At 68.2% G+C, this 57,671-nt stretch carries 28 protein-coding genes (1 of these 28 running past the window's edge); 9 read left to right on the top strand and 19 right to left on the bottom strand.

The window, feature by feature from the left end; translation table 11 throughout:
* On the top strand, positions 1 to 1,041 hold the 3' portion of the coding sequence (locus ASC93_RS10350; protein ID WP_056440790.1) for a sugar porter family MFS transporter. It extends 252 nt beyond the left edge of the window; the window shows 1,041 of its 1,293 coding nt (coding positions 253-1,293); its start codon lies off the left edge, out of view; the stop codon is at positions 1,039 to 1,041.
* A gap of 58 nt (positions 1,042 to 1,099) precedes the next feature.
* On the opposite strand, the gene ASC93_RS10345 is transcribed toward ASC93_RS10350, so the two are convergent.
* The 4 genes from ASC93_RS10345 to ASC93_RS10330 form a co-directional block, all read right to left on the bottom strand.
* Positions 1,100 to 3,025 carry an NPCBM/NEW2 domain-containing protein gene (locus tag ASC93_RS10345; RefSeq protein ID WP_056440787.1) on the bottom strand — a complete coding sequence of 642 codons (1,926 nt, stop codon included), beginning with the start codon at positions 3,023 to 3,025 and terminating at the stop codon, positions 1,100 to 1,102.
* Between the two features lie 102 nt (positions 3,026 to 3,127).
* A complete protein-coding gene (locus ASC93_RS29640) occupies positions 3,128 to 6,250 on the bottom strand; it encodes a GDSL-type esterase/lipase family protein (protein ID WP_082547912.1) in 3,123 nt (1,040 codons plus the stop codon).
* A complete protein-coding gene (locus ASC93_RS10335) occupies positions 6,247 to 8,685 on the bottom strand; it encodes a glycoside hydrolase N-terminal domain-containing protein (RefSeq protein WP_200958301.1) in 2,439 nt (812 codons plus the stop codon). The genes ASC93_RS29640 and ASC93_RS10335 overlap by 4 nt, the downstream gene beginning before the upstream one ends.
* A gap of 16 nt (positions 8,686 to 8,701) precedes the next feature.
* Positions 8,702 to 12,430, bottom strand: a complete 3,729-nt coding sequence (locus ASC93_RS10330) for a TonB-dependent receptor (protein WP_056440781.1) — start codon at positions 12,428 to 12,430, stop codon at positions 8,702 to 8,704.
* Positions 12,431 to 12,695: 265 nt separating this feature from the next.
* Between ASC93_RS10330 and ASC93_RS10325 the strand changes: the two genes are divergently transcribed.
* Positions 12,696 to 14,375, top strand: coding sequence for a glycoside hydrolase 43 family protein (locus tag ASC93_RS10325; protein ID WP_082547911.1), 1,680 nt, complete (start codon positions 12,696 to 12,698; stop codon positions 14,373 to 14,375).
* Positions 14,376 to 14,605: 230 nt separating this feature from the next.
* Here the strand turns inward: ASC93_RS10325 and ASC93_RS10320 are convergent, their stop codons facing one another.
* The gene (locus tag ASC93_RS10320) at positions 14,606 to 16,966 is read right to left on the bottom strand and encodes a pectinesterase family protein (RefSeq protein WP_056440778.1); all 2,361 of its coding nucleotides are present in this window, start codon (positions 16,964 to 16,966) and stop codon (positions 14,606 to 14,608) included.
* Positions 16,967 to 17,152: 186 nt separating this feature from the next.
* Between ASC93_RS10320 and ASC93_RS10315 the strand changes: the two genes are divergently transcribed.
* Positions 17,153 to 19,774: a glycoside hydrolase family 3 C-terminal domain-containing protein gene (locus tag ASC93_RS10315; protein WP_056440774.1), complete on the top strand. Its 2,622-nt coding sequence runs from the start codon at positions 17,153 to 17,155 to the stop codon at positions 19,772 to 19,774.
* Positions 19,775 to 19,896: 122 nt separating this feature from the next.
* On the opposite strand, the gene ASC93_RS10310 is transcribed toward ASC93_RS10315, so the two are convergent.
* From ASC93_RS10310 to ASC93_RS10300, 3 genes are read right to left on the bottom strand one after another with little or no spacing between them, the layout of a single operon-like run.
* Positions 19,897 to 21,018, bottom strand: coding sequence for a hypothetical protein (locus ASC93_RS10310; RefSeq protein WP_056440772.1), 1,122 nt, complete (start codon positions 21,016 to 21,018; stop codon positions 19,897 to 19,899).
* A gap of 40 nt (positions 21,019 to 21,058) precedes the next feature.
* A complete protein-coding gene (locus tag ASC93_RS10305; RefSeq protein WP_056440769.1) occupies positions 21,059 to 22,099 on the bottom strand; it encodes a hypothetical protein in 1,041 nt (346 codons plus the stop codon).
* Positions 22,100 to 22,114: 15 nt separating this feature from the next.
* Positions 22,115 to 23,248 carry a hypothetical protein gene (locus tag ASC93_RS10300; RefSeq protein ID WP_056440763.1) on the bottom strand — a complete coding sequence of 378 codons (1,134 nt, stop codon included), beginning with the start codon at positions 23,246 to 23,248 and terminating at the stop codon, positions 22,115 to 22,117.
* 653 nt (positions 23,249 to 23,901) lie between these two features.
* Here ASC93_RS10300 and ASC93_RS10295 point away from each other — a divergent pair.
* The 4 genes from ASC93_RS10295 (at position 23,902) to ASC93_RS10280 (ending at position 30,880) form a co-directional block, all read left to right on the top strand.
* Positions 23,902 to 24,486, top strand: a complete 585-nt coding sequence (locus tag ASC93_RS10295; RefSeq protein ID WP_056440760.1) for an RNA polymerase sigma factor — start codon at positions 23,902 to 23,904, stop codon at positions 24,484 to 24,486.
* Positions 24,470 to 25,453 (top strand): FecR domain-containing protein, encoded by a 984-nt coding sequence (locus ASC93_RS10290; RefSeq protein ID WP_056440757.1) that lies wholly within the window; start codon positions 24,470 to 24,472, stop codon positions 25,451 to 25,453. Before ASC93_RS10295 ends, ASC93_RS10290 begins: the two co-directional genes overlap by 17 nt.
* Positions 25,454 to 25,578: 125 nt before the next feature.
* Positions 25,579 to 29,604, top strand: coding sequence for a TonB-dependent receptor (locus ASC93_RS10285; RefSeq protein ID WP_229412675.1), 4,026 nt, complete (start codon positions 25,579 to 25,581; stop codon positions 29,602 to 29,604).
* A 22-nt stretch (positions 29,605 to 29,626) separates the two neighbouring features.
* Positions 29,627 to 30,880: a DNA-binding transcriptional regulator gene (locus ASC93_RS10280; RefSeq protein ID WP_082547910.1), complete on the top strand. Its 1,254-nt coding sequence runs from the start codon at positions 29,627 to 29,629 to the stop codon at positions 30,878 to 30,880.
* Positions 30,881 to 30,900: 20 nt separating this feature from the next.
* On the opposite strand, the gene ASC93_RS10275 is transcribed toward ASC93_RS10280, so the two are convergent.
* On the bottom strand, positions 30,901 to 34,608 hold the full coding sequence (locus ASC93_RS10275) for a TonB-dependent receptor (protein ID WP_229412673.1): 3,708 nt from the start codon (positions 34,606 to 34,608) through the stop codon (positions 30,901 to 30,903).
* Positions 34,609 to 34,909: 301 nt separating this feature from the next.
* Between ASC93_RS10275 and ASC93_RS10270 the strand changes: the two genes are divergently transcribed.
* Together ASC93_RS10270 and ASC93_RS10265 are read left to right on the top strand one after the other, a co-directional pair.
* Positions 34,910 to 36,157, top strand: a complete 1,248-nt coding sequence (locus ASC93_RS10270) for a glycoside hydrolase family 28 protein (RefSeq protein ID WP_056440749.1) — start codon at positions 34,910 to 34,912, stop codon at positions 36,155 to 36,157.
* 40 nt (positions 36,158 to 36,197) lie between these two features.
* Positions 36,198 to 39,329, top strand: coding sequence for a glycoside hydrolase family 2 TIM barrel-domain containing protein (locus tag ASC93_RS10265; protein ID WP_157201839.1), 3,132 nt, complete (start codon positions 36,198 to 36,200; stop codon positions 39,327 to 39,329).
* Here the strand turns inward: ASC93_RS10265 and ASC93_RS10260 are convergent.
* From ASC93_RS10260 to ASC93_RS10215, 10 genes are all read right to left on the bottom strand, one after another.
* A complete protein-coding gene (locus ASC93_RS10260) occupies positions 39,292 to 42,588 on the bottom strand; it encodes a DUF4450 domain-containing protein (RefSeq protein ID WP_056440743.1) in 3,297 nt (1,098 codons plus the stop codon). The genes ASC93_RS10265 and ASC93_RS10260 overlap by 38 nt on opposite strands.
* A 77-nt stretch (positions 42,589 to 42,665) precedes the next feature.
* Complete coding sequence (locus ASC93_RS10255; protein WP_056440740.1) at positions 42,666 to 43,265, bottom strand: NF038129 family PEP-CTERM protein; 600 nt, start codon at positions 43,263 to 43,265, stop codon at positions 42,666 to 42,668.
* A gap of 10 nt (positions 43,266 to 43,275) precedes the next feature.
* Positions 43,276 to 45,387, bottom strand: coding sequence for a hypothetical protein (locus tag ASC93_RS10250; protein ID WP_056440735.1), 2,112 nt, complete (start codon positions 45,385 to 45,387; stop codon positions 43,276 to 43,278).
* Positions 45,388 to 45,403: 16 nt separating this feature from the next.
* On the bottom strand, positions 45,404 to 49,348 hold the full coding sequence (locus ASC93_RS10245; protein WP_056440732.1) for a TonB-dependent receptor: 3,945 nt from the start codon (positions 49,346 to 49,348) through the stop codon (positions 45,404 to 45,406).
* Positions 49,349 to 49,562: 214 nt separating this feature from the next.
* A complete protein-coding gene (locus ASC93_RS10240) occupies positions 49,563 to 50,531 on the bottom strand; it encodes a FecR domain-containing protein (RefSeq protein ID WP_056440730.1) in 969 nt (322 codons plus the stop codon).
* Positions 50,515 to 51,102, bottom strand: coding sequence for an RNA polymerase sigma factor (locus ASC93_RS10235; protein WP_082547917.1), 588 nt, complete (start codon positions 51,100 to 51,102; stop codon positions 50,515 to 50,517). The genes ASC93_RS10240 and ASC93_RS10235 overlap by 17 nt, the downstream gene beginning before the upstream one ends.
* Positions 51,103 to 51,167: 65 nt before the next feature.
* Positions 51,168 to 52,910, bottom strand: coding sequence for a glycoside hydrolase family 28 protein (locus tag ASC93_RS10230; protein WP_056440726.1), 1,743 nt, complete (start codon positions 52,908 to 52,910; stop codon positions 51,168 to 51,170).
* Positions 52,907 to 55,051, bottom strand: a complete 2,145-nt coding sequence (locus tag ASC93_RS10225) for a hypothetical protein (protein WP_229412672.1) — start codon at positions 55,049 to 55,051, stop codon at positions 52,907 to 52,909. The genes ASC93_RS10230 and ASC93_RS10225 overlap by 4 nt, the downstream gene beginning before the upstream one ends.
* On the bottom strand, positions 55,048 to 56,439 hold the full coding sequence (locus ASC93_RS10220; protein WP_056440723.1) for a glycoside hydrolase family 28 protein: 1,392 nt from the start codon (positions 56,437 to 56,439) through the stop codon (positions 55,048 to 55,050). Before ASC93_RS10220 ends, ASC93_RS10225 begins: the two co-directional genes overlap by 4 nt.
* Positions 56,440 to 56,592: 153 nt before the next feature.
* On the bottom strand, positions 56,593 to 57,534 hold the full coding sequence (locus ASC93_RS10215; RefSeq protein ID WP_056440718.1) for a LysR family transcriptional regulator: 942 nt from the start codon (positions 57,532 to 57,534) through the stop codon (positions 56,593 to 56,595).
* Between the last annotated feature and the right edge of the window lie 137 nt (positions 57,535 to 57,671).

Raw genomic sequence — 57,671 nt, 5'->3', positions numbered from 1 at the left:
GCGCTGGGCTGCCTGTTCGCGCCGAGCCTCGCGGTGCTGGTCGCGGCCCGGGTGCTGGGCGGGATCGCCATCGGCGCATCGTCGGTGCTGGCGCCGATCTATCTCGCCGAGATCGCGCCCGCGCACCGGCGCGGCATGCTGGTCGGCGCGTTCCAGTTCAACATCGTGCTGGGCATCCTCGTCGCGTACCTGAGCAATTACCTGGTCGGCCTGGCGGAACTGGGAGCGGACGAGTGGCGCTGGAAGTTCGGGGTCGCGGCGCTGCCCGCGCTGCTGCTGTTCGGCCTCCTGTTCGTCATTCCGAACAGCCCGCGCTGGCTGGCGGTGAAGGGCCGGGCCCAAGAGGCCGAGCAGGTGCTGCGCGAAATCGGCGCCGCCGACGTGGCGGGCGAACTGGCCAGCTATGCGCGCGGCCACATGGCCGCTGGCTCGAAGCTGTCGTGGCGCCGCTACCGCAAGCCGATGCTGCTGGCCTTCGCGATCGCCGCGTTCAACCAGCTGTCGGGCATCAACGCCATCCTGTACTACGCGAACGACATCTTCGCCGCCGCCGGATTCGGCAAGATGTCGGCCGATCTCCAGTCCGTGGCGATCGGCGCCACCAACCTGGTGTTTACGCTGCTGGCGCTGACCGTCATCGACCGCCTCGGACGCAAGACCCTGCTGATGGTGGGCTCGGTCGGGATGGTCGTCGCGCTGGCGGCGACCGCCTGGATCCAGTGGAGCGGCCTGCACCGCGACCTGCTCCTGTGGGCGCTGGTCCTGTTCATCGCGGCGTTCGCGTTTTCGCAGGGCGCGGTGATCTGGGTGTACATCGCCGAGATCTTTCCGACCGAGGTGCGGGCGCGCGGACAAAGCCTGGGCGCGTCGACGCACTGGCTGATGGACGCCATCGTCGCCGGCGTGTTCCCCGCCATGGCCGCGCGTTCGAAGGGCCTGCCGTTCATCCTGTTCGCGGTGGCGATGCTCGTGCAGCTGTTCGTCGTGGCCCGCTATTTCGTCGAGACGAAGGGGGCGCGGCTGGAGGATATCGACGTGTGACGGCAGGTGCCACGCCGGGCGACCTCACGGCCGCCCGGCATGTCCCCGGCCGCGCCGGTCAGCGCGTCTGCGCCGCCGACAACAGCGCCGCGTCGCCCCAGCTCACCGGCAGCTGCTCATTGGCGCCGCCCGCGCTGCGCGCCACCAGTTCGATCACCTTCACGCCCGCGACGTCGGCGCCCAATGCCTGCGCCGGCTGGCCCCAACGCGAGGGCTTGCTCGTGGCGAGCAGCTTGCCGTCGCCGTAGATCATGAAGGTCACGGCATGCGTACGGTCCTGGGCGGAATCGTCGACGCCGACCCGCGCGTCCAGGCGGCGGTAGCCGTGGTTGCGCACCTCGAGCCGGGAATTGGCCAGGATGCCGATGCCGGCGGCGTAAGGCGTGCCGGCGATCTGCAGCGTCTGGCCGTACGGCGTGCTGTCGGCGCGCGCGCCGCCCCAGCCGGCGTACATCGGCCGTTCGCCCTGGCCCTTGGTGCCGGTCCAGCCGAACGACGAGCGGAAGATCGTCGGATCGGCCTGCGGCACGCTCACGCCGTCGACGGCCGGATTCACGCTGCCCGGCTGTTCCGACAGATACATGCCCTGCGCCAGCATGCGCGTACCCTGGGCGCGGAAGATCCGCGTCTCGCGCGGCGCGACGCGGATCTTGGTCTCGTTCGTGAACGAGGTGTCGGCCCTGGTCCAGAGATCGGTCAGCGTGACCGGCGCGTCCTTGCGGAACTTGAGGTGCTCGGCGGTCAGGTCGACGTCGATCGGCGCGAAGCCGCGGTTGAACAGCGCGACCGCCTTTTGGCCGGAGGCGAGCGTCTTGACGAGGATTTCCAGGTCGTCGGCGTCGTAGGCGAGTGTCGCCTGGTTGCCGGCCGGGTCCTGGTTGACCGCGATGATGTCGGCATTGCCGAAGATGTCCATCAGCGCCTGCGGCGTCGTCCTCAGGTCGGCGCCCGTCATCAGCGGCGCGTTCAGCATGGCCCAGAGGGCGAAGTGCGATTTGGCTTCGACCAGGTGGCCGGCATCGAAATCGCCGGCGCCGATGAACAGCATGTCGGGGTCGTTCCAGCTGCCCGGATGTCCATACAGCGCGCGCCGTGCCGCGCTGTCGAAGTTGCTCAGCATGCGGGTCCAGGATGGGCGGATGTCGTCGCTGGTGCGCGAGATGTTGCCGAAGTTTTTGCCCCATGCGCGCACGTCGGCCGCGCCCCAGACGCACAGCGACAGCAGGAAGTCGCCGTCGGGATTGTTGTGCTGGAGCGCCGCGTTAATCTGCGTGAATTCCGCCTGCACCGCCGGGATATTCGAACGGGCGACCGATTCCAGGTCCAGCACGGGCGTCAGCGCGCGGTACTGGCCCGAGCGGACCTTCGGGCTGGCGGGGCCGTACGCGCGCAGGCCGCAGCCGTCGACCTTGATGAAATCGAAGCCCCAGTCGGTGAAGAAGAGCTTGATGTCCTGGTCGATATGGCCGTACAGGCCGATCTCGCGTTCGAGCACGCTGCCCTTGGGGAGGTCGGTGTCGGTGCCGGAATAGGCTTGCGAGCAGGTGTTGCGGCCGAGGTCCGAATAGATGCCGGCCTTCAGTCCCATCGCGTGCAGCTTGTCGGTGAGGGGGCGGAAGGTGCTGGCGCCGCCCGTGACGGACGACGGGAAGCGGTCGGGCCGGACCACCAGGTGCCCGTCCGGCACCTGGCGGCGCAGCGCCCACCCGTCGTCGATGTTGATGTAGCGATAGCCCTTGGCGGCCAGGCCGCTGTCGACGATGCGCTGGGCCGAGCCGATGATCTTCGCTTCGTCGATATCGGTGCCGAACGCGTTCCAGCTGCTCCAGCCCATCGGCGGCACCGCCGCGCGGCCGGCCGTGTAGGCGCTCCAGTGCGCCGTGGGGGCGAGGGGATCGGTCGCGGCGTGCGCCGCGGCCACCGCGAACAACAGGGGTATCAGGGCCAGGCGGGGCAGCCGGCGTACAGTCCTTTGCGCTTGCATCAGGGTTCCAGTGTGATTGACGAACGTAGCTGAATTATCTGGACCGCAAGGCTGCGCGACAAGTATTAAAAGTGCCAGGTGGTATATTAAATTCTGCTGGTTTCAGCGCCGGGCGCCGAACTGGCGGTCGAGCCAGTCGTAGGCGTGGTCCTGCACCGCGCGCGGGAATTCGTGGCCGCCCGGCCGCACGACCCCCTCGAACCGGTCGGCCGCGCCCCAGGCCCGCCACACCTGCGCCATCTTCGCGTACGCGTCGCGCACGGACGCGACGGGGAACAGCTTGTCGGTCTCGCCGGCGAAGAACAGGGCCGGCTTCGGCGCGGCGAGGCTGGCCACGTCCGGATAATCGAGCCAGCGCAGCAGGCCGGGATGCATCATCTGGAACGACGACCCGCCGCGCAGCGTGCTGCTGCCCGGGACCATCAGGCCGTCCGCCGTGGCCATCCAGTTCGACGCGACCACGGCGGCGATGTCGTCGGACAGCGCCGCGACCTGCCACGCGCGGAAGGCGCCCATCGAAAAGCCCAGCGCGGCGACGCGCTTGCCGTCGACTTCCGGCAGCGACGCGAGGAAGCGCGCCGCGCGCACATCCTCGAGCGCCATGTTGCCGGCGAGGGAGCTGCCCAGGTTGAAGAAGTTGGACGCCAGCGCCTGCTGGGCCTCGCCCGTCAGCGGGCCGCGGTCGCCCCAGCCGACGGCATCCGCGCACAGCACCACATAACCGCGCGCGGCCAGCGCGTCGCCGGGCCAGCGGCCGGAAAAGTGCTTGTCCGCCCAGGCCTGCGCGGACGCGTGGCGGGCCGCGTCGGCCTCGCCGAACGGTTCGATCATCTTTTCCTTGCCGATGTCGAACTTGCCGCCATGGTCGTGCAGCATGAGCGCGGCCGGGTGCCTGCCGGCGGATGTCGGCACCAGCAGCAGGGCGCGCACGCGGCTCACGGCCGTGATGTTGAAGACCACCTGGCGCGCGACGTAGCTGCCGCGCTCCTGTTCCGCGATGACTTCCGGCGCGAACGGCGTATCGTCGCGCTCCTGCAGCGTGGCCTGCCACAGCGCGGCGCGGCCGCGCTCCCGCCACGCCGGCAAGTCCGTGACCTGCGGCGACCACGCCAGCGGATAGCGCATCCGCGCCTTCAGCGCCGGGGCGAACACCGGCATGTTGTAGGCGACGCCGGGGCTTTGATAGGCCTGCGCCGGCGGCGCGAGCCGGTCGTTCTCCACCTGCGGCGGCTGGGCCAGCACCCACATGAAGTACAGCGTCTTGGCGGCCTTGGCGCGGGTGACCGTCGCCTGCGGTTCCAGCAGCCGGCCATCGACCATGCGGCCGCGCGCGATGCCCGTCTCCGAGCGGATCAATCCCAGCCGGTACGCGTCCTCGACCTTGGCCGCCAGGGCGGGGGCGACGGCCGCGCGGTCCTCCAGCTGCGCCCAGTCGACCAGCGGGTAGTACATGGCGCCGTGCGCGCCCGTGTCCAGGTTCGGGTCGTAGCCCGGCATGCCCGGCACGACGGTCCGGCCGTTGTAGTCGGTCATGTAGCGGGGCTTCGCGGCGAAGCGCAGGTGGTAGGCGTCGTCCACGACGGCGCCCATGACTTCCCGGCGCAGCGGCCCGTCCGGATAGCCCGTCAACGCCCCTTCCGGCAGGTGCAGCAGCCGGCCCAGCGCGGCGGCGAATTCGCGCGTGTCCATCGGCGCCTGCGGATGGACGTTCCCCTGCGCGTCCTCGCGCAGGGCGCCGAGCTGGATCAGCTTCTCGATCTGGTTGCGGTAGTACGCGCCGTCGCCGGACCGGATGTCGGCCGCGATCTCCGGATAGATCGCGGACCAGTCGCCAGTGCCGATCGCGGCCCGCACGTCGGCCCGCAGCGCGCCGGCCACCCGCGCCGCGACCGCATCGCCCTGCTGCGCGAGCTGCGCCAGTCCGGTCACGACCATGCGCGCGTACTGCTTGGCCATCGCTTCCTTGAAGTGGGTGCCGTCGATCTTGTTGGCGGGATGGCCGTTGGCATAGCTGCCGTCGTTGGTCTTGCCGGGCGTTTCGCCGGCCTCGATCGACATCATCATCGCCGTCACGGCGGCCACGCCCGCTTCGTTGTAGTACGCGACGCTGCGCGCGTTCAGGTCGACCAGCGGCACGCCGGCGTCGCGGGCGACCCCGCGCATCACGTCCGGGAAGCGGCGCTTCCGGAACGAGTTTTCGTACGGGCGGCCGGGCGGCTGCGCGCCGTTCACGCGCGACATCGGCGTCACCAGCACGGCGTTCATGCCGCGCGCGCGGATCGCCGGCAGGTAGACGTCGCGGATCATGGCCTCGTACGTCGCCTCCGTCGCGCCGCGGCCCCAGCGTTTGGTCTCGTCCTCGCTCTCGTCGTTGTGGCCGAACTGGATCAGCACGACGTCGCCCGGGTAGCCGGCCAGCAGCAGGTCGTTGAAGCGGCCTTCGGCATAGGCGTTGCGGAACGAGCGTCCGCCATTGGCGTAGTTCACGACGCGCACCCGGGCCGGGTCGAACAGCTTGCCGAAGACCTGGCCCCAGCCGCTCATCGGCGCTTCCTCGAACGTGTACGACTTGACCGTGGAGTCGCCGAGCGTGAACACGGCCGGCAGCGTGCCCGGCGGCCGGGCGTCAGGCGCCACCGGCACGATCTCCAGCGCCTCGATGCCGACCGGCGTGCCGGTGCGATTGGGCTCGACCTCGATGTCGATGAACGCCTGGCCGTTCACGTAGCGGTAGCGCCATTCGTGGCCGTCCACGCGCATGAGGGTCCGGTTCGGCAGCAGGCCCGCCGCGTCCCAGCTGGACGGCTTGAGCAGGCGGCTGGTCTGCATGCCCGATATCGAGACCGTGGCGTCGTCCGCGCCCGCCGTCGCGCGCACCCGGATGTCGTAGGTGCCCGGCGGGACCTTGACGCGGAACGCCATGCCGAAACGGTTGTCGCCGTCGAACGCCGCTTCCTCGATGACGGCGGCCGTGCCGGTGCAGCGGATGCCGGCGCTGTGCACCGGCCGTGGCGGCCGGGCGCCGGTCTGCGCGACGAAGCCCCAGCCGCGACCCGCGTCATAGGCCGGGACGTCGTCGCCGTGGCCGCAGGCGGCCGCCTGCATGCCCGGCGTCTCCGGGCCGGCGAAGCTGAAGCGCAGCGGCGCCGGCGCCGGCGCCGGGCCGGCCCATGCCGGCGCGGCGGCCAGCGCCAGCAGCAGGAAAGAGTACAGGGATGGTTTCATATGATCTCCGGGGTGGCGCGACCGTTGCGGTCCAGGGTGACGTCCAGCAGCCGCGTGCCGTGGCGCAGGCGCACCGCGGCGCCCGGCCTTCCGCGCAGGGCGACCCGGCGCAGGCGGCCTTGCGCCCAGTCGATGTCGAGTTCCACGCCGCCGCGCGCACGCACGCCGCGCAGCGCGCCCTCGGGCCAGGCCGCGGGCAGGGCGGGGAGCAGCCGGATCTCGCCGCCCCACGACTGCACGATCATCTCGAGGATGCCGGCGGTGCCGCCGAAATTGCCGTCGATCTGGAACGGCGGATGCGCGTCGAACATGTTCGGATACGTGCGCGTGGGGCCGAGCAGGCCGGTGAGGATCGCGTGGGCCCGGTCGCCGTCGCCCATGCGGGCCCACAGCACCAGCCGCCAGGCCGTCGCCCAGCCCGTCGACTTGTCGCCGCGGATGTCGAGCGACACCTTGGCCGCTGCGATCAGGTCAGGCGTGTCGCGCACGTTGATCTGTTCGCTCGGGTAGACGCCGTACAGGTGCGACACGTGGCGGTGCGTGTCCTTCTTCGCGTCCCAGTCCTCCAGCCATTCCTGCAACTGGCCCAGCGCGCCGATCCGGTCGGCGGGCAGGCGGTTGCGCATCGTCGCCAGCGTCGCGGCGAAGCCGGCATCCGGATCCTTCAGCGCGGCATGCGCCTGCAGCGTCCAGCCGAACAGGTCGCGGATGATCTGGCGGTCCATGGCCGGTCCCGCGCACAGCGCCACGCCGGGATGGTGGTTGTGTTCCGGCGACATCGACGGCGACGTCACCAGGCCGCGGCCCTTCGGGTCCTCGACCATGGCGTCCACGAAGAACAGCGCGGCGCCCTTCAGCAGCGGGTAGATGCGGCGCAGCCAGGCCTCGTCCGGGTGGTATTCGTAGTGGTCCCACAGCGTCTTGCACATCCACGCGCCGCCGAGCGGCCACATGCCGAAATTCGGCCCGTCGATCGGCGCCGTGGCGCGCCACAGGTCGGTGTTGTGGTGAGTGACCCAGCCGCGCGCGCCATAGTGCTTGCGCGCCGTGACGGCGCCGGTGATGGCCAGGTCCTCGATCATGCGCAGCACCGGTTCCACGCATTCGGCCAGGTTGGCGGCGTGCGCCGGCCAGTAGTTCATCTCGGTGTTGATGTTGATCGTGTACTTGCCGCCCCAGGGCGGACTGTTCCCCTCGTTCCAGCGGCCCTGCAGGTTGGCGGGCTGCGAGCCCGGACGCGACGACGCCAGCAGCAGGTAGCGCGCATATTGCACGTACAGCGCGGCCAGGCCGGGGTCGGGCACGGCTTCCGACACGGCGATGCGTTCGTGCGTGGGACGGGCATCGACGGCGCCGCCGCCGAGCCGGATCGAGAAGCGCTGGAACAGCGCCCGGTGGGCCGCGACGTGGTCGGCCTTCAGGCGCGCGTACGGCTTGCGCGCGGCCGCGTCGGTGCGGGCGCGGACGAGCGCGACCGGGTCGCCGCTCACGTCGGCGTAGTTCACGTAGCTGGTGGCGCAGGAGACGAGCAGCGTGATGGCCGTGGCGCCGCGCACCCGCAGGCGGTCGCCGTCGACGGTGGCCGCGCCGTCGCTGACGGCACGGACGCGCACCGCGTAGCGCAGCGCGGCGGGAATGCCCTGGGCCGGCTGGTTGCGGCCCTCGGCCAGCAGCGCGCCGGCGCCGTCCGGCCGGATGGCGAGCGTGGCCGGGCGCTGGCTGGCATCCGTCGACTCGCGCAGGTCCCAGGCGGCACCTTGAAAAGGCGCGGGCGGCGTCTGCGTATCGCCGTATTTGACGTTCGCCGGTGCGCGGTAGCCCACGTCCAGGTCCAGCGGGCGGCCGCCCGTTGCCGTCAGGTGCAGCACCACGACCTGGTCCGGTTCGCTGGCGAACGCTTCGCGCAGGTGGCGCGTGGCGCCGTCCGTGAAGCTGGCCGTCGCGACCGCCGTGTCGAGGTCGAGCGAGCGCCGGTAGTGGGCCGCGCCCTGCACGCCGGGGAAGTCGAGCAGCAGGTCGCCCGCGGCGCCATACGGCATTTGGCGCATCGGCTTGCCCATCATCGACGCGCTCGCGAGGTCCGCGGCTTCCTTGAACTTTTCCTGGTCGATCAGCGCGCGCACCCGCGGCAGCGCCGCCAGCGCGTCCGGGTTGCTCGGATCGTACGGACCGCCGGCGAACAGCGTGTCCTCGTTCAGCTGCACGCGTTCCTGCGCGGCGCGGCCGAACACCATGGCGCCGAGCCGGCCGTTGCCGATCGGGAGCGCCTCGACCCAGGGGCCGGCCGGCTTGTCGTACCAGAGACTCAGGCTGTCGCGGTCGTGCCTCGTTGCCGCGACCACGGTGGCGCCGGCGAGGCCGGGCATGGCCAGCGCCAGCCCGGTCGACACCATGAAGCTGCGGCGCGCCGGCCGGGACGGGTGTTGTCGATTCAAGAGTGTCTCCTGTCGGTCACAAGGTACGGAAGTTCAAACCGACCATGATGCGGCGGCCGGCATACGCATAGTCCAGCAGGTTGGGCGTCCCGTCGGCGAACGGCGTCGACGCGCCCTGGCTGTTGGTGGTGGTCGCATTCCCCAGATTGCGGCCCTCGACGAAGACCTCCACGTTCGGCCGCAGCTTGTACGCGAGCTTGGCGTCGATGAAGCGGGTGGTGTCCTTGTAGTTCGGCGAACCCGGATTGTAGGGGAATTTGGTGAGCTGGACCCCGACGCCCGGGTAGTTCTGGATCGCGGCCTGCTGGGTGCAGCCGGCGATGCAGGTGAAGTAGGAAGCCACCGCCTGCACCGCGACGCGCGCCGACAGGCGGCCGTCGTCGTACCACAGCGCCCAGTTGTACGAATACTTCGACTCGCGCTGCGGCGGCAGCGGGGCGCCGGTCAGCAGGTCGACCGCGTTCTCGCTGGTCGTGATCGACCGCAGCTTCGTCACGTTGGCGTCGAAGCCGGTGTAGCGCAGCGCCCAGGGCAGGAAGGTGAACGCGGTCTTGGTGCCCAGTTCGAGGCCCTTGCGGGTCGTCGCGGCGCCGTTCATCCACATCGAATAGTTGAACGGGATGGTCGACAGGTCGGTGCCGGTCGCGGGGTCGACCAGCGGCGAGCCGGCGAACAGCGGCAGCTTGTTGACGCCCTGGCTCAGCGCGGGGCCGATGATGCCTTTCTGCCGGAAGATGGCGGCCGTGAACATCGTGTCCTTGTTCGGATACAGTTCGAGGCTCAGGTTCTGGTTGAGGTTCTTCTGCGCCTGCAGGGCTGGGTTGCCGAGCGTGCCGCTGCAGCGCTGGGCGACTTCGCCGCCCACGGCCAGCGTCTCGTCGTAGATGCAGGTGCCGGCCGGCAGAAGCTGCGTGATCGGCGGCCGCGCCACGGTGCGCGCGCGGCTGTAGCGCACGACCAGCTTGTCCGGGACCATCCACATCGCCAGGTTGTACGTCGGCAGGAAGTCGGTGGTGCTGGCGTTGACGGCGGTGTTGCGGATGTACGTGTTGGTGACGGTGCCGCCCGGCGCGGTCGGGTTGAGCGGGTCGTAGGACGCGGTAGGGGTGATGGAGCTCAGCGTCATCATCCCGAGGCCGCTGACCTTCGTGCGCACGAAGCGGTACCCCAGGTTGCCGTCGATCTCCCAGCCGAACGGCAGGGCGCGATCGGTGAACGGGATGTGGTCGATGCCGAAGTCGCCCATGATGTAGAACGCCTGCGTGCGTTCCTTGAGCTTCTGCACCGGCTGGTCGTAGACCTTGCCGTCGTTGGCGGTGCAGTGCTTGACGCAGTCGTAATTGTTGTTGGGCGCGCCGATCAGGCCGAAGGCTTTCTCGACGTCGATCTGGGTCCAGTTGTCGAGCATGCCGGCCGGGCGTCCGCTGGCGCCGCTGAACAACTGGGTCGACGTGGCCTTGCCGGTCAGGACCTGCGATACGAGGTCCTGGAACTGCTGCGGCGTCAGTTGCGTCGTGCCGTTCAGGGCCAGGCGCGGGTCGGGGTTCGATACATAGCCGTACTGGCACGGCTTGCCGCCTGGGCCCAGCGAGCCCGGGGTGTCCTGGCAGGCCTGGACCACGTCGCGGGCGATCGGGGTCGGGAGCACGATCGGCGCCTGGTAGCCCGGCTGGCCATAGGTGCCGTTCGCCGCCTGCAGCACGATGCCGCCGCTGTTGCCGTCGCCCGGATTCCAGTTGTCGACGCGGTTGTCGCGCAGGTTGAAGCCGGCCTTGAAGCGCTTGAAGAACGGGACCGACTCCGGCGTCGCCCACGCGAGATCGAGCTTGGCGGTGCGCTCCTCGGTGGCGCGGATCTGCGGGTTCCAGAACGCCTCGGTGCGCGGCGACGAAGAGCTCAGCAGCGGCTGTTGCGCGATCGTGTACGCCGGCGCGGCGCGCGTGTTGAGGGGGCCGAGCGGCTGCGCGGCGGTGTTGCCGGTGGCCGGGAACACGCGCACGTACTGGGCCGGATCGGCCTGATTGAAGCCGCTGCCGGGGAAGGTGTAGGTCCACAATCCGTTCGGCAGGACCGACATCGTGGTCGGGCCGTAGAAATTGGTGAAGCTGATGCGCTTCTGGGCGCGCTGGAAATCCGAGCGCGCGTCGCCGACGAAGAATTCCGCGGTGAGGCCGCCGTTCCGGTAGGTGCCACCCAGCTGGAAGTATTTCGCCGTGATGTCGGCGATGTCGTGCAACTGGTCGGTGGTCGCCTGGCCGTCGGTGATCTGGTACGACGTCAGGTGGTGGTTGGCGTCGGCGACGATCGAGCCGGGCACGATGTTGACGACGGTGCCCGCCAGCGGATAGCCGTTGCTGCGCGTGGTCGGGGTGTCGTACAGGTAGTAGCCGGAACCCGGCACCGCGTTGCGCACGCCGGCCGCGGTGTCGTCGACGTACGGCCGGCCGGTAAAGGCCGGGCTGATCGTCGTGCCGGTGTTGGTCAGCACGTTGCCGAGCGTGTAGGTGAGCTGCGACATGTCGTCGCGGCGGCGGTTGTAGCTGCCCTTGGCGTAGACGGTCAGGTGGTTGTCGACCTTGAAGTCGGCGCGCAGGTCCAGGTCCTGGCGCCTGTCGATCTCGCGCTTGACGAAGTAGCGCACGTTCGACGGCGTGTAGTCGTTCCACTGGTTCAGGCAGGTCGCCAGCTCGTTCCCGCGCTGGGACTGGGCCGCGTTGCGGCTGTTCGACGCGATCGTGTTCAGCTGGGCGGCGGCGATGGCCGGGAAGGCGGCGTAGCAGTCGGCCTTGGTGCGCGCGGCCGCCGACTGGGTCAGCACCGACAGCGGCGTCGCCGAGTTGAAGAAGCCGCCGCCGGTCAGCGGCGATTGCAGCAGCGGCTGGTCCACGCTGGCGTCGGCCCGGTTCAGCGTGGCGGGCAGGAAGCTGAAGGTCTTCTGCGGCGAATTGTCGAAGTCGGCCACGCGGTAATAGCCCTGCAGCGCGCTGAAGGCGTTCTGCTGCGAGTGCGACTCGTTCGCCAGCGTCGTCGACGATGCGTTGAGCAGCAGGCCCAGGCGCCCGTCGAGGAATTTGTCCGCCAGGATCAGGTTTGCATCCGGCTTCCATTTTTTGTTCAGCGACGTTTGCGACGCGGCCACGCGCACCGACGCGAAGGGCTTCTTGAAATCGAGGCCGGTGCGCGTCTTGATGATGATGCCGCCGCCCAGCGAGCCCTCGGTCATGTCGGCCGTCGAGCCCTTGACCACGTCCACGCTCTTGATCAGGTCGGACGACAGCTGGCGGAACTCGACGGCGCGGCCGCTGGCGCCGCTGTTGCCGCCCATGTCGGCGCCGCCCGCCGATTGCACGCCCTGGCCGTCGATCTCGACGCGGGTCAGGTCGGCCGAATTGCCGCGCACGGCGACGCTGACGCCTTCGCCGTAGTCGCCCCGGTCCAGCGCGATGCCCGACATGCGCGAGATCGCCTCGCCGACGTTCCGGTCCGGCAGCGAGCCGACGTCCTCGGCGACGATCGAATCGATCGCGGTGGCCGCGTTCTTCTTGCGGTCGATGCTCGATTGCTGCGAGGCGCGGGTCGCGCTCACCACCACCCGGGCGATTTTCTCGCCGCTGGCGCCGTCCCCGGCCGGCGCCGGGTTCTCCTGCGCCACGGCGGCGCTGCTGACGATCAGCGAAGCCAGGGCCAGCGACACGGCCAGGCTCAGGCGCTTCGGCCGCAGCGGATATGATGTGCTCTCTCTCACGATAGGTCTCCATTGTAGGTATGCGTTCTTTCCGCGGCTGGCGATGTGTACGTTATATATTGCGTACCAGATCCGGCGGTCGGACATAGATTAAGCGAGGAGTCGGGTTGGACCGTTGTGAAACTCACCAAACCACATTGTGATTATTGGCAGACCAATTTAATGAATTGGTCGGTCCAGATTTTGCTCTGCTAACCTTTTGATGTAAAACTGGCTGGACCGGCCAGTTCCGCCACACCGACAACACGCAAGGAGACGCAGCAGCATGTCCACACCATTTCCATTCCGCTCGCCGCACGGGCATTTCGCCACCTCCGGCCGCATCGCCGGCGCCGTCCTGCTGGCCGTGCTGGCGGCCGGGTGCCAGTCGGCGCCCGCCGCCCGGCCGCCGGGCGCCGACGAACCCTGGGTGGCCGACCTGGGCGACGGCCGCTACCGGAATCCGGTGCTGCATGCCGATTATTCGGACCCGGACGCGATCCGCGTCGGCGACACCTACTACCTGACCTCGTCGAGTTTCAACAGCGCGCCCGGACTGCCGTTGCTGCAGTCGAAGGACCTGGTGAACTGGGAACTGGTCGGCCACGCGCTGCCCAACCTCGTGCCGGCCGAGCGCTTCGCCGTGCCGCGCCTCGGCGACGGCGTGTGGGCGCCGTGCCTGCGCTGGCACGACGGCAAATTCTGGATCTTCTACCCGGACCCGGACCTCGGCATTTTCGTCACCACGGCCGAGCGCTTCACGGGGCCGTGGAGCGCGCCGCACCTGCTCCTGCCGGGCAAGGGCATCATCGATCCGACGCCGCTGTGGGACGACGACGGCAAGGCCTACCTGCTGCACGGCTGGGCCAGAAGCCGCGCCGGCATCAACAACCTCTTGACCCTGCGCAGCATGGCGCCGGACGGCAGCCGCCTGCTCGACGACGCGGGCGCCACCATCATCGACGGCAACAAGCTGCCCGGCTACCGCACGCTGGAGGGCCCCAAGCTGTACAAGGAAAACGGCTGGTACTACGTGTTCGCGCCGGCCGGTGGGGTCGAGGAGGGCTGGCAGGCGGTGTTCCGCTCGCGCAGCATCCACGGACCGTACGAGGTGCGGACCGTGATGGACCAGGGCACGACGCCGGTCAACGGCCCGCACCAGGGCGCGTGGGTGCGGGCGCAGGACGGCAAGGACTGGTTCCTGCATTTCCAGGACAAGGGCGCGTACGGCCGCGTCGTGCACCTGCAGCCGATGCGCTGGGCGGACGGCTGGCCCGTGATCGGCGAGGACGGTCCGAAGCCCGGCACCGGCCAGCCCGTGCTCGTCCACGCCAAGCCGGTGGCCGGCGGCCCGGTCCGGGTGCCGCCGACGTCCGACGAATTCGACGGACCGGCGCTCGGCCTGCAATGGCAGTGGAACGCCAACAGCCAGGCCGGCTGGTATTCGCTGGCCGCGCGCCCGGGCCATCTGCGCCTGTTCACGCAACCCGCGCCGGAAGCGGACTATGTGCGCGGCGCGCCGGCGCTCCTGTTGCAGAAGCTGCCGGCGCCGGCCTTCGTCGTCAACACGCATGTCCGGCTGAACGGCGCGCGCGACGGCGACCGCGCCGGCCTGATCCTCGACGGCATGCAGTACGCCTGGCTGGGCCTGCGCCAGGCCGGGGCCGCGACGCAGCTCGTCTACACGACCTGCACCCCGGCCAGGGTGCGTTGCACGGAATCGACCCGCGTCGTGCTGCCCTCCGCCCCCGCGGATCTCGACCTGCGCATGGAGATGCGCGAGGGCGGCGTGGCGCACTTCTCGTACCGCAGCGGCGGCACGGCCTTCGTGCCGGTGGCCGAGCCGTTCACGGCCAGCAAGGGCCGCTGGGTCGGGGCACAGATGGGCTTATTCAGTGTCGGGAGCCAGGCGGCGGGGGCGGGTGCGAGCCTGGACGTCGACTACTTCCGCGTGACCGCGCACTGAGGAGCGGCGTCGTTCCTGGACTGGGCATTGGCCCTGGCGGGGACCCGATTACGTTACGTGGACGCGCCGGACTTGGGCCCCCGCCTGCGCGGGGGCGACGGTTCAGGGGGCGCGGGCCATCGTTTGACTGGGACCATCCGGCCGCATCGGCTCCAATCACGCCGTCCAGGGGGGCGCGCGGGCCATCGTTTGTCCGGAACCATCCGGTCGCACACGGTCCAATCACGCCGTCATTCCCGCGCCGCCTGCGGATTCCAGCCCTTGCCGCCGCCGAATCCCGCGAACACGCGGGCGCGGCTCGAGAAACGCGCGGCCTGCGCGGCCGTCAGCACCTGCCCGCCGCCGCGGCCGGCGAGATCGAGCGGCTGGCCCGCCATGTCCATGCTGTTGTATTCGAACCAGCCGGTCCCGCCGCGCGGCTGGCCGCTCCAGCCGCGCGGCGAGATGTGGCCGTCGATGCGGCAGTTGATGTAGCTGACGTTGTCCCAGCTGCTGCCCGGGCGCGCCAGGAAGCTCGCGCCGGCCGGCGCGTCGTTGCCGGCCGGGCCGGGGCCGTGCGTGATGCGGCTGTTCAGGAAGACGAAGCCCGGGTCGGCCCGCGCCGGCGTGCGGGCCTGGACGATGTAGCCGCCCTTCGCGGCGGCGGCGCTGTTGCCGACCGTGCGGATCTCGCTGTCCTCGAACAGCGACGCCGGGCTGTAGCCCCAGATGAAATCGACGTTCCCTTCGATCAGGCTGCGGTAGAACCACGTATAGCCCCGCACCAGAATCGTGTCCTGCTCGCTCGCGAAGCGGGCGTTGGTCGCGACGAGGCGCCCGTCGCTGGCGAAATTCAGCGCTTCGGCCTGGCCGCCGGTCGTCCTCGCGAGCCACGTCGTGTTGACGACGCTGAGATTGTCGAGCGTGACCAGGTCGGCGTCCTCGATCAGGAAGACCGAGCGGCCGCCGTTCGTGCCCGGCGCCAGCGCGTCCTGGCTGCCGCCCGCGCCCGGATTCGGTCCGTCGCTGTTTTCGGCCGCGATCACGGTGCCGTCGCGGCCCGCGCCGCGCAAGGTGACGTTGTCCTTGCCGCGCAGGTACAGCAGGCCGTCGTAGCGGCCGGCGGCGACGCGGATCGTCACCGGCGCCGCGCGCGGCACGTTGCGCATCACGTGGTCGAGGGCGCCCTGCACGGTGCGGAAATCGGCCGGGCCGTCGTCGTCGACGGTCAGGTCGCGCGCCGTGGGCATGCGTGCGCGCGTGGTGAAACGCCAGAGCGCGGCCTTGCCGATCCCGTCGAACGGCTGCCCCGCGAGACGCGCGCCGGGGAAGGCATTGGCATCGACCAGCACATAGTATTCGGTGCCGTAGGCGAGCTGCGCGTCGTGCGGCCGGATCGTCACCTCGCGCCCGTCGACGCGGACCGGATCGTAGCGGACCACGCGCCGGCGGCCGTCCGCGCTCGTGCCGATGGCGTCGACGTCGCCGTCGAGGCGCAGCACGTCGACCAGCGCGTCGTCGGCCGCGCGGAAGATGCGCACCGAGGCGCCGGGCCCGGGCTTTGGTGCGGCGTCGAAGCGCAGGCGCAGCGGCGTGTCGACCTGGACGTCGGCCGCGCCGGCCGCCGGCATCGCCTTGCCCCGCAAGTCGTAGACCCGGTCGGAGGCCGCGAAGACCGGCCCGACGCGGACCGCGAGCGTCGTGGCGGCGTTGTTGTCCGCGGCGCTCGACACGGTGATCGTGGCGGCACCGGCGCGCAGCGGCGTGATGACGACGGCGTCGCCGTCCATGCTTGCCGTGGCGATGTCGGGCGCGCTCGACGCGACGGCAAACGGCAGCGTGGCGCCGGTCGCGCCCGCGCCCGTGCCCGCGCCCGCGCTCGCGCTCGCGCGCACGAGGTAGCGCTGCGGCGCGTCGCCGGCCTGCAGGTCGAGCCGGCCGGACATGCGCGCCAGGCCGACGCGCACCGGCGCGACGCGGGCGTCGCCTACGCGCACGTCACCGACGTGCAGGTCGTCCAGTTCGAAGTCCCCGTCCTGCGCCAGCACGCCCACGCGCGCGGGCGGCAGCGACGGCTCGTCGACGCCGTTGATGCGGCTCCCGTCGACGTACATCGCCAGGGCCGTGCCGTCGACGTCCAGGCGCAGCGTGGTGAAGGCGTCCGGCGCGTCGACCCGCGTGCCGCCCTGCTTGAGACGCGTGACCCGGCCGTCCCGCATGCGCACGATGTCGATCGCGAGCCGTTTGCCGTCCGGCGTGGTGGCGAGCGCCAGGCCGAGCCAGTTGCGTTCGTCGGCATAGCGTGCGATCAGGTACGCGTGCCGCGGCGTCGCGTCCGGGCCGGCCGGACGCAGGCGCGCTTCGACGAAATAGGGGCCCGTGGGCGGCGCGGCGGGCAGCAGCAGCGGGCGGCCGTCGCCGCGCAACAGCAGGACGTGGTTTGTGCTGCCCTGCTGCGGGCGCAGTTGTGGCGCGCTGCCGTCGGCGGCACGCAGGCGCGTGCCGTGTTCGAAGTCTTCGCAGGCGCGGGCGCCGTTCGGGCAAGCGGCGGCGGACGCGATCCGCGTGCAGAGCGCAATGCCGAGGAGGAGGGCGGTTCGATGTCGTTTCATGAGGCGAATGAGGGTTCGGAGTCGGGATGCCGGCGGGGCCGGCGGCACCGGACGATGCTAGCAAACCGCCGGCGCGGCGGCGGCGGCGGGCGTGGTGTTTTCCCAAGAATCGCTATGGCGTCTGGTCCTTTTCGTAATGGCGGCCCTGCTAGCATCTGGCCGGCCATGATGACAGGAGACCACGACATGACGTTTCACCCCGCCGGCGCGGTGCGCCGCCTTTTCGCATGCGGACTCGTTGCGCTGGCGGGTGCCGCCTGCGCGCAGGCGCCGACCGCGGCCGAACAGCGTGCGGCGCGGCTGGTGTCGCAGATGACCCTGGAAGAAAAGGCCGGACAGATCCAGCACCGCGCCCCCGCCATCCCGCGCCTGGGCATCCCCGCCTACAACTGGTGGAACGAGGGCCTGCACGGCGTGGCGCGCACCGGCGAGGCGACCGTGTTCCCGCAGGCGATCGGCATGGCGGCGACGTGGGACACGCAGCTCGTACGCGAGATCGCGGACACGACGGCGACCGAATTCCGCGCCAAGTATGCGGCGCGGCGCCGCCCCGACGGCAGCCTGGCGGCCGGTCCGGGGCTGACCGTGTGGTCGCCGAACGTGAACATCTTCCGCGATCCGCGCTGGGGCCGTGGCCAGGAAACCTGGGGCGAGGACCCGTTCCTGACGGCGCGCATGGGCGTCGCGTTCATCCGCGGCCTGCAGGGCGACGACCCGGAACATCCCAAGACGGTGGCGACGGTCAAGCATTTCGCGGTGCACAGCGGGCCGGAATCGAACCGCCACCGCGAGGACGTGCATCCGTCGCCGCACGACGTCGTCGACACCTACCTGCCGGCCTTCCATGCGGCCGTCGTCGAGGCGAAGTCGCAGGCCGTCATGTGCGCCTACAACGCGATCGACGGCGTGCCCGCCTGCGCCAACGCACACTACCTGAAGGACGTGCTGCGCGGCGACTGGAAATTCGACGGCCACGTGGTGTCCGACTGCGCCGCCATCGCCGACATCCACCAGGCCAAGTCCCACGGCTACGTCGCCACGCCCGAGCAGGCGGCCGCCGCGGCGCTGAAGGCCGGCACCGACCTGTTCTGCTCCGCCGGTGCGCGCGACACGGCCGATCCCGCGGTGACGGTCAAGGCGGTCCGCGCGGGCCTCGTCGCGGAGCGCGATCTCGACGCGGCGGTGCGCCGCCTGATGGCGGCCCGCGCGCGCCTCGGCCTGCTGGATGGACCGGATGCGGGGCCGTACGCCGCCATCTCCGCAGGGGACTTCGACACGCCGGCGCACCGGGCGCTGTCGCTCCGGGCGGCGCGCGCGTCGATGGTGCTGCTGAAGAACGACGGCGTGCTGCCGTTCAAACCGGCACCCGCCCGTATCCTCGTCGTCGGCCCGAACGCGGACAGCGTCGATCCGCTCGTCGGCAACTACAACGGCACGCCGTCGCAGCCGGTCACCGTGTATGCCGGCATCAAGGCTCGTTTCGCCCGGTCGCAGGTCACGTTCGTCGAAGGCACGGGCTGGGTCGGGCCGCCGCTGGAAGACGTGCCCGACGCGCTGCTGTGCCGGGACGCGGCCTGCGCCCAGCCCGGGCTGAAGGTCGAGGAATACGGGAACACGACGCTGGCCGGCACGCCGTCCGCCGTGCGCAGCGACGCCAATGCGCGGGTCGCGTGGGGCACGCCGGCGCGCGTCGAGCGCGCGACGTCGATCCGCTGGACCGGCTACCTCCGTCCGCGCGACAGCGGCGCCTACCGCTTCCGCTATTCCGGCGAAAACGGCTATCGGATCTACGTGGACGACAGGCAGGTGGCGGACGTGTGGGACATCGCGTGGCCGACGTCCGACACCGACGTCCGGCTGAACGCCGGCCAGGTCTACAAGATCCGCGTCGAGGCGATGCAGAAGGGCTCGCGCGGCGACCACCGGCTGCAGTGGAGCCGTCCCAGCGCCAGCGACGGTCTCGCCCTCGCGGCCGCGCACGACGCCGACGTGATCGTGTTCGTCGCCGGCCTGACCGCGCGCTTCGAGGGCGAGGCGATGAGTGTCAAGGCGCCCGGCTTCGCGGGCGGCGACCGCACCACGCTGGACCTGCCGGCGCCGCAGCAACAGCTGCTCGAGCGCCTGCATGCGACCGGCAAGCCGGTGGTGCTCGTGCTGATGAACGGCAGTGCGCTGAGCGTGAACTGGGCGGACGCCCATCTTCCCGCCATCGTCGAAGCCTGGTATCCGGGCGGCGAGGGCGGCCAGGCGGTGGCCGAACTGCTGGCGGGCGACTTCAGTCCGGCCGGGCGGCTGCCGGTGACGTTCTACCGGTCCGCGGACCAGCTGCCACCATTCGGCGACTACGGCATGAAGGGCCGGACCTACCGCTATTTCGGCGGCGCGCCGCTGTACCCGTTCGGCTATGGCCTGAGCTATACGACGTTCGCGTATGGACAGCCGGTGGTTGCCAGCCGGTCGATCGAGGCGGGCGACGCCGTCGACGTGACCGTCGCCGTGCGCAACACGGGCAACCGCGACGGCGACGAAGTCGTGCAGCTGTACGTGGCGCGCCAGGCCGACGGCGCCCCGATCCGGTCCCTCAGGAACTTCCGGCGCATGCATTTGCGAGCGGGCGAAACCCGCGACGTCACGTTCCGGGTGGATGCCCGGGACATGAGCATCGTCGACGCCGCGGGCCGGCGCGTGGTGCCGCCGGGGGCCGTGGACCTGTGGATCGGCGGCGGCCAGCCGGGCGGCGCCAGGCCGGCCGCCGGCGCCGGGGTGCGGATCGCCGTCAGCGGACGACAGGCGGTGCCGGCTTTTTGAACGCAGCCACGTTGGATGTCTCCTGTTCTGTCTCCCCGGAGGCAGATTCGGCCCGCCGACCGGCGGGCCTTTTTTTGCACGGCTTGCGGGAAAGCGCGCTGTCCCGATGGCCGGTCCGGGTCTCAGGTCGCCGTGCTTGCGGTGGGTTTGACGATGATCCGGGCGGCAAAGTTGTCGATGCCGACAGGCGTGATGGCCGCATCCGCCGTGACCGTATAGGTGCCGACGGTGACCGTATTCGGATTTTCCGGCTCGGTGGAATCCACCTTGCTGTAGAAATCCTGGGCGTCCGCATAGGCCTCCGAAGCCATCAGCTTCACGCTCAATTCACTGTCGTGGCCCACATATATCTTGAAGAAAACGCTTTTGCCATCCACGAGGAGCTTGACGGCGCCGCCGACGCCCTTCAGCTGATTCGAGTTGGTGTTCGCCAGAGAGTAGCTGCTGAATAACTGCTGCTGGTCGACGTTGTTTGGACCGACCGCCTTGGGAATGACATGCTCATCGTCTCCGTAGTCGTACATGCCGCCCTCGAAGTAGGGTTTGAGCAGGGTGACATCCTTGTCGGTCTCGTTGGCGAATTCCATGGCCACGTTGATGTCCTTGGCTTCGGCCAGGATCACGCCCAGCACCACGGAAGACACCAGGGACAACACGCCGAAGAAGGCGTTGCCCGTCGTCGCAAATACGGTCTCGAATTCGTCTATTTCAGCGCCGAAGAGATTGAGAAACCTGATCGCCCCATTCACGAAGAATTTCAAACCTTCCTTGTACACGTCCTGCAGCCGGCCGAGATTCAATATGCCGATGAGAGAGGTGAACGCGCCGACGCCGACGAGGCCCATGGAGATCTGGTATTTCAAGTCCTGTTTTCTGCCGAAGGAGTTCGTCAGGACGTAGGATTCGCCGTGATATGCGGTGAGCCCGTCGGCTGACGCCGCGCTCGCGTCGGGCACCGGCGTCTTGACGATAATCGTTACGTATCTGCTGTCGCCATGGTGTTGCGTGAAGTGATAATAGGTCTCGCCGTCCAGCTGGAATGTGCCCCACTTCTCCGGAGTCAGCTGCTGATCCAGTATGTGTTTGCGGGTAATGTCGACATTCAATGAATCCTGCAGGTAGTCCCGGAAGCTCGGATCGGGCTGTGCCGACAGATTCAAGTGCTGGTGAAACTTCGACGATTGAAGGTCGATGACATAGTTCCGTGAACTATCGATCTGGATGGTATTTTTCACTTGCGACATGGGTTGCCTCCCTTTTTTGGACGTTCGGTTTGTCGTGCGATTATCTGTCGTTCACGGTCACCACCAGGGTGAAGGAATCATTGTCCTGGTACAGGTCGTTGTAGATGGACCAGTCCTCATAAGTCCTGCATTCTTTCACCACATTGTAGAGATTCCAGAAGAGTATTTCGTCGTCGAGCTCGTCTGCATTTCTCGTGAAGGCGTTGTAATTTACCTTGTTCCGCCAAGATACGAAGAAGTTGAGAAATACGCTCGACGATGCGCCCGGCTTGTCGAATCCGATGGCGAATCCCGTGCCTTGATAATGGTTGTCGGTACAGTTCATCAGGTTATAGACGCACACCTGGGAATCATCCGACGTGCTGTTCGGGACCCCCGGGATCGGCGATCCGGCCGGCCGGATCGCCGGGATGACGAACTCTTCCTGTTTTATCTCGACTTTAGGGTTGTACATGAGGATCGGCTTGAGGACGCGGATATCGTCATGCGTGTTGTTTACGATGTACAGGTTGTATTTCGTGAATTGCTGCAGGGCCAGGAGTACGCCGGCGACCAGTATTCCAAGGAATGCGAGCACGGCGCCTATCCCGGGAATGGCGGCACTGGAGACTTCGAACGAGATATCGATTCCCAGCAGTTCGGCGATCGCCGCCGACTCGATCAATATCGTGGATTCGGCGGACAGGGATATGATCGCTGCCAGCGCCGAGACGATGATTCCACCGATCAGGGCCTCGATGACGTGCTCCAGCTCCATCGTCAGCTCGTAATGGATCGTAAAATCGGGCGTCGTTACATAGACACTGTAGATATTGTCCGCCTGCTGCGTCTGATTCAGCGGGTAAATCAGCTTCACATAGGCGCCGTTCTCGTACATGTGACTGCGCGCCTTGTACGGCGCGCCCGTCCTGTCGTCCTTGAACTCGCTCCATCCACGAATGTCGGTGTCCTTGTTTTCCTTCAGGGTATTCATGAAGGCGACAATATTCGTTTTTCTGGAATACATTTTATCCGCAGAAACGACGCCATTGATGTCGCTGTGGAGGATATAGAAGTTCTTGTCGATCAGCCTGGCTTTCATCGCTCGGTCTTTCCATCAGGTTTGCGTAAACGATCCCTTGATGAACCAATTCTGGTCACTGTCGGACCTGCTCCTTTGCGTGGCCGCTACCTTGAAGACGATGGCACCCATGTTCAGGGTGACTTCCGGCTTGTCGTCGTAGCCCATGTTGGTGTTGTAGTAGTCTTCCGCCGTGGCGGAGTCGATGGTGGCCTTCATCGATAAATCGCCAACGAGGGGTTTCTCGAACCTGAAATCGAGATTCTGTCCGTTGATCTGGAACTGCGTCCCGATGCCCACGCCGTGCAGGGTGCTTGCCACGGAGCTGACGAAGTTGAACTGGTTGACGCTCCCTTGATCGCTGATTCCGCCAGGGACGCCGGGAATCGGTGTCCCGGCCGGCTCTCTCTTGGGAATGACCAGGTTCTTTTTCTCGTACTCGGTATTGTCATTGACCAGATACGGAAACGGAATGGTCAGGTCGTAATCCGTGTTGTTGTCGATCTCGATCGAGTACTGGATGCTCTTTTGAATACCCCACAGGATGCCCATCACCAGGCAGCCGGCCAGCAAGAGGGGCAACGCGACGGCGCTCGAAATCATGGACACGTCGGCAAATCCGATCTCGATTTCCGACTCGACGAGCCCCAGTTTCGAAATGATCCCGAGACCGATCTCGCTCAGGGAATTCTCCACGGTCGTCAATGCGCCTGTCATGACGCCGGCAAATGCCAGTCCCAACGAAATCGAGGTGGTAATGCCGTTGCTGAGGGTGTGCTGGAACTCGGTATATCTGGAGCCGGACGGTGCGATCAACGTCACGAAGGAATAGGGGTTGACCGGCGTATCGCTCGCTGCGGTGCTGGGCGGCGGAAACGGAATCAACACCGTGATGTATCTGGTTCCGAAGGTGGCCTGCTTGTAATAAAAGTGTTCGGCGCCGGTATGCAAGGTGGGCCAGGTGGACACGTCCCAGTCTTGGTCGGCGTTGATCTTGTCCCGAAAAACAGTCATGTTGATGCAGTCCTGGACATAATTCTCGATCTGAAGCTCTTCATCGAAGAACAGTCCCAATTGCGCGACCGCCGTATCCATCGCGGCACTCGTTGGCTGCTTGGGAAGAATGAACTTGTTAATGATCTTGGTGATCGTTATTTTCTCTTTCGCCATCGCAACTTCTCCTGTAGTAAACACATTACCAATGGATATGGGGCGGTCGCTTCGCCATCGTCGGCGACGTGCGAAAGCCGAAATGATTCATGCACTGTAAATTGGTGATCTGGAATCGGAAGCGCTATCGCATCTTGCAATCATTCGCGCAATTGCGCAAGAAAAGAAATAACAATCTGGTTGCCGACTTCGTGACTTGTAATCGCCGTTCCCGATGATTTATTTCCAACGATTTTCTCGTGCGATAAACTTATATTGATTCGTGGCAATTTGGTTTATTCGATCCGGTTTATGAATATCGGCTGAAATTTTGCATTGCCATGCAATTCGGCTGATGCCTGGACCATCGTGCCGAAACATCGGCAGCTAATGGAATGAATTCGCATGTTTTTCGGAGGTGTATTGCCAATCCGGTGAACGCGAGACGTCAGTCCGTTTGTCGTCACCGACTCCAATGAATTCTTGGGACGCCAGCCAGCGGCCACGGATCGTCGCGTGTCTGCACATCCGGTGGATGGCGTGGCTCCCTGCGCGCCGGGACCTTGGCCAGGCTGGCGCAGGCGTTGCCCGCTGCTCCGCGAAGAAATTTTTAGGGAAAATTTTAGGGAAAAGCCAGGTTCGCTCGTCCATACTGATGGGACACGAGAAAAAACATGAACCAAGACACTATCAACTGGCTGACGGTGCACCTGCTGCCCTTCGAAGCCGAGTTTCGCCTCAGATTACGGCGCGTCTGCGCGAGTGCGGCCGACGTGGACGACGTGATCCAGGAGGTCTACTGCAAGGTGATGCAGATGGACGACGTCACGCACGTCAAGGACCCGCGCGGCTACTTCGTGCAGATCGCAAAAAACCTCATCACCGACCGGCTCCGGCGCGACGCCGTCGTGAATATCGACATCATGGCCAACCTGGGCGAGCTGGACGTCCAGGATCACATGCCCGGCCCCGAGCGGATCGCGTCCGGCCGCGCCGAACTGCGCTGGGTGATGGGCTTGATCGGCAAGCTGCCCGACCGCTGCCGCGAAGTGTTCCGCGCGCGGCGGATCTATGGCCTGTCGCTGAAGGAGACCGCGGATTCGCTGGGCGTCACGGAAAAGGCCGTCGAATACGAATCGGCCAAGGGGATGGAGCTGATCTCCGACATGATGAAACGGCAGGGCACCCACGACATACCGCCCAGCATGAAGGTGCGCAAGATTAACAAGGCAGGAAAGACCAATGTCAGCGATCGATAATCAGGCCCTTGCATGGCTGCGGATTCAGTCGGAACGGGAACTCGATGCGGACGAGCGGGCGCATTTCGATGCCTGGCTTGAAGAAGATACCCGGCACAAGGGCGCGTATATCCGCGCGACCGTCATCGACAATGCAATCGCGCAGGCGGTCGCGCAGCGCGATCTGTATCCGGGCGACGACCGCTATGCGCTGCGCTCCGATGCGTCCGAACCGAAGGGCGCCAACCGGCGCGCGCTGCTCAGATACGGGGCCTGGGCGGCCGGCTTGGGCCTGTTCGGCGTGGGCGTCTCGCTGAACGTGGCGGAGCGCCGCACCACGTTGTCGACGGCGCGCGGCGAATTCCGGCGGGTCGCGCTGGCGGATACGTCGGTGGCCAGCATCAACAGCAGCAGCCGGCTGGAAGTCAGGCTGACCAGCGAAAAACGCCAGATCACGCTCGTCAAGGGCGAGGCCTGGTTCGAGGTCGCAAAGGACAAGACCAAGCCGTTCGTCGTGGAAGCGGGCGACGTGCGGGTGCGCGCGGTCGGCACGGCATTCGGCGTGCGCCGTTTCAAGGACGGCGCCGAGGTCCTCGTCACCGAAGGGACGGTCGAGGTATGGACCGGCAACGCCAAGGCGCTGCTGACCGCCGGCCAACGCAGTTTCGTTCCCTACAGGACGGCGCAGATCACCGTCGCGCGGCAGCCGCAGGAGATCCAGAGAAAACTGGCATGGAGGGAGGGGAAGTTGATATTCACGCGGCAAACCCTCGGCGAGGCGGTCGCCGATTTCAATCGCTACAGCGTCAAGAAGATCATCATTTCGGACCCGGCGCTGGAGGGCAAGCGCATCTTCGGGCAGTACCAGATCGACGCGGCCGAGCAGTTTGCGAAGGATATCGGCGCCTATCTCAACGTGCCGATCGAAGTCGGTCGCGAAAGCATCGTCATCGGCGCCAGGGATGGTCCCGACAAGAACAGCATCTGATCGCCCCGACAATTCTTATAACGCCTGGCCAAAAAAATCAGGGATTTTCGAGATCCGTTCGTCCTGATTCATAACGGAGCAAAGATTCCGTTTCATAAGAGGACCAGGTAAAGGAGACACGCGTGATGGTCACACATCATTGCGGTAGCATTGCCGCCATTGTTCTTGTTGCCGGCGCGGCCGTCATGCCACAGGCCGGGCACGCCCAGGAAGTCGACAAGCAGTTCGACATTCCCGCGGGTCCCGCCACGAGCACGATCAACGTGTTTGCCAAGCAGGCGGGCATCAACATCCTGGCGTCCGAGGATATCCTCGCCAACGTGTGCACGAACCAGGTGCGGGGCAGTTTTCCGATGTCCGTCGCCTTGCAGCGCCTGTTGTCCGGCACGGGCTTGTACGGCAAGGTCAGCGCCAGCGGCGCCGTGTTCATCCTCCCATCGGCGCCAGTGCACGGCCAGCGGGCGGGCGACAAGGACGTACCCGGCCAGCGCAAGGCCGCGTGCTGCGCCGTGTCGGCCGCGCTCCTGCTCATGTGCGGCGCACCCGCCGGCGCCCAGGCGCAAGCCGCGGAGAACGCGCAGGAACGGCCCGGCGGCGGCGACGACCCCGTGAAGCAGGTGCTGGTGGTCGCCACCCGGGCATCGCAGCAATCCGGCATCCAACGCAAGAAGAACGCCGCGACGGCGCTCGATTCGATCGTGGCCGACGACGTGGGCTCGCTGCCGGACCGGAACATCGGCGAGGCGATCTCGCGCATGTCGGGCGTGTCGCTGGACCGGGGCGACTTCGGCGAAGGCGTCACCGTCGCCGTGCGCGGCAACGGCCCCGACCTGACCCGCGTCGAGATCGACGGCCAGGCCGTCCAGTCGGCCGGCGGCACCGACATGTACGGCGGCGGCGGCGGCCGCGGCACCGAGTTCCGCCAGTTGTCGTCGGACCTGATCAAGAGCGTGGACGTGATCAAGGGCGCGACCGCCGACATGACCGAGGGCTCGCTCGGCGGCGGCGTGATCATCAAGACCCGCACCGGCCTCGATTTCAAGAAGCCTTTCGTCTCGGTGCGCGTGGCCGGCTCGCGCGGCTCCTTGAACCGGATCTGGGAGCCGGACGCGAACGTGGTGCTGGCGCACAAATACCTGGACGGCCGCCTGGGCGTGCTGCTGAACGCGTCGTCCGCCACGCTCGCCAACGAGGCCCATTCGGCCCAGGTGGCGCAATCGGCGCTGCAGGGCTATTACCGGCTGGCCGACTTCGACGGCTCGCCCGCGAAGACGTTCACGTTTCGTCCGGAGACGATGAACGCGGCGGATGCGAATGCGACGACGCCGATGCTGCGCTCGCCGCTGGCCGCCGGCGGCACCTTCGACGCGGCCACGCCGCTCGAGGTGCTGACCCGGTCGGCCGCCGCCGGCACCAAGGCCGACTGCTATGCCGCCTTTCCCGCGCTGACGGCGGCGCAGAGCAGCGCCATCGCGGCGAGCGCGCGCGGCGCCGCGCAGAACCAGCGCATCAACGAACTGGCAAGTTGCCTCAACCAGTGGAGCGACTACACGCCGTCCAATGTGCGCTACATGATCAAGCGCGAATTCGACAAGCGCCAGAACCTCGACCTGCGCGCCGACTTCAAGGTCGACGACCGCCTGACCGTGTATGCCAAGGGCAGCTACAACCGGCGCTACGACGACATGCACCAGTTGACCTACACGCTGGGCAGCGTGCAGGTCAACCCGTCCGGCACCGTCAGCCCGGGATATGCCGGTCCGGCCTATGTGGACGACCTGCAGGCCGGCACGCGCACCCCGGTGCCCGGTTCGGGCTACTACGCCTACGCCACGCCGGCGCAGTCCGCGAACACGCTGTTGCAAAGCTCGGTGGCGAACATCGTCCCCGGCTCCATCGTCGCCGACGCCAACCACCACCTGACCCGGTACACGATCAGCGATGCGAGCGCCACGACCGACCAGGTGCACGAATACGCGAAGACGACGGCGCAATACCTGCAGCTGGGCGGCGAATACCGCGACGGCCCCCTCAAGGCCGAGTTCTTCGTCGGCGACGCCAGGTCGCGTTTCGAACGGGCCCAGAAGCGCCTGAGCTACAGCGACTACTACGGCCCCGTGACCATGTCCGTGCTGCCGAACGGGCTGTGGGGCTACGCCATCCCGGCCGCCAGCAACTTCAACCAGGCCGACCCGGCCCAGTACGCGATCCTCACGCCGGGCGCGGCGTCGTCCGCGGTCCAACCCGGCCCCTACAACACACGCGCGCTTCCCGCCTACGCGGCCGCGCAGCAGCCGCTGCTGACCCAGCAGCCCAGCACCTATTTCAATCCGCGCCTGATGGAAAGCGGGGAGCGCACCGCCAGGGTCGACGTGACCTGGGCGACGCCGGAGACGATCCCCTTCTTCAAGCGCTTCAAGGCCGGCGTCAACCTGCGCGATACGCGCCGCGACAGCTGGGACCCGAACACCGGCAACAGCGGCGGCTACACCGTGCGGGCGGCGGTCGGCACGTTCGGCCGGCCCGGCTACGTGCCGGCGGTGGTGCTGCCGACGCCCATCATCCGCAGCACGTTCAACGGCTGCCAGGACACGCCAGGCTCGCTGGCCCCCGGCGGCAACGCCTGCCGCTACGGCTTCACGCCGGGCTTTGACCCGCGCCGCGCGCTCGACGGCAATACGGTGCTGACGGCGCAGCAGTTCCAGGACCTCGTCACGCAGACCTTGAAAGGGCAGGCCACGCCCACCGGGTTCTTTGCGGGCGCCAGCGGGCGGGCGGCCGGACTGCCGGACAACTGGACCGGCATCGACGTCGACAAGGCCTTCGCGCTGGTCGCCACGCCGAACATGAATTTCGACTGCGTCAAGTCGTGCACCGCCAGCGACGGCCAGGTCTACCGGCAACCGCAGCAGCACCTGGTCGAGCGCACCAGCGCGTTCTACGTCATGGGCGACTTCGGACTGGCGCTGCCGTTCGGCTGGGAGATCGACGGGAACATGGGGTATCGCTACGTCCGGACGAAGGTGCATGGCGAAGGCATGATGACGTTCACCTCGGTCACGAAGACCGATTCGTACGACCCGGCCCGGCCGGGCGCGGCCGGCGGCACGGTCACGAACTCGGTCTCGCAACCGGTGGCGATCGACGCCGCCAGCCACGACTTCCTGCCGATCTACAACCTGGCGCTGTGGCTCGTGCCGGACCGGCTGGTGGCGCGCTACAACCACGCCAGGGCCGTGGCGCGTCCGCCCGTCGCGGACCTGCTGCCGTCCGGGACGTGCCGCTACGACGCCACCCTGCAGGACACGAATCCCGGCGCGCCGCAGGGCTGCAGCGGCACGATCGGCAACCCGGCCCTGCGCGCGCAGACCAACGTCAACCAGAACCTGAGCGTCGAATACTATCCGAACCGGGACACGATGTTCTCGGTCGCCGTGTTCAGGCAGGAAGGGAAGGTCGGCCCGGCCGTGCCGCGCGGGGCGAGCAGCGTCCCGCTGGCGGGCGGCTCTAGCCTCGTCGATCCCACCACCGGCGTCGCGCTCGGCGCGCTCGATTTCAATTATTCGCTCTGGCAGAACGGCGCGGCGACGACGCGCAAGGGCCTCGAACTCGGCACCAGGACGGCGTTCACCTTCCTGCCCTGGTTGCTGCGCTATACCGGCGTCGACGCCAACTACACGCGGCTGCGCTCGGCCACGTCGGCGGAAAACGTGGTCGACCTGCTGACCGGCACGCCGCTGCCGCCGGCGCGCGAATCGAAATATTCGTACAACTGGGCGGTGTGGTACGACGACGGCAGGGTGTCGGCGCGGGTCGCGGTGCAGTCCGTGGCGTCGTACTTCACCTGCATCGCCGGCTGCGGCCAGCTCGGGGTCAACGACTATCCAGCGGTGGGCGTGATCGCGACCCGCTTCCCGTACAACCCGGGCTCGCCGAACTTCCGGGACGCGTCCCGCTTCATCGACGGCAAGGTGTCGTACAAGTGGAAGCCGAACATCGAGTTCTTCATCGAAGGACGCAACCTGGGCAATGCGACGACGTCGAACAGCCAGGCGAGCTTCGCCCCGTTCTCCGCGGGGACGCCGAACCTGCTGGACTATGCCTACGCGGGCCGCCGCATCATGGTCGGGGTCAACTTCCGCAATATGTAAGCAGCTTGGTGAGGAGACAAACATGGCAAGGTCACACGCACACCGCATCGCCCTCCTGTTCAATGCGAACAAGGCATTCGACCGCGACGTCATCCTCGGCGTCGCGGATTACCTGTCGGGCACGCGGACGCAATGGGACCTGTTCCTCGAGGAGGATTTCCGCCTGCGCCTGGCGGGCATCGAGAAATGGCAGGGGGACGGCATCATCGCGGACTTCGACGATCCGGTCGTCGCCGCGGCGCTCGCCGGCACGCGCGTGCCGCTGGTCGCGGTCGGGGGCTCGTACGAGCATCCGGCGGACTATCCGGCGGTCGTGCCCTATGTGGCCACCGACAATGTCAAGGTCATCAAGCTCGCCTACGAACACCTGATCGAGTCCGGGCTGCCCCACTTCGCGCTGTTCAGCCTCCCCGAGGCGAGCGAGAACCGCTGGGCGCAGGAGCGCGAGAAGGCGTTCGCGGCGCTGGTGCAGCACGACCACGCCAGGCCGGAGATCTTTCGCGGCCAATGCACGCGCGCGCCGACGTGGAACCAGGCGGTGCGCGAACAGATCGCCTGGCTGCACCGGTTGCCGAAGCCGGTCGGCATCATCGCCGTCACCGATGCGCGCGCCCGCCAGCTGCTGCAGGCGTGCGCGCTGGCCGGGATCGCCGTGCCGGAGCAGGTCGCGGTGGTGGGCATCGACAACGATCCGCTGGCGCGCGTGCTGACCCGCATCCCGCTGACGTCCGTGATCCAGGGCGCGCAGGAGATGGGCCGCACGGCGGCGCACCTGCTCGACCGCATCCTGCACGGCGTGCCGCTGGCGACGACCCGCATCCTGGTGCCGCCCGCCGGCATCAACGTCCAGGCGTCCTCGCGGCACGTGCCGGCCACGCATCCGCACGTGATGCGCGCCCGCCACTACATCCGCCAGTACGCCTGCCAGGGCATCAAGACCGACCAGGTGGCGAACTATGTCGGCATCTCGCGCTCTTCGCTCGAGAGCCATTTCCGGCAGCAGGTCGGCTACAGCGTGCACGACGAGATCCTGCGCGCGCGGCTCGATGCCGCCACCGCCATGCTGGCGCAGGACGATTGCAACCTGGCCGACGTGGCGCACAAGTGCGGCTTCACGTCGAGCCAGTACATGCACCTGGTGTTCAAGCGCGAACTGGGCTGCTCGCCGCGCGGCTACCAGCAGCGCGTGCGCAATACGGAGCGCGTGCACGACGATCGCGAGCATGTCGAACCCCGCCTCCCTGCGGCGCGGCGGCAGGCGATCCACGCCGCCTGACCCCGCGCCGCCGCCGCGCATTACATATTGCGGAAGTTCATGCCGATCATGATGCGGCGCCCGGCATACGCGTAGTCGAGCAGGTTCGGCGTGCCGTTCGCGAACGGCGCGAACGATCCCTGGCTGTTCGACGTCGTCGCATTGCCCAGGTTGCGGCCTTCGACGAAGAACTCGATGTTCGGCCGCCATTTGTAGGAAAGCTTGGCGTCGATGAAGCGCGTCGAGTCCTTGAAGTTCGGCGAGCCCGGGTTGTACGGGAACTTGACCATGCCGCTGGTGACGCCGGCGGCCGGGTAGTTGCTCTGGTCGGCCGAGCCGCAACCGGCGATGCAGTTGAAGTACGACGCCACCGCCTGCACCGCCACGCGCGCCGACAGGCGGCCGTCGTCGTACCACAGCGCCCAGTTGTACGAATATTTCGATTCGCGCTCCGGCGGCAGCGGCGTGCCGGTCAGCAGGTCGACTTCGTTCTGGGTCGAGGTCACCGAGCGCAGCTTCGTGTAGTTCGCATCGAAACCGGTGTAGCGCAGGCGCCAGGGCAGGAAGGTGAAGGCCGTCTTGGTGCCGAACTCGATGCCCTTGCGGGTCGTCGCGGCGCCGTTCAGCCACAGGGCGTAGTTGAAATCGAGGTCCGCCAGCGAGACGCCGGTCGTCGGATCGACCAGGTTGTCGCCGCCCGCCAGCGGCAGGCTGCTCACGCCGCGGCTGAGGGCCGGCCCGATCTTGCCTTCCTGCTTGAAGCCGGCGATCGTGAACATCGTATCCTTGTTCGGATACCATTCGAAGCTCAGGTTCTGGTTGACGTTGGTCTGCGCCTGCAGGCCCGGATTGCCGATCGTGCCGCTGCACGTCTGCGACGCGCTCGGGTCGCGGTCGGCCAGGGTGGCGTCGTAGGTGCAGGTCCCGGCGGGCAGCAGGTAGCTGACGGGCGGACGCGCCACGGTCTTGCCCCAGCTGTAGCGGGTCACCAGCTTGTCGGGGACCATCCACATGGCCAGGTTATAGCTTGGCAGGAAATCGTGGGTCGACGAATCGACGGCCACGGCCTGCGAGATCGAGGTGCTGAGCGTACCGCCCGGCGCCGTCGGTTTCAGCGGGTCGTACACGCCCTCGACCGGCGTGATCGACGTCAGGGTCATCATGCCGGTGCCGTGGACCTTGGTCCGCACGTAGCGATACCCCATGTTGCCGTCGATCTGCCAGCCGAACGGCAGCGCGCGGTGCGTGAACGGCAGCTCGTCGATCCGGAAGTCGCCCATCAGGTAGAACGCCTCGGTGCGCTCGGTGAGGTGCTGGTAGGGCTGCGCATAGACGTTGCCGTCGCTGGCCACGCAGTTCTTCAGGCAGTCGAGGTTCGTGTTGGGCGTGGCCACGAGCGCGAACGCCTTGTCGACGTCGAGTCCCGTCCAGTTGTTCAGCAGGCCGGACGGGCGGCCGGTCGCGCCGGAGAAGAAGCGGGTCGGCGTCGCCTGGCCCTTCAGCGTCTGGCTCACCAGGTCCTGGAACTGCTGCGCCGTCATCGTCGTGTTGCCGTCCAGCGCATGGCGCGGATCGGCGCTCGGCAGGAAGCCGTACTGGCAGGCGTTGCCGCCCGCGCCCAGCGAGCCGGCCGTGTTCTGGCAGCCGTTGAAGGTGCTGCGGATGATCGGCGTGGGCAGCACGACCGCCGGCACGTAGCCGGGCTGGCCGAACGTGCCGACGGCCGCCTTGACCGTGTAGCCGCCGCTGTTGCCGCTGTTCGGGTCCCAGTTGTCGTGGATGTTGTCGCGCAGGTTGAAGCCGGCCTTGAAGCGCGTGAAGAACGGCACCGACTCCGGCGCCGCATACGTCAGGTCCAGCTTGGCCGTGCGCTCCTCGGTCGCGAACTGGCGCGGGTTGTAGTAGGTGCTGGGCTGTTGCGTGAGCAGCGGCTGTTGCGCGGCCGAATACGCCGGCGCGGGGCGCGTGTTGGTGGGACTGGCCTTGACGGCGCCGGTCGCCGCGCCGGGGTAGAGGGTCGCGTACTGGGACGGGTCGGACTGGTCGAAATTCCCGTTCGGGAACGAGTAGCCCCACAGGCCATTCGGCAGCAGGGTCAGCGTGGTCGGCCCGTAGTAGTTCGTGAAACTCAGGCGCTTCTGCACGCGCTCGAATTTCGACCTGGCGTCGCCGACGAAGAATTCCACGTTCAACGGGCCTTTTTTGTACGTGCCGCCCAGCTGCGCATATTGCGCGGACGTCTTCGCGTATTCGTGCACCTGGTCGGTGACCGCGCCGCCGTCGGTGATCGTGTACTGGGTCAGGTGGTGGGTCGAATCCGCGACGATGGAGCCGGGAACCACGTCGGACACGGAGCTCTGGAGCAGCGTATTCGTCGCCTGGGTCGGGGTGCCGTACGAATAGTAACCCGAGCCCGGCGCCGGGACGCGCGTGCCCGCCGCCAGGTTGTCGATGTAAGCGGGTCCGGAATAGGTGGGGCTCAGCACGGCATTCGCGCCGGACGGATTCACCTTGGCGTTGCCGACGGTGTAGGTCAGCTGGTGCATGTCGTCGTAGCGGCGGTTGTAGCTGCCTTTCGCGTACAGCGTCAGGTTCTTGTCGACCTTGAAATCCAGGCGCAGGTCGAGGTTCTGGCGCTTGTCGAATTCGCGTTTCACGAAGTTGCGGATGTTCGACGGCGTGTAGTCGTTCCACTGGTTCAGGCAGGTGATCAACTCGTTGGCGCGCTGGGACGCGGCCGCGCCGCGCGCGCTGGACACGATCGCGCCGCTCTGGGCCGCGGTCAGTGTCGGGAACGCGGCGTAGCAGTCGGCCTTGGTCCTGGCGGCGGCCGACCGCGTCAACACCTCGAGCGGCGTCGCCGCGGCGAACGTGCCGCCCGCGGCCAGGGGCGAGCGCAGCATCGGCGTGGTCGTGTTCGAGTCGGCCGTGTTCATCGTGTCCGGCATGAACGAGAACGTCTTTTCCGGCGAGTTGTCGAAGTCGGTCAGGCGGCTGTAGCCCGCCCGCGCCGCGTTCGCGACCTGCACCGAATGCGACTCGTTGGCCAGGGTCGTCGACGATGCGTTCAGCAGCACGCCCAGGCGGCCGTCGAGGTACTTGTTGGCCAGGATCAGGTTGGCGTCCGGCTCCCATTTCTTGTTGAGCGAGCTTTGCGACTCGGCCACGCGCACCGACACGAACGGCTTCTTGAAGTCGAGGCCCGTGCGCGTCTGGATGCGGATGCCGCCGCCGAGCGAGCCTTCCGTCATGTCGGCCGTCGAGCCCTTGACGACGTCCACGCTCTTGATCAAGTCGGCCGACAGCTGGCGGAATTCGGTGCCGCGGCCGCTGCCGCCGCCATACATGTCCGTGCCGCCGGCCGACTGCACGCCCTGGCCGTCGAGCTCCACGCGCGTCAGGTCCGGCCCGTTGCCGCGCACGGCGACGGTCACGCCTTCGCCGAAGTCGCCGCGGTCGAGCGATATGCCGGCCATCCGCGAAATCGCTTCGCCGACGTTCCGGTCGGGCAGCGAGCCGACGTCGTCCGCGACGATGGAGTCGATCGCGGTGGCGGCGTTCTTCTTGCGGTCGATGCTCGACTGCTGCGACGCCCGGGTGGCGGTCACGGTCACCGTGGCCATCTTGACGGGTTCCGTCGTGCCGTCCTGCGCCAGTGCGGCGTGACCCGCGACGAGCGACGCGAGCGCGAGCGCTACCGCGACGCTCATGCGGTTCGGCCGGATACGGTACGTGGGTGAATTTCTCATGGTCTCCTCCAATCGTTCGATGTCGTTTTATGTGCGCCGGCGCTGGACTCGAGCCGCCGATTCGGGGGCATTATTGCCGCGATATCCGGACGATTTCCGGATTTGCGAAAAATCGTATTACGATTTACATCATTTCGTAACGAGCGCCTGGCGGCGGCGAAAACGGCCATTGCGAAATCCATCAAGCGCCGTTTCGATTCTCGCGAAATCGCGCGTTTCCGGCGGCGCGCCGCGTGTGCCATCTGTTACGATTTTTCGCCAATCGAGAGGAGCGGGCAGCGACGGCCCGCCGGGGAGAACAATGAATATTCGCTTATTGACGGCACTGGCCATCCTGGCCGCGGTGCCGGGCAGCGCTTGCGCGGACAAGCTCTGCGACGTGAAAGACTATGGCGCGAAGGGGGACGGCGTCAGCAAGGATACCGCCGCCATCCAGAAGGCCATCGACGACTGCGCCGGCGCGGGCGGCGGCAGGGTGGTCCTGGGGGGCGCACCGCTGTACGTCAGCGGTCCGCTGGCGTTGAAGAGCCACATCACGCTGTCGATCGCCGCCGGGACGACGCTGGCCGGCAGCGAGGACCACGATGACTACCCACCCGTGCAGGAGCTGGGCGAAGCCGCGCGCCGCGCCTTGCTGTCGTCGGATGACGCGACCGACATCGTCATCGACGGCGGCGGCACCATCGACGGCCGCGGCCAGTCGTGGTGGGCGGACCGCTCGCCGGCGAACCGGCGCCCGCGCCTGATCGTGTTCCGCCACTCCAGCCGCATCCTGATGGAAAACGTCACCGTCCGGAATTCGCCCAGCTGGCAGATCGTGCCATACTACAGCGATCACCTGACCTTCCGGAACATGCGGATCCTCGCGCCCGACCGCATCTCGCACAACACCGACGGCATCGATCCGTTCTCGTCCAGCCACGTGCTGATCGACCACGTCACGATCGACACCGGCGACGACAACGTCGCCATCAAGAGCGGCCAGCCGGATTCGCCGGGCGGCGACGCGCCCAGCCACGACATCACCATCCGCGACAGCACCTTCCTGCACGGCCATGGCCTGTCCGTCGGCAGCGAAGTGGCGGGCGGCGTCTACAACGTCCTGGCCGAGCGCATCCATTTCAAGGGCACCGGGACCGGCGTGCGCATCAAGTCGAACCGCGACCGCGGCAACGTGCTGAAGAACCTCGTCTATCGCGACCTGACCATGGAAGACGTGGGCACGCCGATCCTGATCAGCGAGTTCTATCCGAAGATCCCGGAGGTCATCGAGGCGCAGCCCGTCGGGCGCCTGACGCCGCGCTTTTCCGACATCACGATCGAGAACCTCGAGGCGACGGGCGCGAGGCAGGCCGCGCTGATCGTCGGCCTGCCGGAATCGCCCGTCACGGCGCTCACGCTCCGCCGGGTGCACATCGAGGCGGACAAGGGCGCGGTCGTCAAGTACGCGCACATGACGGCGCAGGATGTCACGGTGCGCGCGGCGCAGGGCGGCGCGTACCTGATCGGCCCGGACGTGCAGGGCCTGAACCCGGGCGCCGCGCGCTGAGCGCAGCGACCCTCACTCACTTAACGGAACAGAAAGCACGATGTCGATTTCAATGAACCGCCGCGGCATGCTGGGCATGTCGGCAGCCCTGGGCCTGGTCGGTACGGTCCGCGCGATGGGTCTCGATCATGGCGCGCGCGTGGACGCGGCCGGACGGCACGCCATCGCCGACGAAGGATGGACCCTGTGGCTCGACCGCGCCGCCCAATGGCAGCAGGATGTCATCTACCTGCCGGAGCAGGTGCCGCCGATGCCGGCCCTGCCGGTCAATCCGCCGACGGGCGGCTGGGACGCGCTGTACCGGGGGCAGGGCCTTGCCGTGACCCTGCCGACGACGGTCGAAGAGCACTTCTGGGCCCGGTTCGGCGAGCGGCCCTACACCGCCGACGAATACCGCTATGCCGAGGACGATCCGGTGCCGCAGAACGGCGCGGTGCCCGGCGTGTCGTGGTGGTGGAAGGCAATCGACATTCCCGCGTCGGCGCAGGGGCAGCAGGTGTGGCTGCACATCCGCGGCGCCCGCATGCGCGCCGAAGTGTTCCTGAACGAGGTGCTGGTCGGCTATTCGATCATGTCGGAACTGCCGATCGACTGCGACCTGACGGCCGCCATGAAGCCCGGCCAGCCGAACCGCCTGGCCATCCGCATCACGAATCCCGGCGGACGGTTCGACTGGAAGGACTCGAACAACACGGCCTGGGGCCAGGTCAAACTCTATCATTCGCACGGCTTCGGCGGCATCGACCGCGGCCTTTCTTTGAGCGTGCACCCGATCGAAGGCCGCATCCGCGACGCCTGGGTGCTCAACACGCCGGACCCGCGCGTGGTCACGGTGCACGCGGAGATCGCGGCCAGCCAGGCCGTCAAGCCCGGCGACCTGGGTGCCACGGTGCTGGACGCGACGGGCGCCAAGGTGCCGGCGCACGTCACGCTCGAGCGGCTCGACACGGCCGCCGGCATCGCGACGGCGCGCCTGCGCGTGCACGTGCCGTCCGCCCGCTTGTGGGACCTCGACACGCCGCACCTGTACCACGTGCGCCTGCAATGGCAGGCGGGGAAGGCGGTCGACACGCGCGCCGTGCGCTTCGGCTTCCGCTGGTTCGCCGCCGAGGGCATCGGCAAGAATGCGATGTTCCGCCTGAACGGCCGCCGCATCAAGCTGTACACGGCCATCTCGTGGGGATACTGGGGCTATAACGGCCTGTTTCCGACGCCGGAACTGGCGCGCCGCGAAGTCGTGGCGGCGAAGGCGCTGGGCCTCAATTCGCTCAGCTTCCACCGCAACGTGGGCAAGCCGGAAGTGCTCGACGTCCAGGACGAACTGGGCCTGACGCGCACGATGGAACCGGGCGCCGGGCGCATGGCGATCGGCAGGGCGCTCAAGCCGGGCGAGCGCCTGTCCGCCGCCGAGGCGTTCAGCCGCGACTTCATGGTGTCGAAATGCAGGGCGATGGTGCGCGCGCTGCGCTCGCATCCGTCGCTGGTCCACTACACGCTGCAGAACGAGGTGTCGGCCGATCTCGCCAATCCCGACGTCGAAGCGGTCCTGCGCGCCATGCACGACCTCGACCCCAGCCGCAGCGTGATCCTCAACGACGGCTTCGTGGGGCGCGGCGCCGCCCAGGCGATGTTCCTGCCCTACGACGATCATTACTATCGCTCGGACGTCGAGAAGGCCGGCGGCTGGTGGGTCAATCACCAGGGCGCGGGCGACCAGTGGTACGACAAATTCTATGCCGACAAGGAGAACTTCATCCACCGCCAGACGATGCCCGGCGCGATCGTCGAATTCGGCGAGATGGAAGGCTGCGCGGTCGGCGACAACCATCCCCGGATGATCGCGGACATCCGCCGGCACGGCGGCAAGAGCTACGACCTCGAGGACCACGTGGCGATCGCGGACGGCGCCGCCGCCTTCCTCGACAAGTGGGGCTTCCGCCAGGCCTTCCCGACCGCGGAGAGCTACTTCCTCGCGGTCGGCAAGAAGCAGTACGACGCCTGGCAGAACTACCTGGAGAATATCCGGATCTGCGACGAGGTCGACATGGCCGCGATCAGCGGCTGGGAATCGACGGCCATCGAAAACCATTCGGGCATCGTCGACAACCTGCGCTACTTCCACGCCGATCCGGACCTGATCCGCGTGAGCCTCTTGCCGGTGCGTCCGGTCGCCAAGCAGCGCCGCTACGCCTACGCGACGGGCGAGGCGGCGGACCTGGACATCTGGCTCCTCAACGACACCGGCAAGCCGCTGTCCGGCACATTGACCCTGAGCGTGACCGGCCCGGACGGGCAGTCGGTGCGGGTCGGCGATTACGCGGTGCCGGCCAACGTGGCCGACCGGTTCAGCTACCTCGTCGCCGAACACGTGAAGACGCCGCCGTTCGCCACGCCCGGTCCGCACACCGTGCGGCTCGAACTGTCCGGCCGGCCGGACGTCACGTTCGCGCGCGCCCTGTGGGTCACGCGCACGGACGCCGCGCCGGCCGCGCGCACGCTGCGCATCGCCGTCGCGGGCATCGCACGCGGCCTGCGCGAGCGCCTGGCGGCGTTGCCCGGCGTGGAAATCGAGGACTTCCGGGCGGGCGCGGCTTACGACGGCCTGGTCGCGTCGGGCCTGAAGGCCGCCGACATCGTGCAGCGCCAGATCGGCGACCAGACCGGCCTCGAAGCCGCGCCGAAGAAGGGCGCGAAGCCGAAGCTGGTCCCGGGCGAACTGGCGCCCGACGTGCTGGCCGCGGTCCGGCAAGGCCTGCCGCTGCTGGCGATGGTGCCGGAAGACGGCCTGGCGGACGGCGTCGCCCGGCAGCTGTCCGGCCTCGGCCTGTTCGACTATGCCGGCCAGGTCGGCGACCTGCGCGCGCCGTGGATGGGCAACTGGAACGTCCTGCGCACGCATCCCGTGTTCGCCGACATCCCCGCCGACATGGCCGCCGGCGTCTGGCACCAGATCCCGGGCCAGCCGTCGAATGGCCTGATCGTGGACGGCGAGGGCGTCGCCGTGATCGCCGCCTACAGCCGCGACCACGACCGCCGCCTGGGTGCCGCGAGCTTCACCGTGCAAAAGGCGGGCGCCAGGGTGCTGTTCCACCGCATGCCGGACATGGCGGCGCCGCTGCAGACGCGCTTCCTGCTCAACGCGCTGGGCTGGCTGGCGGCGCGTCCAGCGTGAGTCCCATCAGCCCGATCACGACGTCGTTGGCGAGCGTGCGCAAGGTCAGGCTTTCCAGCCGGCGCGATGGGTCGAGCGGCACCTCGATCACGGTCGCGGCGCCGCCCGCGACCTCGCGCCCGCTGCCCTTGAACGTGGCCGGGTCGAGCACGCGCACGCGCGCCGTCCGCAGGTCCACGCGCACCGGCAGGCGGCCGCACAGGGGGAACTGGTAGTCGTCGACGAAGTAGTCCTGCTCGACGGGCCACCAGTTGTCCGGGTTGCGCAGCGCGGTGCGCGCGGCGCTGCCGTCGGCATAGGCGACCACGATCTCGCCGTTGTCGATCCGGCTCTGCATGAAGTTGGTCGACCCCGCCATCAGCAGGAAGGCGCGGCGCGCCTGCCCGTGCAGCGGGATCGTCACGGCGCGCGGGTAGTTGTCCCATTGCGAAGTGAACACGATGTTGGGCCCCGTGCCGCCCGGCGTTGCGAAGCGCAGGCCGTTCGGCAGCGCCAGCACGCCGTCCAGCGCGCGCAGGCCGGCGTCGTCGATGGCGGGCAGGGCGTTCAGATGGCCGGCCCAGGCGCCGATGCCTTGCGCGGGCAGGGCCAGCGTGACGTGGGGCGCGCGCGGCGTCCGGTATTTGCCGGCCTTGAAGATCTCGGTCACGCGGTCGTTGAACCACGGCGCCAGGTCGACGCTCGTGCCGGCGATAGGCGCGCCGTCGATCCAGTCCGGACCCGCCAGCGTGCACACGCCGGGCGGCTTGGGCCTGGCTTGCGCCTGCCACCAGGTGAAGTCGCCCTCGCGCACCTGCGTGAAGCCGTCGCGCGCGGCGCCCGTGGCGCGGGCCGATTGCGCGTCAGGCATCGCGCCGCGCCATGCGACCTCGATCTCCGCGGTGCGCCCGAACGGCAGGTCGATGCGCAGCCGGGGTGCGCCGACCGCGTCGGGCACGGCCTGCCACGCGGCCGGGCGGCCGTCGACCGTCACCCGCGCCACGCCGGCGCCGCGGGCCGGCAGCTCGAGGACGAGGCGCCGGAAGCGCGTGCCGGCCTGGGCGACGGTCCAGCTGTCGCGGTTGCCGTTGCGGCGATAGGACAGGTCGAGGTCCGGGTGGGTGAGCGCGGCGTGGTCCCATGCGGCCGGCAGGCCGGGACGCAAGGTCAGCACGCCGGCGAGGGCGTCCGGCCGCACGCCGAACAGGCCTTCGACGATGGCGCGCGACATCACGCCGATGCCGTCGGCGAAATCGCGCTGCGCTTCGCGCCGGTAGACGTCGAGGTAGTTCAGCGTGCCGATGTTGCCGGGGCTGATCCCCAGATACAGGCTGGCCAGCACCGCGCCCTTGGCGATGTCGTACGCGGTCTCCGGGCGGCCCGCCTGCCAGTAGGCGAGCGCCGTATGCAGGTTCTCGTCGAACACGACGTTGTTGATCGACCACGAATACGGCATCCAATCCGTTTCGGACAGCACGCGGTAGGGCCGGTCGGCGGGCACGCCGGGGCCCGTCACGGGGATCGCGCGCAGGTGGGCGTCGAGGTCCGCGGCCATGCGCGCCGCCTCGAACGCGGTCGGCACCTGCGAATCGATGGTGTGATAGAAGGTCCACAGGCCGTAGCTCGGGTGCAGCAGCCGGCGCCCCAGCACGTCGCGGTATTCGGCGAACGCGCCGCGCGCCGGCATCCACAGCTCGCGGCGCATGGCGCGCCGGATGGCAGCCGCTTCGAGCCGGTACGGCGTGGGATCCTTGCCGATCAGGGCGGCGATGCGGGCCGCCATCTCGTTGTGCCACGCGTTGTAGGCCGATGCGTGGGTCACGCCGCCGCCGTCGTAGTACAGGTCGTCGCTGGCCCAGATCGCGGCGTAGGCGTCGTACAGCGGCAGGCCGTCCGGCCCGAATTCGCGCCGGAACAGGCGCCGCTCCCACGCGAGGTGGCGTTCCAGCACGGGCCACACGGCGCGCGCGTAGGCGACGTCGCCGGTCCACAGCAGGTGGCGCAGCAGGGCGTCGACGAACACGAGGTTCATGTCGTAGTGCGAACTGCTCATGGCGCCGTTCGAATGCAGGCCCGGTTCGTTGCGCGCGAGGTTCGCGCGCGGATCGGCCGGCGGCGGCGCGGCCGGGATCGGGGAGACGTCCTGGCGCTCTGTCCACACGCCGAAGTTGGCGCGCGCGCGCTCGTGCCAGCCCAGCGCATCGAGCGCATACGGGCCGCGCCAGCCGAGCAGCTTCATGCGCCAGGCGATGGCGCCGTGCATGATGGCGTGCTGCTGGCCGTCCCAGACGGCATCGGCCGCCACGTTCAGCGCGCCCATGGCCGCGTTCAGCCACGGGTCGGGCGTGTCGATGCGCACGCGTTCGCGCAGTTCGCTGAAGTGCTTGCGGGCGGCTTCGAAGCTGGGGGCCAGGTCGGCGGGGGCGAAGCGCGGCGGCAATGCGGCGCCCGTGACCTGCAGCGCGAGATCGATGGCCGCGTCGCCCAGCGGCAGCGTCCCGACCGCCACCGCCGGGCCGGCGCCCGGGCTCGACGCGAGCAGCGCCGCGGGATCGTTCCACAGGCGCGCGTCGGCCAGGCGCACGCGCGCGGGACTGCCGGTCGTCGCGCTGATCGTCGCGCGCCGGCCGGCGGCCACGAAGCCGCGGTCGTCCACGTCGTAGCGCGTGTCGCGCGCGAAGTCGGGCACGAACTGGAAGAACTCGCTGATCGGCACGCGCTCGCTGCCGATGTCGCCGCCCCGTTGCCCCTTCTGGCCGTTGCCGGGGCCGAAGGCGAACACCAGTTCCGCGCCAGCGGGCAGGTGTGCGCCGCGGATTTCAACGCCCAGGCCCTGGCTGTCGGCATACGCGACGGCGGCGATGTGGATGCGGCCCTCCGGCCCGAGCAGCGGGTCGGCGATGTCGTACAGCAGTTCGCCGGGGCGGTAGCGCATGCCGACGTCGGCGGCGTTGTGCAGCCACAGCGTGCCGGCCGCCGTGCGCAGGCCGAGCCGCAGGTTGCCGCCGCGGCCGGGCAGGTACAGCGAGAACTCGGGGCGGTCGCCGCCGTCGACACGGAACGCATCGTTGCCGCCGTACAGCGAGCGGTTGAAGAATTCGGTGCCGTTGTCGATCACGAAGTCCGCGCCATCCGGGTGGTAGCGCAGGGGCCGGGCGACCTGGCCGCGCAGGTTCGGATGCAGTTGCGCGTTGCGGGTCTCGGGCGATTCGTCGGCGTGGACGGGGAAGGCGAGGCCCAGGCAGACGGCGATGGGAAGCAGGGAAGCGAGTCGTTTCATGCGCGATCAAGAAAAAAGGCCGTGCGCGCGCACCCATCGCGAACACAGCCAAAAGGAGACGAAAAAAACGGCCCGGTTCAGCGGCGCCGGCGCCGCAGCGCGCCGGCGAGCAGCAGGAAGCCGGTCGCCATCTGCGCCAGTGCGGCCGGTTCGGGCAGCGGCGTCACGCCGGCCAGGGCGGCGTCGGTGGTCACGCCGTCCGCCTGGCCGGGCTGCAGGCTGAACGTGACCACGTTGCCGCTCGTGCCGGGCGCGTAGCTGAACCGGTCGGCGCCCAGCAGGGCGACCGAGAGATCCATGCCGGACGCGCCGGGCGCCTCGATGCCGCCAAACGCCACGTCGAACGCGAGGATGCCGCCGAAGCCCAGCCATGCGCCGTACTCGTCGCCGTTGCCCAGCACGAGGCTGGAGGCCAGCGTGCCGTGCGGGCTGCCCCATGCGAAGTTGGCGGCGTCGTCGAACGCCCCCGTCACGCGGGCGACGGTGGCGGTGGGCGCGGCGGGCGAGGTGGGAGATAAGGGCCCGGCGAACAGGAAGTCGACGTAGCCGCCCGTGCCCGGCAGCGTGCGGGTATCGACCGTCACGTGGTACAGCGGGTTGGCGCAGGCGCAGCCGGCGGCGGCGAACGTGCCGGCGGCGAGCAGGGTGCGCAGCAGCAGCGATTTCAGGATGTGCATGACGGTCTCCTCAGAGCGTGCCGGTGTAGAGTTTGGGGACGTAGCCGATGGCCGCGCGGGCCGGGTTCAGGAAGCTGGTGGCGACGGTCGCCGATGCGCCCGGCGCCAGCGCGGACACGGGCAGCACGAGGAACGGCGCGGCGCCGTCGCTGCCGGCCTGGTTGGCCAGCGTGACGCCGCCGGTCAGCGCATCGAGGCGGAACAGCAGCGTGCCGGACAACGGCGCGGCCGACGCGTTGGTGAAGGTCACGGTGCCGTTCCACATGCCGTTCGTGCGGTTCAGCGTGAAGCCCGACCGGGTGATCTTGACGCTGGCCGTCACGTCCTGGTAGAAGCCCGCGCCCGCCGCCACGTGCGACAGCGTGGCGGCAGTGCGCACGCCAGCGTCGCCGGACGCGACGCCGACGCCGGCCCGCGCGTTCGCCGCGAGGGTCGCGTGGGCGGCGTCGAACGGCGTCCACACGACACCGTCCGCGCTCGTGGACGCCGTGAACGTGTCGCCGCCCTGGCGCAGGCGCAGCCAGGTGCCGGCGGCGAAGCCGGTGCCCTGCACGGTGGCCGTCGCGGCGCCGTCGGTGGGGCGCGACAGCAGCTTGAGCGTGCCGGACGCGTCGAGGACGAGGGCCACGAACGCGGCCTGTGCGCCCGTGGCGCCGCGCACCATCACGCCGGCCTGGCCTGCGCCGAGGGCGTCGATCCGTGCGGTGACCATGCCGTCCGGCGTCCACGGCCGCGACGCGAACTGCGCCTGGTCGAAGCTGCCGGCGCCCGTCAGGACCCAGGTCTGCGTGAGCGGATCGTAGGTGCCGGCGCCCGCCGGCGCGGCGCCGCCGATGTCCTGCGCCGTCCACAGGTCGGGCAGGATCAGGCTGTTCGCGTAGGCCTCGATGTTCGTGTACCCGGACGTGCCGAACGGTGCGCCGGCGGCCGCGGGGTCGTTCGTGCCGATGCCGTAGGCCTGCGCCCAGTAGTCGGGGATGCCGTCGCCGTTCAGGTCAGGCAGCGGCGTGCCGCCGTTCAGGATGCCGTAACCCAGGTTGGGCAGGCCGGTACTGGCCTGGTTCTTGGTCAGGCTGCCCCGGGTGCCCACCGACAGGGTGTCGCTCACCGCGACCTGGTCGACCGGATCGCGCGGCCAGACGCCCGCAGATGCGGTCACGTTGAAATACGCGTCGGCCGCCGCCAGCGCGGGAATCGCCGGGGTCCCGGGCGCCCATGGCGTGGCCGACGGGATCGAACTGCCCACCTTGTTCTGCGCGCTGCCGTTCAGCGTGCCGTCGCGATTGGTGTCGGCGAAGTTGCCGGCCGCGTAGATGGTCTGCTTGTTGTTCACCTGGTAGTAGTAATTGCTGGTCGTCGACGTGCCGGGACCCGCGACGAAATAATTGTTGACCAGGTCGTGCGAGAAGTACCCGCCCGTATTCCCGACCGTGTAGCCGGCCTGGTAGTCGTAGACGACGTTGTTGATGAACTGCGTGTTGTCCTTGGAGAGCGGCTGGCGGTTATGGCCGTTGACCCACAGGTTGCGGTAGAACGTGGACGGCCCGCCCTCGACGTGGGCGCCGAACTGCTGCCCGATCGGATTCGCGATGATCGTGTTCTGCACGGTGAAGTCGACGGCCTTGACGGCGTCGAACGAATCCCATTGGCCGTACTCGATCGAACAATGGTCGAGGATGAAGTTCGTCGTCTTCGACGCGCCGATGGCGCTCTTGCCGGTCAGCGGATCGAGGTTGCCCTGGCGGACGCGCAGGCCGCGCACGATGATGTTGGACTTGTTGCTGAGCGAGACCTCGCCGCCCATGATGCCGACGCCGTCGCCGGGCGCGGTCTGGCCCGCGATCGTGATGTTGCCCTGGACGGACACCGGCGACTTCAGGACGATGTAGCCGCCCACGTCGAACACGACGATCCGGTTGGGGACGTTCACGGCGTCGCGGAACGAGCCGGCGCCGGCGTCGTTCAGGTTCGTGACGTGCACGATCGCGCCGCCGCGGCCGCCGGTCGCGCTGGCGCCGAAGCCGACGGCGCCCGGGAAGGCGGGCACCTGGGCGAAGCCGGGAAGGGCGGCGAGCGCCAGGGCGCAGGCCACGGCCAGCCGCGTTGGATTCTTGAATCGCATGGCGATACCTTTCTGGTCAAAGGGTGCGGAAGTTCACGCCGACCATGATGCGGCGGCCGGAATAGGCGTAATCGAGCAGGTTCGCGGTGCCGTCGGCGAACGGCGTGAACGCGCCCTGGCTGTGCGAGGTGGTCGCGTTGCCGAGGTTGCGCCCTTCGACGAAGACCTCGACCGCCGGCGTGATCTTGTACGAGATCTTGCCGTCGATGAAGCGGGTGGCGTCCGTGAAGTTGGGCGAACCGGGGTTGTACGGCATGCCGATGCGGCCGCCGCCGACGTTCGGGTAGTTCAGCATGCTGGTCGACCCGCCGCAGGCCGCGATGCAGTTGAAGTGCGAGCCGACGGCCTGCACCGCGATCCGCGCCGACAGCCGGCCGTCGTCGTACCACAGGGCCGCGTTGTAGGTGTACTTCGACTCGTTCTGCGGCGGCAGCGGGACGCCGGTCAGCAGGTCGACGATGTTGGCCGTCGTCGTCGCCGAGTGCATCTTCGTGTAGTTGCCGTCGAAGCCGGTGTAGCGGAAGAACCAGGGCAGGAAGGTGAACGCGGTCTTGGTGCTGAACTCGAGGCCCTTGCGGCCCGTCGTGGAACCGTTGATCCAGGTCGAGTAGTTGAACAGGAGGTCGCCCAGCGACGCGCCGGAGACCGGATCGATCAGGTTCGTGTTGGCGAACAGCGGCGACTTCGACACGCCCTGCGCGATCGCGGGACCGACCTTGCCCTGCTGGCGGAACCCGGCGATCGTGAACATCGTATCCTTGTTCGGATAGTATTCGAGCGACAGGTTCTGGTTGATGTTCTTCTGCGCCTGCAGGGCCGGATTGCCCACGGTGCCCGAGCATTTCTGCGGGTCTTCGCCCTGGCCGGCCAGCACCTCGTTGTAGGTGCACGAACCGGATGCCAGCAGGCGCGACACCGGCGGCCGCGCGACGGTCTTGGCCGCGCTGTAGCGCAGCACCAGCTTGTCCGGCATGACCCAGGCGGCCAGGTTCAGGCTCGGGAGCACGTCCGACGTCTTGGCGTCCGTGACCGTGCTTTGCTGTACCGTGTTGGTCACGGTGCCGCCCACCGCGTCCGGCACGTCCGGGTCGAAGCTGGCCGTCTTGGTGATCGACGTGAAGCTCATCATGCCGGTGCCGTGGACCTTGGTGCGCACGTAGCGCACGCCCACGTTGCCGTCCAGTTCCCAGCCGAACGGCAGCGGGCGGTCGGTGAACGGGATGTGGTCCAGGCCGAAGTCGCCCATCAGGTAGAACGCATCGGTGCGTTCCTTCAGGTGCTGGGCCGGCTGGTCGTGGAGCTGGCCGTCGTTGGCGGTGCACTGCTTGACGCAGTCGAAGTTGGTGTTGGGGATGTTCAGGATGCCGAACAGCTTCTCGACGTCGATCTGGGTCCAGTTGTCGATCAGGCCCGCCGGCCGGCCGCTGGCGCCGCTGAAGAACTGCGTGGGCGTGGCCTTCAGGGTCATGACCTGCTTGAGCATGTCCATGAACTGGTCGGTGGTCATGACCGAGGCGCCGTCCAGGATCTGGCGGATGTCGCCTTTCGGGATCCAGCCGTACACGCACTTGTTGCCGCCGGGCGCCAGCGAGCCGGGCGTGTCGGCGCAGCCGTACATCGTGCTGCGCAGGGTCGGCGAGGGCATGACGAGCGGTTCGACATAGCCCGGCTTGCCGTAGCTCCCCACCGCATTGCGCAGGATGTAGCCGCCGTTGTTGATGTTCCAGTTGTCGTTGCGCGTGTCGCGCAGGTTGTAGCCGGTCTTGAAGCGCTTGAAGAAGGGGATGGACTCCGGCGTGGCCCACGTCACGTCGAGCTTCGCGGTGCGCTCCTCGCTGAAGTACATCGTCGGGACCCAGGTCAGGTTCGGCGAGGACGTGACCGCGTTCTGCTGGGCGGCCGTGTACGCGGGCGTGGCCGTGGTGATGTAGGTGCTCAGCGGGACGGCCCCGCTGGCGCCGCGCGGATACAGCTTGGCGAAGCGCGACAGGTCCGAGTTGTCGGTCGGGTTGAAGCCCGGGAAGCTGTAGCCCCACAGGCCGTTCGGCAGCACTTGCAGGGTGCCCGAGCCGTAGTAGTCGTTCAGTGTCAGGTCCTTGACGCCCTTCTTGAAATCGGACCGGGCGTCGCCGACGAAGAATTCCGAGGTCAGCCCGCCGCGCTTGAAGGCGCCGCCCAGCTGCAGGTAACGCGCGGTGGTGACGCCGATGCCGTGGCTCTGGCCGGTCTTGGCCACGCCGTTGCTGTTCGTGTTGTCGAACGTGTATTTCAGCAGGTGGTGGTTGGCGTCGACCACCGCGGAACCCGGTTCGACGTTGGTCGCGCCGTTCTGCACGCTGAAATTACCCATCGAGAACGACAGCGAATTGATGTCGTCGTGGCGCTTGTTGTAGCTGCCCTTGGCGTACACCGTCAGCTCGTCGCTCACCTTGAAGTCGGCGCGCAGGTCGAGGTTCTGGCGGCGGTCGATCTCGCGCCTGACGACGTAGCGCGGACCCGACGGGGTGTAGTCGTTCCACTGGTTCAGGCAGGTGTTCAGCTCATTCGTGCGCTGCGTCTGGGCCGCGGTGCGGTTGGCCGACACGATCGTGTTCAACTGCGCCGCGCTCAACGCGGGGAACGCGCCCATGCAGTCGGCCTTGCTCTGGGCGGCGGCCGACCGGGTGATCAGGTCGAGCGGCGTGGCCGAATTGAAGCTGCCGCCGCCGATCAGGGGCGAGGACAGGATCGGGTTGCCGGTCGCCGCGTCGGCCGTGTTGACGGTGCCCGGCTGGAAGCTGAAGGTCTTCTGCGGCGAGTTGTCGAAGTCGTACAGGCGGTAATAGCCCTGGTTGCTGCCCGACACCTGGGCCAGGTGCCCTTCGTTGTCCAGCGTCGTGGTCGAGGCATTCAGCACCACGCCCAGGCGCCCGTGCATGAACTTGTCCGCGAGGATCAGGTTGGCGTCCGGTTCCCACTTCTTGTTCAAGCTGCTCTGGCTGCCGGCCAGGCGCAGCGAGGCGAACGGCTTCTTGAAATCGAGGCCGGTGCGCGTCTTGATCTGGATGCCGCCGCCGAGGGCGCCCTCGGTCATGTCGGCGGTCGAGCCCTTGACCACGTCCACGCTCTTGATCAGGTCCGCCGACAACTGGCGGAATTCCATGCCGCGGCCGTCGCCGCCGCCGTTCATGTCGCTGCCGCCGGCCGACTGCACGGCCTGGCCGTCGAGTTCCACCCGCGTCAGCTCCGGGCCGTTGCCGCGCACGGCCACCGTCACGCCCTCGCCGAAGTCGCCCCGGTCCAGCGCGATGCCGGCCATGCGCGAGATCGCCTCGCCGACGTTCCGGTCGGGCAGGGCGCCCACGTCCTCGGCGACGATCGAATCGATCGCGGTGGCCGCGTTCTTCTTGCGCTCGATGCTCGATTGCTGCGACGCGCGGGTGCCGACCACTTTCACCTGCTTCACCGCGCCGGCGTCGCCGGCCGCCTGGGCCGGCTGGTCGACGCCCTGGGCCTGCGCATGCGCCAGCGGCGCGCCCATCATCATGACCGCCGCCGATACCGCGCAACAGGTCGCCTTTCGTTGGCTGGGAATGCCAGATTTTGTCATTGTCTCCTCCGTCATATTGGAACCGCTCGACGCGTTGTCGCGTGTACCCGCGGGGCGTTTCAGAATCACGACGGTGCCGCTCGCGCCGATCCGTCCGATCAGGCTGGTGCCCTTGAGCAGCCGGTCGACTGCTTCGGAGATGACGAACGTGCCCACCAGTGCATTGGTCGTCACGCCGTCCAGAATATCGGCCGAGGCCAGGATATTGATGCCGGCCTGGCGCGCGAATTCGGGAATGGAGTGCGTCGCCGCGCCGGCCGGTATGTTGAACGGCTGCGGCACGTCCTCGGCATGCGCGGCACCGGCATGCGCCGCCATGCTCATGGCGACGACGATGCCTGCTCTTCCGATGTAGTCATGCAGTTGGGTCATGTCTCTCTCCTGGCTTCACCTGGATGCGGAACTATGCTGCCCCGTTACAAGTAAAGACGGACGGCGCTCCGGTTTCCTCGGACGTGCCGCGTGCCGGATTCATTCGCTCAACAACATGAGCGGAGCCTCGATGGATGCAAACGAAACAGACCCGGCGCGCCTTGCGGCACGCCGGGTCCGTGGAGGAGCCGAAGGGTGATGCGCAATCCCGCAATCAGATGGCGCGCCGGCCGGCGTCGTGCGCGCGGCCGATAAGAATCCTTTCCGTGGTGATCTCGACCGGCACATCCAGGATCAGGCTGACGTCCCGCGCGAACAATTCCGGCGCATCCAGCTGATACTGGCCGATCAGGCGTTTGTCCTGCAGCGCGGGATCGACGATGACGATGGTGCGCGGGCTGTAGCGGTTGAAATCGGCCACCGCTTCGCCCAGCGTCTGGCGCGTGAGCACCAGTTTGCCTTCGCGCCAGGCGAGGCGGCGGTTCACCTCGTCGGGCTGGCGCGTCACGGGAATCGCCTTGGCGTCCGGGGCCAGGAAGGCGTGTTCGCCCGCCGTGACCAGGCGCCGCGCCGCCGTGCCGTCGCGGCTCCAGACTTCGACCGTGCCTTCCGTGACCAGCACCTCCGACCCGGACGCCAGCCGCCGGACGGAAAACGCCGTGCCGACGGCGCGGATCAGGGCATCGCCGGCGGCGACGATGAACGGCTTCGATTTATCCTTGGCCACTTCGAACCACGCTTCGCCTTTGCGCAGGTTGATCCTGCGCTGGTGTCGGGTAAAGGCAACTTCGATCTGGCTGCCGCTGTTGATGCTGGCGATCGATTTGTCCTGCAGCGGGACGCGGCGGAATTCGCCTTTCGCCGTGCTCAGGACCGTGCCCTGGTGCAGCGCCGCATAACCGAACGTGCCGGCCACCGCCGCCATGCTCGCGGCCAGGCCGCCGAGCACCAGGTTGCGCCGCCGGGACCCTACGCGGCCGCGCGTCTTGTCCGCAGCGGGAACGACCTGGTTGCCGGTCGCGATATGCATCGCGTTGTCGATCGCCAGGGCCCGCGCGTACGCGCCCCGGTGGCGGATATCCGCCGCGTACCACGCGTCGAATGCCGCCGTGTCCGCGCGGTCCAATGCGCGCATGCGCTGTCGCACGACCCATGCGAAGGCTTCGTTATCGATCTCTGACATTGCTCGTCTTTACCGCACGTTTGGGTGCCGCGGCCGGGCGTTCGCCGTCGGCCCGCGCCATGCCGTGCCTGGAAATCATTTCCGACATCAGCCGCATCCCGCGCATCATTTCATGTTCGACGACGCTGTCGGTCAGGCCCAGCGTTTCCGCCGTCTCGTTCTGCGACATGCCGTGCACGCGGCGTGCGCGGAATACCGATTTGCACCGGTCCGGCAAATTGCCGATCAGGCCGAACACCCATTTCAATTCCTCGCGCGCGAACACCACGCGCTCCGGCGACGGCGCGGTATCCGCGACGTCCAGTTCCTCCAGGTTGGCCATCGTTTCGATGCTGACGACCGCATCGCGCCGGATGCGGTCGAGCACGATGTTCTTCGCCGTGCGGAAGACGAAAGCCTTCGGGTTGAGGACATGGCCGAGGTCCGGCATGACGAGGATCCGGTAGCAGGTCTCCTGGATCACGTCGTCGATTTCGGCGGCGTTGACGCAGACGCGGCGCAGCATGCCGCGCAGTTCCGCCTCGTGCGGCAGAAAGTTTATTGTCAGCCAGTCAATGACTTCGTTATCCATGCGGTTGCTCATCCGTGGTCCCTATCTGTTAAGACGAACGCCATGAACATTTCCTCAAGATTTTTTCAGGGGCTGTCGACAAGCTTGCCGGCGATCGTCACCCGGGTCAGCACGACGTCGCGGACGTTGTGGAGGTAGATGGGTTCCTTGCCGTTGCGCGGCGTGCCGAAGTCGCAATCGGTGAGCGTCACGTTCGACACCGGCGGGATGGGCGTGCCGGCCGGTCCGTTGAAGCTGGACGCGACCGGCCCGAGGATCACCACCGCTTGCCGGCACGAGAACGCGCCGTCGGCCATCGGCGCGTTCCCCGCGCGCAGGTTGGCGATGTGGATGTCCGACACGGCGGTCGGGCGCGTGCGCACGGCGTCGTCGCCGGCCGCGTAGTCGCAGTCGATGGTGACGATGGCGCCGCCGCCGGTGGCGATGCCCGGGCGCGGGCGCGCGTCGACGCCGTTCGGCACGGTCACGTCGCGCACGTACAGGTGGCGCAGGAAGCCGCCGCGGTTCATGTTGGCCTTCAGGCGGATCGCCGATCCGAGCGGCTCGGTGGCCCAGTGCGCGTTGCGGAACTCGATGCGCTGCGCGTACACATGCTCGATCCCGCCCGCCATCTCGCTGCCGAGCGTGATGCCGCCATGGCCGCTGTTCATCACGCTGTCCTGGATGACCACGTTGCGCGTGGCGCCGTATTGCGTGTCGCGGTTCTTGCCGGACTTGATCGCGATGCAGTCGTCGCCCGTGTTGAAGGTACAGCGGTCGACCAGCACCGTATCGCACGACTCGGGATCGAAGCCGTCGTTGTTCGGCCCCAGGCTTTCCATGTTCACCCGGCTGATGCGCAGGTTGCGGCACGCGACCGGGTGGTGCTGCCAGAATGGCGCGTCGACCACCTGGTAGTTGTCCAGCAGGACGTCGCTGCAGCCTATCAGCTCGATCATGCAAGGCCGCAGGTAATGGCCGATGCCGAACACGCGGCGCGCGACCGGGACGCCCGCTTCCGACAGCGCGGGCAGGTAGCGCGGATCGCCGTTCCAGCGCGGATGCGTGCCCTGGACCAGCGCGCGCTGGTCCGCCGTCAGCCAGGGTGCGACCTTCTCCAGCGGCGCGTTCAGCGGATTCACGGTGGCCGCGTTGACCCGGCCTTCCTTGCGGTCGACCCAGTCCCACCACGGACCCGTGCCGGCGCCCACGTCGACGCCGGCCTGGCCGTTCAACACGCTGGTCCAGTCCGCGCCCGTCAGCGCGATATTGGTCTGGTTGAAGGCGTACACCAGCGGCGAATAGTTCAGGAGGTCGTTGCCCTGCCAGCGCGACAGCACCAGCCGGCCCGCCGGGCCGCAGTCGATGTCGCCGTACTTCGCGTAGTCGGCCGGGTCGGCGCTGAAATAGATCTGCGCGTTCGCCGCCAGGTGCACGTGCACGTTCGAGCGCAGCACGATCGGCCCCTTGCAGTACCAGCTGCCGGCCGGGACCAGCACGCGGCCGCCGCCCGCCTTGGCGGCCGCGGCGATGGCGGCGGCGATCGCCGGGTAGCAGTCGGCGGCGCCGGGCGCGGGCGTCAGCACGTCTCTGCGCCTGCTGCGCCAGGCGGATGTTGCCGGCACCAGCGCGCAGGGCTTCGCGCCGAACGCGGTGATCGGAATATCGCGGTCGGGGAAGACGAGGGGACGCATGCAGCGCTCGACGATCCGTTGCGCGCGCTGCCACGGATCGTCCGGCGCCGGCGCCGGCGTGGCCGCCGCGGCGGCGCGGGAGGCCAGCAGCGCGCCGGCGGCCGTCGCGCCATGCAGGAAGCGGCGGCGTCTCATGGCAGCGGCTTGAAGCCTTCGGCCCGCACGACCCAGCTGCCGTCGGTGGGGAAGCCCGGCGCCGGATGCGCCGGCGCGCCGTCCCAGCCGCCCGCCATCATCGCCACGGCGGCCAGCAGCGCGCCGTTGCCGGGCAGGTAGACCGGCAGTTTCGTGTTCGGATTGTGGCCCGCCTGCGTATAGCCGTTGTTCGGGCCGTCCGACTTGAGCAGCACGCCGACCGCCGCTTCCGGCTCGCCCAGCCGCGCCGCCGTCATCGCGATCATCGGGTAGTCCCAGCCCCAGATCTTGGTCTTCCAGTCCCAGCTCGCGAGCACCGCGTGCAGCGTGCGGCGCATCGTTTCGCGGTCGACGCCGTCGCCCGGCAACTGGCCCAGCGCCATCAGGAAGGACGGGTGGTCGTGGCGGCTGTCGACGTTGTCCCAGGTGTCGGGATGCGATTCCAGCGCCACGTACTTGCCGTCCTTCTGCGGCAGCGCGGACAAGTGCGTGCGCTTGTTTTCCCAGTCCGGATCGCGCGCCAGGCCGAGGCGCTCGCGCCATTCCTGCGCGATCTCCAGGCCGCGCGCCCAGTAGCTCAGTTCATACGTCGGATTCATGCTGGTGCGCTGGTCGTAGATCTCCTGCGCGATCCACAGCGGCGGCCCGAGCACCCAGCGCTTGTTGGCGGCGTCCCAGTGCAGCATCGACGCCATGCACTGCGCCGTCTCGAACACGAGGTCGCGGTAGCGCTCCAGCGTCGCGCGCGTCGGATTGTCGCGGTACAGCAGCTCGGCCAGGTGGATGGAATGGGGCTGGTTCCACACGATCAGCGGATTGCCGCCCGGGCTTTCGCGGCCTTCGGGGCCCGTCATCTTCATCCAGCGCGCCCCTTGCAGGCCGCGCTCCTGCGCGACGGCGCGGGCCTGCGGGAGCGTGCGCCGGAACCAGTCCAGCGTGCGCGCCGTGAATTCGGGCCGGCCCCACAGCGCGAAGTGGGCCGTGTGCCACCACACCATCTCGGTATGGTGCTTGCCGTACCAGGTGGACGTCGTCAGCCCGCTTTCCGACGCGGGCGTCGTGTCGCCCAGCTGGATCGCCGTCAGGTATTGCGACAGCACGACGCGGCGTTCCAGTTCCGCCGCGCGCGGGTCGGTGCTGCCGCTGAAATCGACCGCCGCGCCGCTGCGCCAGAAGCGCTCCCAGTACGCCCCGCTGGCCTGGACGACGGCGGCCGCCTCGTGCGCGGCCGGGCGGCCCTCCCGCGCGAAGGAGATCGTCAGCTCCAGCGTGTCGCCCGACCTGGGCGCGATCTCGAACACGTGGGCGCCGGGATGCGCGATCGTCAACGGCGTGCCGCTCGCCAGCGTCAGCGCGTAGCGCGCGGCGTCGCGCACGTGTTCGAGCACCAGCGTGCGGTCGGTCTGCGCCAGCACCCGGGTGCGATGCCCGTCCGGGTGCGACCAGTCGAGCGGCGGGTTGTGGTGGTCGGCCATCGTGTAGCCATAGGGCAGGGCGATGCGCACCGCGATGCGGCCGCTGGCCAGCAGCGGCGACCGGATGCGCAGCGCGAGCGTATCGCTGTCCGGATCGACGGCGCTGCTGACGCTCACGGGCTGGCCCAGCAGCCGCACGCGGCTGTCCAGGCGGCCGCGCCACATGTCGAGGCGCTGGTCGACGCCGGTCACGTCGGCGGCGGTCAGCTTGCGCGCGCCGGCGCCCGCGAGCACGAAGCCGATCTGCGGCAGCGGTTGCAGGTGCGGGTTCTCGCGCAGCCACTGGCCGGCCGCAGTTTTCGTGTTGGTCGGGTAGCCGACGGTACGGCCCCAGGCCGTGTAGTCGCGGTTCGCATCGGCCAGCTTGTAGCCGTGCGGGTTCGGGTCCTCGTGCCAGGACCAGCGCGCCTGGGTCTCGGTCGGCGTGCCCTTGTCGTGGTACAGGTCCGGCAGCGATTGCAGGCCCGTCACGTCGGCCGTGAACGCGAAGCGGCCGTTGCCCACGCTGAGCGGCGCCATCGGGTCGATCGCCGTGAGGTGCGGATCGTGGCGTTCGACGAGGGCGCGGCGGTCGATCGGGGCAGACGCCGACACCGACGCGGCGTGCGCATCGGCCAGCGCAAGCAGCAGAGCCATGGCGGCGGCCTTGTTGATGGACCGGATCATCCCTGCTTCTCCTGTGCGGCGACGGTAAAGGAACCCGGCGGCAGGCCGTCCACGCGGCTGTCGCGGCCCAGCGCCACCGGCGCATCGGCGGGCAGGCGTAGCGTCGTGCGGGAAAAGCGCCAGTCGCGGGCGTCGCGGATGTAGCCGCCGCTCGCGGCTTCGATGTCGATGCCGTCGAAGCTGAAGCGCTGCAGCGGCGCCTGCGCGAACGCGGCGATCTCGAACGCGGTCTTGGCGCCTGCCGCCTTGACGTTCCAGATCTTCACGTCGTGGAAGCGCGCGATGCCTTTGTCGGGCGGCACCGGCGTCGCCATCACCTTCCAGTGCGCCGGCACATCCTTCACGTCGGGCGGAATGCTGGCGTAGCTGTACGCCGGGTTCCAGTTCATGTTGACGCGCATGACGACCGGCGTGCCATGCATCGTGATGTCGTGCAGGCGGATGTCCTCGCCCCAGCCGCCGCGCGTGTGCGCCGACTTGAACAGGATGCCGACCGGCGTGTTCTGGTCGAACGCCAGGTTGTACGCCTCGATGTTGCGAAAGCCCCCCGAGGTCTCGCTGCCGAACACGATGCCGCCCTTCGAATAGCGCACCTTGACGTCGTGGATCACCACGTCCTCGGTCGGCCGGTTCACGCGCAGGCCGTCGGCGTCGCGGCCCGCCTTCAGCACCAGCGCATCGTCGTTGACGGCGATGTCGGCGTTCGCCACGACCACCTTGCGCGAGGAATCGATGTCGATGCCGTCGGTGGACGGCCCGTGGCCTGCCTCGTTGTTGTCGATCGTGACACCGTCCACCGTCACGTCGTCCGAATAGCAGACGTGCACCGTCCAGAAGCCGGAGCGGCGCAACTGCAGGCCGCCGCCGATCTTCACGCCGGAAGAGTCGTACACCTGCACGAGGCGCGGGCGGCCCGCGTCGTAGTCCGAGGCCCAGCGCAGGCCGCGCGGCTCGTAGGCCTTGCGCAGCGCCCAGTAGCGCTCCCAGAACACCTTGCCGTCGCCATCGATCGTGCCCGCGCCGACGATCGCCGCGTGTGCCTGCCGGTAGATATTGACGAGCGCCGCCGGCCAGCGCATCTCGATGCCGGCGATCCGCGACGGCAGTACGGGATAATCGTCGAGATTGCGCGACCCCAGCAAGGTGACGCCCTTGTCGAGCTTCAGCGTCACGCCGGATTTCACGAAGATGGCGCCGGTGAGGTAGGTCCCGTCCGGGAACACGACGGTGCCGTGCTGCGCCGCGGCCGCGTCGATCGCGCGCTGGATCGCGCCGGTGTTCAGCGTCACCCCGTCGCCCTTGCCGCCGTAGTCGCGGACGTTGAAGTCGGCCGCGAGGCCGTGGGCGGTCACGAATGCGAGGGCGGCGGCGATGAGCGCTGGCTTCATGGTGGATTCCTTGGCCGGGACTGGGACGTCCGCGTGCGGTCTTTAATAAATTGTGAACGCAGTGTAATCGCGTTCTGCGGCGGTGGCGCAAAAAAACCGTTTTGCTCACGAAGGTGATCGGTTGGCGTGGCGGCGTAGCCCGCGCACATGCCTTCAGCGCGGCGCCGTGTTCTTTCCGGCCGGTCCTTCGGTAGCCCGGCGCGCGGCCGCCATGCTCGTGTGCTTCGCCAGTGCGAGAAAATTGTTCACCTTCGCCGACGCATCCGCTTCGCGCGAGGCCAGCGCCAGTTGCGTGACGGCCTTGGCGTCGGTGATGTCGACGTACACCGCGCCTTCCGCGTGGATCTGGCCGACCGACGCCGGCACGATCGACACGCCGAACTCCGCGGACACGAGGTTGACCACGGACGACAGCTGCGGCGCCTGCTGGCCCAGCAGCGGTTCGAATCCGGCCTGGCGGCACGCCGACAGGACTTCATCGTGCAGCATCGGGCTCGCGATCCGCGGGATCAGGATGAACGGTTCGCCGGCGAGGGCCGACAACGGAATCCTGCGCCGCTTTGCCAGCGGGTGCGCGACCGGCAGCACGGCCTTGAACTGTTCGCTGGCGATCTGGTGCAGCGCGACGCCCGCGAACGAATGCGTGCCGGGGCGCAGCAGCGCCAGATCGAGCCTGCCGTCGGCCAGCAATTCCAGCAGTCGCGCCGACCTGTCCTCGGTGAGCGTGAGGCCGACGCCGGGATAGGCGCTGCGGTACGCGCGGATCAGCGACCTGACGATCGGGTGGAAGGTCGCGGACGCGGTCAGTCCCAGGTTCAGGTGGCCGGTCTCGCCGCGCCCCGCGCGCTGCGCATTCAGGAACGCGTCCTGCGCGTCGTTCAACAGGCGCTTGGCGTCGATGAGCAGCGTCTTGCCCGCTTCGGTCGGCACGACGCCGTGGCCCGTGCGGTGAAACAGCTGCACGTCGAGTTCGCGCTCGAGCGCGATGATCTGCTGGCTCAGCGGCGGCTGGCCGATCCCGAGCCGCTCGGCCGCCCGGGTGACGTTGCCTTCCTCCGCGACCGCGATGAAATAACGCAGGTGTCGTAGTTCCATGCCGGTATCTGTTTTAGATATGGATTCAAAACGATCCATATATTGGACAGTATAGCCGTTCTTTACGATAATGAGTGTTTCATCCCTCCAACCCACCATGGAAGCTGTGCCAATGTCCGAAGCTTTGCAAAAACGAA

Origin of the sequence: Massilia sp. Root335, assembly GCF_001425685.1 — a bacterium.
In the GTDB taxonomy this organism is placed as follows: domain Bacteria; phylum Pseudomonadota; class Gammaproteobacteria; order Burkholderiales; family Burkholderiaceae_D; genus Telluria; species Telluria luteola.
This window is presented reverse-complemented; position numbering and strand designations above follow the sequence as displayed.

Bases quoted from the DNA above. Each gene is read 5' to 3' on its own strand.
- ASC93_RS10305 (WP_056440769.1), bottom strand. From the start codon at position 22,099: ATGAAAGCCAGGCTGATCGACAAGAACTTCTATATCCTCCACAGCGAC.
- ASC93_RS10235 (WP_082547917.1), bottom strand. From the start codon at position 51,102: ATGGATAACGAAGTCATTGACTGGCTGACAATAAACTTTCTGCCGCAC.
- ASC93_RS10325 (WP_082547911.1), top strand. From the start codon at position 12,696: ATGTCCACACCATTTCCATTCCGCTCGCCGCACGGGCATTTCGCCACC.
- ASC93_RS10220 (WP_056440723.1), bottom strand. From the start codon at position 56,439: ATGAAGCCAGCGCTCATCGCCGCCGCCCTCGCATTCGTGACCGCCCAC.
- ASC93_RS10280 (WP_082547910.1), top strand. From the start codon at position 29,627: ATGGCAAGGTCACACGCACACCGCATCGCCCTCCTGTTCAATGCGAAC.
- ASC93_RS10225 (WP_229412672.1), bottom strand. From the start codon at position 55,051: ATGATCCGGTCCATCAACAAGGCCGCCGCCATGGCTCTGCTGCTTGCG.
- ASC93_RS10250 (WP_056440735.1), bottom strand. From the start codon at position 45,387: ATGCGATTCAAGAATCCAACGCGGCTGGCCGTGGCCTGCGCCCTGGCG.
- ASC93_RS10320 (WP_056440778.1), bottom strand. From the start codon at position 16,966: ATGAAACGACATCGAACCGCCCTCCTCCTCGGCATTGCGCTCTGCACG.
- ASC93_RS10290 (WP_056440757.1), top strand. From the start codon at position 24,470: ATGTCAGCGATCGATAATCAGGCCCTTGCATGGCTGCGGATTCAGTCG.
- ASC93_RS10270 (WP_056440749.1), top strand. From the start codon at position 34,910: ATGAATATTCGCTTATTGACGGCACTGGCCATCCTGGCCGCGGTGCCG.
- ASC93_RS10230 (WP_056440726.1), bottom strand. From the start codon at position 52,910: ATGAGACGCCGCCGCTTCCTGCATGGCGCGACGGCCGCCGGCGCGCTG.
- ASC93_RS10255 (WP_056440740.1), bottom strand. From the start codon at position 43,265: ATGCACATCCTGAAATCGCTGCTGCTGCGCACCCTGCTCGCCGCCGGC.
- ASC93_RS10295 (WP_056440760.1), top strand. From the start codon at position 23,902: ATGAACCAAGACACTATCAACTGGCTGACGGTGCACCTGCTGCCCTTC.
- ASC93_RS10285 (WP_229412675.1), top strand. From the start codon at position 25,579: ATGGTCACACATCATTGCGGTAGCATTGCCGCCATTGTTCTTGTTGCC.
- ASC93_RS10300 (WP_056440763.1), bottom strand. From the start codon at position 23,248: ATGGCGAAAGAGAAAATAACGATCACCAAGATCATTAACAAGTTCATT.
- ASC93_RS10245 (WP_056440732.1), bottom strand. From the start codon at position 49,348: ATGACCCAACTGCATGACTACATCGGAAGAGCAGGCATCGTCGTCGCC.
- ASC93_RS10240 (WP_056440730.1), bottom strand. From the start codon at position 50,531: ATGTCAGAGATCGATAACGAAGCCTTCGCATGGGTCGTGCGACAGCGC.
- ASC93_RS10310 (WP_056440772.1), bottom strand. From the start codon at position 21,018: ATGTCGCAAGTGAAAAATACCATCCAGATCGATAGTTCACGGAACTAT.
- ASC93_RS10215 (WP_056440718.1), bottom strand. From the start codon at position 57,534: ATGGAACTACGACACCTGCGTTATTTCATCGCGGTCGCGGAGGAAGGC.
- ASC93_RS29640 (WP_082547912.1), bottom strand. From the start codon at position 6,250: ATGAAACCATCCCTGTACTCTTTCCTGCTGCTGGCGCTGGCCGCCGCG.
- ASC93_RS10275 (WP_229412673.1), bottom strand. From the start codon at position 34,608: ATGAGAAATTCACCCACGTACCGTATCCGGCCGAACCGCATGAGCGTC.
- ASC93_RS10260 (WP_056440743.1), bottom strand. From the start codon at position 42,588: ATGAAACGACTCGCTTCCCTGCTTCCCATCGCCGTCTGCCTGGGCCTC.
- ASC93_RS10265 (WP_157201839.1), top strand. From the start codon at position 36,198: ATGTCGATTTCAATGAACCGCCGCGGCATGCTGGGCATGTCGGCAGCC.
- ASC93_RS10315 (WP_056440774.1), top strand. From the start codon at position 17,153: ATGACGTTTCACCCCGCCGGCGCGGTGCGCCGCCTTTTCGCATGCGGA.
- ASC93_RS10345 (WP_056440787.1), bottom strand. From the start codon at position 3,025: ATGCAAGCGCAAAGGACTGTACGCCGGCTGCCCCGCCTGGCCCTGATA.